At 51.6% G+C, this 57,121-nt stretch carries 58 protein-coding genes (2 of these 58 cut by a window edge); 33 read left to right on the forward strand and 25 right to left on the reverse strand.

The features are described 5' to 3' along the window. Positions 1–410, forward strand: the end of a protein-coding gene (gene spt, locus D6C13_RS08420; protein ID WP_120132333.1) for a serine palmitoyltransferase. Its footprint begins 790 nt before the window's first position; 410 of the gene's 1,200 nt are visible here — the last part of the coding sequence; its start codon lies off the left edge, out of view; its stop codon occupies positions 408–410. A gap of 138 nt (positions 411–548) precedes the next feature. On the opposite strand, the gene D6C13_RS08425 is transcribed toward spt, so the two are convergent. The 4 genes from D6C13_RS08425 to D6C13_RS08440 form a co-directional block, all read right to left on the reverse strand. Continuing rightward, the gene (locus D6C13_RS08425) at positions 549–1,115 is read right to left on the reverse strand and encodes a YtfJ family protein (RefSeq protein ID WP_120132428.1); all 567 of its coding nucleotides are present in this window, start codon (positions 1,113–1,115) and stop codon (positions 549–551) included. 56 nt (positions 1,116–1,171) lie between these two features. Then, a complete protein-coding gene (locus D6C13_RS08430) occupies positions 1,172–1,999 on the reverse strand; it encodes a hypothetical protein (RefSeq protein ID WP_208642870.1) in 828 nt (275 codons plus the stop codon). A 1-nt stretch (position 2,000) separates the two neighbouring features. After that, positions 2,001–3,344, reverse strand: coding sequence for a lipopolysaccharide biosynthesis protein (locus tag D6C13_RS08435; RefSeq protein WP_120132335.1), 1,344 nt, complete (start codon positions 3,342–3,344; stop codon positions 2,001–2,003). Between the two features lie 281 nt (positions 3,345–3,625). Continuing rightward, positions 3,626–4,387 (reverse strand): FadR/GntR family transcriptional regulator, encoded by a 762-nt coding sequence (locus D6C13_RS08440; protein ID WP_120132336.1) that lies wholly within the window; start codon positions 4,385–4,387, stop codon positions 3,626–3,628. A 223-nt stretch (positions 4,388–4,610) separates the two neighbouring features. Between D6C13_RS08440 and D6C13_RS08445 the strand changes: the two genes are divergently transcribed. The 7 genes from D6C13_RS08445 (at position 4,611) to fucP (ending at position 10,938) form a co-directional block, all read left to right on the forward strand. Further along, on the forward strand, positions 4,611–5,351 hold the full coding sequence (locus tag D6C13_RS08445) for an SDR family oxidoreductase (RefSeq protein WP_120132337.1): 741 nt from the start codon (positions 4,611–4,613) through the stop codon (positions 5,349–5,351). Between the two features lie 77 nt (positions 5,352–5,428). Continuing rightward, positions 5,429–6,271, forward strand: a complete 843-nt coding sequence (locus tag D6C13_RS08450) for a fumarylacetoacetate hydrolase family protein (protein WP_120132338.1) — start codon at positions 5,429–5,431, stop codon at positions 6,269–6,271. Between the two features lie 27 nt (positions 6,272–6,298). Further along, positions 6,299–7,576: an L-fuconate dehydratase gene (locus tag D6C13_RS08455; RefSeq protein ID WP_120132339.1), complete on the forward strand. Its 1,278-nt coding sequence runs from the start codon at positions 6,299–6,301 to the stop codon at positions 7,574–7,576. A gap of 35 nt (positions 7,577–7,611) precedes the next feature. Then, positions 7,612–8,469: an amidohydrolase family protein gene (locus D6C13_RS08460; RefSeq protein ID WP_120132340.1), complete on the forward strand. Its 858-nt coding sequence runs from the start codon at positions 7,612–7,614 to the stop codon at positions 8,467–8,469. Beyond that, on the forward strand, positions 8,466–9,242 hold the full coding sequence (locus D6C13_RS08465; RefSeq protein WP_120132341.1) for an L-fucose dehydrogenase: 777 nt from the start codon (positions 8,466–8,468) through the stop codon (positions 9,240–9,242). The genes D6C13_RS08460 and D6C13_RS08465 overlap by 4 nt, the downstream gene beginning before the upstream one ends. Continuing rightward, the gene (locus D6C13_RS08470; RefSeq protein ID WP_120132342.1) at positions 9,239–9,583 is read left to right on the forward strand and encodes an L-rhamnose mutarotase; all 345 of its coding nucleotides are present in this window, start codon (positions 9,239–9,241) and stop codon (positions 9,581–9,583) included. The genes D6C13_RS08465 and D6C13_RS08470 overlap by 4 nt, the downstream gene beginning before the upstream one ends. A gap of 116 nt (positions 9,584–9,699) precedes the next feature. Further along, positions 9,700–10,938, forward strand: a complete 1,239-nt coding sequence (gene fucP / locus D6C13_RS08475) for an L-fucose:H+ symporter permease (RefSeq protein ID WP_120132343.1) — start codon at positions 9,700–9,702, stop codon at positions 10,936–10,938. A 60-nt stretch (positions 10,939–10,998) separates the two neighbouring features. Here the strand turns inward: fucP and D6C13_RS08480 are convergent, their stop codons facing one another. From D6C13_RS08480 to D6C13_RS08495, 4 genes are all read right to left on the reverse strand, one after another. Beyond that, positions 10,999–11,709: an ArsR/SmtB family transcription factor gene (locus tag D6C13_RS08480; protein WP_120132429.1), complete on the reverse strand. Its 711-nt coding sequence runs from the start codon at positions 11,707–11,709 to the stop codon at positions 10,999–11,001. Beyond that, entirely contained in the window at positions 11,706–12,098 is a 393-nt protein-coding gene (locus D6C13_RS08485; protein WP_120132344.1) for an amino acid-binding protein, read from the reverse strand. Before D6C13_RS08485 ends, D6C13_RS08480 begins: the two co-directional genes overlap by 4 nt. After that, complete coding sequence (locus D6C13_RS08490) at positions 12,091–12,438, reverse strand: antibiotic biosynthesis monooxygenase family protein (protein WP_120132345.1); 348 nt, start codon at positions 12,436–12,438, stop codon at positions 12,091–12,093. Before D6C13_RS08490 ends, D6C13_RS08485 begins: the two co-directional genes overlap by 8 nt. Before the next feature lie 180 nt (positions 12,439–12,618). Continuing rightward, the gene (locus tag D6C13_RS08495; RefSeq protein ID WP_120132346.1) at positions 12,619–13,605 is read right to left on the reverse strand and encodes an aldo/keto reductase; all 987 of its coding nucleotides are present in this window, start codon (positions 13,603–13,605) and stop codon (positions 12,619–12,621) included. Between the two features lie 149 nt (positions 13,606–13,754). Between D6C13_RS08495 and D6C13_RS08500 the strand changes: the two genes are divergently transcribed. The 3 genes from D6C13_RS08500 (at position 13,755) to D6C13_RS08510 (ending at position 16,907) form a co-directional block, all read left to right on the forward strand. Then, complete coding sequence (locus D6C13_RS08500) at positions 13,755–14,672, forward strand: LysR family transcriptional regulator (RefSeq protein WP_208642869.1); 918 nt, start codon at positions 13,755–13,757, stop codon at positions 14,670–14,672. A 189-nt stretch (positions 14,673–14,861) separates the two neighbouring features. Next, entirely contained in the window at positions 14,862–15,845 is a 984-nt protein-coding gene (locus D6C13_RS08505) for a DUF1852 domain-containing protein (RefSeq protein ID WP_120132348.1), read from the forward strand. A gap of 30 nt (positions 15,846–15,875) precedes the next feature. Continuing rightward, on the forward strand, positions 15,876–16,907 hold the full coding sequence (locus D6C13_RS08510) for a methionine synthase (RefSeq protein ID WP_120132349.1): 1,032 nt from the start codon (positions 15,876–15,878) through the stop codon (positions 16,905–16,907). 110 nt (positions 16,908–17,017) lie between these two features. On the opposite strand, the gene D6C13_RS08515 is transcribed toward D6C13_RS08510, so the two are convergent. Then, positions 17,018–17,950 carry a sugar-binding transcriptional regulator gene (locus D6C13_RS08515; protein ID WP_120132350.1) on the reverse strand — a complete coding sequence of 311 codons (933 nt, stop codon included), beginning with the start codon at positions 17,948–17,950 and terminating at the stop codon, positions 17,018–17,020. Between the two features lie 233 nt (positions 17,951–18,183). On the opposite strand from D6C13_RS08515, the gene D6C13_RS08520 reads away from it, so the two are divergent. The 6 genes from D6C13_RS08520 (at position 18,184) to D6C13_RS08545 (ending at position 22,373) form a co-directional block, all read left to right on the forward strand. Continuing rightward, positions 18,184–19,119, forward strand: coding sequence for a tagatose-bisphosphate aldolase (locus tag D6C13_RS08520; RefSeq protein WP_120132351.1), 936 nt, complete (start codon positions 18,184–18,186; stop codon positions 19,117–19,119). Next, entirely contained in the window at positions 19,112–19,708 is a 597-nt protein-coding gene (locus D6C13_RS08525; RefSeq protein WP_120132352.1) for a P-loop nucleotide/nucleoside kinase family protein, read from the forward strand. Before D6C13_RS08520 ends, D6C13_RS08525 begins: the two co-directional genes overlap by 8 nt. Before the next feature lie 205 nt (positions 19,709–19,913). After that, positions 19,914–20,357: a PTS sugar transporter subunit IIA gene (locus D6C13_RS08530; RefSeq protein ID WP_120132353.1), complete on the forward strand. Its 444-nt coding sequence runs from the start codon at positions 19,914–19,916 to the stop codon at positions 20,355–20,357. A gap of 64 nt (positions 20,358–20,421) precedes the next feature. Continuing rightward, positions 20,422–20,724 (forward strand): PTS sugar transporter subunit IIB, encoded by a 303-nt coding sequence (locus tag D6C13_RS08535; protein ID WP_120132354.1) that lies wholly within the window; start codon positions 20,422–20,424, stop codon positions 20,722–20,724. A 57-nt stretch (positions 20,725–20,781) separates the two neighbouring features. After that, positions 20,782–22,047, forward strand: a complete 1,266-nt coding sequence (locus D6C13_RS08540) for a PTS sugar transporter subunit IIC (RefSeq protein WP_120132355.1) — start codon at positions 20,782–20,784, stop codon at positions 22,045–22,047. 20 nt (positions 22,048–22,067) lie between these two features. Then, positions 22,068–22,373 (forward strand): hypothetical protein, encoded by a 306-nt coding sequence (locus D6C13_RS08545; RefSeq protein ID WP_120132356.1) that lies wholly within the window; start codon positions 22,068–22,070, stop codon positions 22,371–22,373. An 80-nt stretch (positions 22,374–22,453) separates the two neighbouring features. Here D6C13_RS08545 and msrA read toward each other — a convergent pair whose 3' ends face one another. The 5 genes from msrA to D6C13_RS08570 all read right to left on the reverse strand — a co-directional run bounded on the left by msrA (position 22,454) and on the right by D6C13_RS08570 (position 29,120). Then, a complete protein-coding gene (gene msrA / locus D6C13_RS08550; protein WP_120132357.1) occupies positions 22,454–23,191 on the reverse strand; it encodes a peptide-methionine (S)-S-oxide reductase MsrA in 738 nt (245 codons plus the stop codon). A 31-nt stretch (positions 23,192–23,222) separates the two neighbouring features. Next, entirely contained in the window at positions 23,223–23,729 is a 507-nt protein-coding gene (gene msrB / locus D6C13_RS08555) for a peptide-methionine (R)-S-oxide reductase MsrB (RefSeq protein WP_120132358.1), read from the reverse strand. Between the two features lie 179 nt (positions 23,730–23,908). Next, on the reverse strand, positions 23,909–25,948 hold the full coding sequence (locus D6C13_RS08560) for a glycoside hydrolase family 31 protein (protein WP_120132359.1): 2,040 nt from the start codon (positions 25,946–25,948) through the stop codon (positions 23,909–23,911). Further along, entirely contained in the window at positions 25,945–27,324 is a 1,380-nt protein-coding gene (locus tag D6C13_RS08565; protein ID WP_120132360.1) for a glycoside-pentoside-hexuronide (GPH):cation symporter, read from the reverse strand. Before D6C13_RS08565 ends, D6C13_RS08560 begins: the two co-directional genes overlap by 4 nt. A 242-nt stretch (positions 27,325–27,566) precedes the next feature. Beyond that, positions 27,567–29,120, reverse strand: coding sequence for a peptide MFS transporter (locus tag D6C13_RS08570; RefSeq protein ID WP_120132361.1), 1,554 nt, complete (start codon positions 29,118–29,120; stop codon positions 27,567–27,569). Positions 29,121–29,524: 404 nt separating this feature from the next. Here D6C13_RS08570 and D6C13_RS25620 point away from each other — a divergent pair, with 404 nt between their 5' ends. Further along, a complete protein-coding gene (locus D6C13_RS25620) occupies positions 29,525–29,689 on the forward strand; it encodes a hypothetical protein (protein ID WP_167458003.1) in 165 nt (54 codons plus the stop codon). An 11-nt stretch (positions 29,690–29,700) separates the two neighbouring features. Continuing rightward, positions 29,701–30,234, forward strand: coding sequence for an isopentenyl-diphosphate Delta-isomerase (idi, locus tag D6C13_RS08575; RefSeq protein WP_120132362.1), 534 nt, complete (start codon positions 29,701–29,703; stop codon positions 30,232–30,234). On the opposite strand, the gene D6C13_RS08580 is transcribed toward idi, so the two are convergent. Further along, a complete protein-coding gene (locus tag D6C13_RS08580) occupies positions 30,187–30,723 on the reverse strand; it encodes a P-loop NTPase family protein (protein WP_120132363.1) in 537 nt (178 codons plus the stop codon). The genes idi and D6C13_RS08580 overlap by 48 nt on opposite strands. Positions 30,724–31,254: 531 nt before the next feature. Here D6C13_RS08580 and D6C13_RS08585 point away from each other — a divergent pair. Next, positions 31,255–31,512, forward strand: coding sequence for a biofilm/acid-resistance regulator YmgB/AriR (locus D6C13_RS08585; RefSeq protein WP_120132364.1), 258 nt, complete (start codon positions 31,255–31,257; stop codon positions 31,510–31,512). Positions 31,513–31,581: 69 nt separating this feature from the next. Here the strand turns inward: D6C13_RS08585 and D6C13_RS08590 are convergent, their stop codons facing one another. Further along, positions 31,582–32,439 (reverse strand): SDR family oxidoreductase, encoded by an 858-nt coding sequence (locus D6C13_RS08590; RefSeq protein WP_120132365.1) that lies wholly within the window; start codon positions 32,437–32,439, stop codon positions 31,582–31,584. Positions 32,440–32,555: 116 nt separating this feature from the next. Here D6C13_RS08590 and D6C13_RS08595 point away from each other — a divergent pair, with 116 nt between their 5' ends. The 7 genes from D6C13_RS08595 (at position 32,556) to D6C13_RS08625 (ending at position 41,973) form a co-directional block, all read left to right on the forward strand. Then, positions 32,556–32,972 (forward strand): winged helix-turn-helix transcriptional regulator, encoded by a 417-nt coding sequence (locus D6C13_RS08595; RefSeq protein ID WP_120132366.1) that lies wholly within the window; start codon positions 32,556–32,558, stop codon positions 32,970–32,972. Positions 32,973–33,090: 118 nt separating this feature from the next. Then, positions 33,091–33,651, forward strand: coding sequence for an antibiotic biosynthesis monooxygenase (locus D6C13_RS08600; protein ID WP_120132367.1), 561 nt, complete (start codon positions 33,091–33,093; stop codon positions 33,649–33,651). A gap of 14 nt (positions 33,652–33,665) precedes the next feature. After that, the gene (locus tag D6C13_RS08605; protein WP_120132368.1) at positions 33,666–35,537 is read left to right on the forward strand and encodes an amidohydrolase; all 1,872 of its coding nucleotides are present in this window, start codon (positions 33,666–33,668) and stop codon (positions 35,535–35,537) included. Between the two features lie 263 nt (positions 35,538–35,800). Beyond that, positions 35,801–37,501, forward strand: a complete 1,701-nt coding sequence (gene aspT, locus D6C13_RS08610; RefSeq protein WP_120132369.1) for an aspartate-alanine antiporter — start codon at positions 35,801–35,803, stop codon at positions 37,499–37,501. Between the two features lie 37 nt (positions 37,502–37,538). Further along, a complete protein-coding gene (gene aspT, locus D6C13_RS08615) occupies positions 37,539–39,224 on the forward strand; it encodes an aspartate-alanine antiporter (RefSeq protein WP_120132370.1) in 1,686 nt (561 codons plus the stop codon). A gap of 84 nt (positions 39,225–39,308) precedes the next feature. Beyond that, positions 39,309–40,973 (forward strand): bifunctional aspartate transaminase/aspartate 4-decarboxylase, encoded by a 1,665-nt coding sequence (locus D6C13_RS08620; RefSeq protein WP_120132371.1) that lies wholly within the window; start codon positions 39,309–39,311, stop codon positions 40,971–40,973. A 94-nt stretch (positions 40,974–41,067) separates the two neighbouring features. Then, positions 41,068–41,973, forward strand: a complete 906-nt coding sequence (locus tag D6C13_RS08625) for a spermidine synthase (RefSeq protein WP_244212655.1) — start codon at positions 41,068–41,070, stop codon at positions 41,971–41,973. 53 nt (positions 41,974–42,026) lie between these two features. Here D6C13_RS08625 and chbG read toward each other — a convergent pair whose 3' ends face one another. The 6 genes from chbG to D6C13_RS08655 form a co-directional block, all read right to left on the reverse strand. Beyond that, positions 42,027–42,785 (reverse strand): chitin disaccharide deacetylase, encoded by a 759-nt coding sequence (gene chbG, locus D6C13_RS08630; RefSeq protein WP_120132372.1) that lies wholly within the window; start codon positions 42,783–42,785, stop codon positions 42,027–42,029. Between the two features lie 44 nt (positions 42,786–42,829). Continuing rightward, positions 42,830–44,173 carry a 6-phospho-beta-glucosidase gene (locus D6C13_RS08635; RefSeq protein ID WP_120132373.1) on the reverse strand — a complete coding sequence of 448 codons (1,344 nt, stop codon included), beginning with the start codon at positions 44,171–44,173 and terminating at the stop codon, positions 42,830–42,832. Positions 44,174–44,238: 65 nt separating this feature from the next. Continuing rightward, positions 44,239–45,078, reverse strand: coding sequence for a transcriptional regulator ChbR (gene chbR, locus D6C13_RS08640; RefSeq protein WP_120132374.1), 840 nt, complete (start codon positions 45,076–45,078; stop codon positions 44,239–44,241). An 11-nt stretch (positions 45,079–45,089) separates the two neighbouring features. Next, on the reverse strand, positions 45,090–45,437 hold the full coding sequence (gene chbA, locus D6C13_RS08645) for a PTS N,N'-diacetylchitobiose transporter subunit IIA (protein ID WP_120132375.1): 348 nt from the start codon (positions 45,435–45,437) through the stop codon (positions 45,090–45,092). A 64-nt stretch (positions 45,438–45,501) separates the two neighbouring features. Next, on the reverse strand, positions 45,502–46,860 hold the full coding sequence (chbC, locus tag D6C13_RS08650) for a PTS N,N'-diacetylchitobiose transporter subunit IIC (RefSeq protein ID WP_112289611.1): 1,359 nt from the start codon (positions 46,858–46,860) through the stop codon (positions 45,502–45,504). Between the two features lie 125 nt (positions 46,861–46,985). After that, positions 46,986–47,306 (reverse strand): PTS sugar transporter subunit IIB, encoded by a 321-nt coding sequence (locus tag D6C13_RS08655; protein WP_120132376.1) that lies wholly within the window; start codon positions 47,304–47,306, stop codon positions 46,986–46,988. Between the two features lie 348 nt (positions 47,307–47,654). On the opposite strand from D6C13_RS08655, the gene D6C13_RS08660 reads away from it, so the two are divergent. The 4 genes from D6C13_RS08660 to D6C13_RS08675 all read left to right on the forward strand — a co-directional run bounded on the left by D6C13_RS08660 (position 47,655) and on the right by D6C13_RS08675 (position 53,043). Beyond that, positions 47,655–48,689, forward strand: coding sequence for a LacI family DNA-binding transcriptional regulator (locus D6C13_RS08660; protein WP_120132377.1), 1,035 nt, complete (start codon positions 47,655–47,657; stop codon positions 48,687–48,689). Between the two features lie 527 nt (positions 48,690–49,216). After that, positions 49,217–49,942 (forward strand): gluconate 2-dehydrogenase subunit 3 family protein, encoded by a 726-nt coding sequence (locus tag D6C13_RS08665; protein WP_120132378.1) that lies wholly within the window; start codon positions 49,217–49,219, stop codon positions 49,940–49,942. 44 nt (positions 49,943–49,986) lie between these two features. Then, entirely contained in the window at positions 49,987–51,756 is a 1,770-nt protein-coding gene (locus tag D6C13_RS08670) for a GMC family oxidoreductase (protein ID WP_120132379.1), read from the forward strand. A gap of 15 nt (positions 51,757–51,771) precedes the next feature. Then, the gene (locus D6C13_RS08675) at positions 51,772–53,043 is read left to right on the forward strand and encodes a c-type cytochrome (protein WP_425272704.1); all 1,272 of its coding nucleotides are present in this window, start codon (positions 51,772–51,774) and stop codon (positions 53,041–53,043) included. 60 nt (positions 53,044–53,103) lie between these two features. Here D6C13_RS08675 and D6C13_RS08680 read toward each other — a convergent pair whose 3' ends face one another. Continuing rightward, entirely contained in the window at positions 53,104–54,480 is a 1,377-nt protein-coding gene (locus D6C13_RS08680) for a sensor domain-containing diguanylate cyclase (RefSeq protein ID WP_167458004.1), read from the reverse strand. A 372-nt stretch (positions 54,481–54,852) separates the two neighbouring features. On the opposite strand from D6C13_RS08680, the gene D6C13_RS08685 reads away from it, so the two are divergent. Then, positions 54,853–55,380 (forward strand): GNAT family N-acetyltransferase, encoded by a 528-nt coding sequence (locus D6C13_RS08685; RefSeq protein WP_120132382.1) that lies wholly within the window; start codon positions 54,853–54,855, stop codon positions 55,378–55,380. Positions 55,381–55,389: 9 nt separating this feature from the next. Here the strand turns inward: D6C13_RS08685 and D6C13_RS08690 are convergent, their stop codons facing one another. Then, positions 55,390–56,019, reverse strand: a complete 630-nt coding sequence (locus D6C13_RS08690; protein ID WP_120132383.1) for a Vat family streptogramin A O-acetyltransferase — start codon at positions 56,017–56,019, stop codon at positions 55,390–55,392. 123 nt (positions 56,020–56,142) lie between these two features. Between D6C13_RS08690 and tehB the strand changes: the two genes are divergently transcribed. Beyond that, a complete protein-coding gene (gene tehB, locus D6C13_RS08695) occupies positions 56,143–56,742 on the forward strand; it encodes a tellurite resistance methyltransferase TehB (protein WP_120132384.1) in 600 nt (199 codons plus the stop codon). Between the two features lie 56 nt (positions 56,743–56,798). Here tehB and D6C13_RS08700 read toward each other — a convergent pair whose 3' ends face one another. Then, on the reverse strand, positions 56,799–57,121 hold the final stretch of the coding sequence (locus D6C13_RS08700; protein ID WP_120132385.1) for a gamma-aminobutyraldehyde dehydrogenase. It continues 1,096 nt past the right edge of the window; 323 of the gene's 1,419 nt are visible here — the last part of the coding sequence; its start codon lies beyond the right edge, outside the window; it ends in the stop codon at positions 56,799–56,801.

Consider the following 57,121-nt stretch of genomic DNA (forward strand, 5'->3'; position numbering starts at 1 on the left):
ACAGCAGTCGCCCATACATATTTACCGCCTCTCCGTCACCTTCAAGTATCGCCTCGGTCCGCACTTCTCTGAAAATCATTGCACAACAACCCGAATTGCGTGAAAAGCTCTGGGATAATGCGAACCGGCTTTATCAGGGTCTGGCGAAACTTGGCTATGAACAGGGGCCACGCATCAGTCCGGTTGTCCCGGTAATGATTGGCTCGAAAGAAGACGGATTACGTTTCTGGCGCGATCTGATTACAAAGGGAGTTTACGTCAATTTGGTGTTACCACCGGCTGCTCCCGCAGGCATTACATTATTGCGCTGTAGCGTTAATGCGGCGCACAGCGATCAGCAAATCGATACCATCATTCAGGCCTTTGCAGAGCTTAAATCGCAAAACGGGGTCGTGTTTAATCAGGCGTGATGGTGAAAAAGATTGAATTCTTTCCGTAAACAGCATCATCGCCGAAAGAATTTCCTCTGATGACATAGCCTGCGATCCGCGGTTATGTCATCGGGAAAGCCTGTTTTTTTGGTGAGGTGCGAGGAGGAGAAACAGTTTTCAGGATGTAGGGATATTGATCAACTGGCGTAAAAGATTGATCACCAGATTTACCTCCTCTGGGGTGAGCGCGCCATCTTTCGCCCACTGAACCCGTCCTTCTTTATCGAGGACGATAATGGTCGAACTGCCTTCATTCAGTTGCCAGGTTTTACGCCCCACCCCGTTACTGTCGATGATAAATTGTGCCCAGGGATAATTTCTTTGGTTCTTTTCGATTTTACCCAGAACGAAAAAGCCGGTTCCGGGAAATTCATCGTCAGTATTGACGATCGTGGGGGGTTGAAAATTGTCCTGCGGCAAATCGGCCGCTTTCACGGCTTTTATCAGCCCCGAGTTTTTCTTCTTCGCTGATTTGCGACCGGCAATATACTGGATCACTCGTACTTTGCCTTCCAGTTCTGAACTGTTCCACATCTTATAGCCTATTTCATCACGGCTTAGCTGCATCTCGCCTTTATCAGAAACCGAAACAGGCGTCATCCGCTGGCCCATAACAAATTTATGAGCCGATGCCATGACAGGGAAAAAGATAAACAGTGATAGTAATGTTCTGCGTATTATCATCATTTACCCTTCCCTGTGATAAAAAATAAACAATATTTTTAAAACCACTGCGAAAGTCACAGGGGATAACGGGCGAGGAATAATTCTAAAGGCTGGCGAATGTTATCATCAAGTATTGACGGTTCGTCATAGGGTTTTCGTCCGGCCAGTTTATCCGCGACCATATCATCATGCTTATCGCCCATTAATCCGTTGATATTCGCCAGAAACTGAGAAACCTGATGGGCATTAATATCAGCAGGGTCAATAGATCTCGCCGTATCAAAGTATGAAACATGCTGGCTGATAATTTTACGCACGTCATGGAAGGCCTTACCGGTCAGTTCAGTTGTCGATAATAAACACTGAAGTTTACGTATCTGATCCTGACGATAAGATAAAAAACCCTTCTCATTATCCAGCTCAGTATGACGTAATGCATAACGAACTATTGTCCAGGCCGGTGCACTCAGGAAAAGTCGTAATATATTTCCATAATACCTGATGTTACTTTTCTTTCCGTTGCGGAAAGCATCTTGAAAGTGGCCCAAGTACACCGTCGTCTGACGGAACAATAAATGAGATTCGTGTTTCTTACTGTACAGTCTTTGGGCGAAACGAAGATGCTTATAACGCGCGCGGATGTATTTATATTGCATCCTTTCGGATTCAGTTAATTCTCCACCTTTAAGCACTTTGTTAATCAACCTGAGCAACCCTTCACGGGTGAACCCTTCTTCCCAAAACTGAAGACACAATGAATAACAACTCCAGATAGCATCCTGAGAGCATTGCAGATTAATAACCTCATCCTGCAAACTCACCTCTGGATTAATCGTATCGTCTTCCTCCACCGCTGTGAATATTGATTGCACAGTTTCAGACGGGAATCTTCTCCATTTTATCTTACTGCTCATTGACTAATCCTTTCGGGCTATGATGACTTAATAAATTGCGGTGCCGGTAAGCCCATAATGTAGGTATCAGCGAAAGTAACACGTCAAGGCTTTGCCCGCCAAAGTAGGCATATGCCGCACCCTCCACGCCCAAAATATGCGACAGCGTGACCAGCAACAGAATGTAAGACCCCGATGCCAACGCCTGCATGACCAGATAGATACGCTGTTTTCCTGCCATTAATAACAGCGATTCTTGCGGAAATCCCATCATAGATACCACAATCGCGCCCAACATAATCTTAATCAAATCATAAGACTCAAGGTATTTATAACCAAAGACCAGCGAAATTAATGGCTTGCCGACAATCACGACCAACAGCGCAACCAGGATACCGATGCCTCCGGCTAACACTGCGGATCGCAGACCAAGCAGCCATGGCCGTCTGCTGCTCGGATCTAAACGCATAATCTCCGGATAAAAACTCTTTTCCAGTAATTTGGCGGGGGTGCCTGTCGCATCAAAAAACGTCATCGCTATTTTAAATAAACCGGCGGAGGCTGGCCCTAAAATAATACCGACTAACACCGTACTGCATGAGTTACGTGCCGCCCAGATAGAATGCGAAAGATTGGTTGTCCATACAAAGTTCCAGGCACCCTCAATCCTTCTGGCAGAAGAAAATAAACTGGGCCGTAAAGCCCCTTGAAAATCTTTGCGACGTAATTCGCGTACGGAAAACCACCAAAATAAAACTCCACCAAATAGATTTGAGATAAACCAGGTGACAATAAACCCTGTAAAACCTAAATGAAGAAAATAAGCAACCACACTACCCATGGCAATTAACAATGGCTTTACAGATTGCTGAATAGCGATTAAATCAAAACGATCAAGCGTGCGTAAAATTCCGGTGGGTGTTGAAGATGTCATTGAAGGAATTAATGTACAGTACAAGAGTGCCAGCTTAAAACTGTCGGCATCAAGTCCTAATGCCTTTGAAAGTAAGGGAAGCAGTAACATTCCCCCAAGCATGGCAATTGCACCACTGGCAATATCCAGACCAAAGGAAAAAGAAATAACATCACGAAACCGTTGAAAATTTTTACTGACTAATGCCGGGGTACCAAACTGGACTACAAATTGCCATGTTTGAAACTTAATAAAATCACTTACTGCTTTGGTATAGGATTGAATGACAACCAGCACCCCGAACATTTCTGATGACATGCCTTTACCTGCACAAGAAAGTGCAAGTAAGCCGAGTAATGCACTTACTACGTTTCCTGAACCCAGATAAGCGCTGTTACGTATAATAGTGCGGAAAGCACCATCGGAAAACCAATGTTTCATGGTAAAAACCAGCCTATATCAGCATTTCCTGCCAGATTAGCCATCAATAACTCGGCGGATAAATATCCGCTCTGCAAATATATTAAAGTGACAAACTCGTGGATTGAGTTAAGCCACACCCCTATTATTGGAATTCAAAAAAAAGTCCATATTTATTTGTACATATGAGATAAATTAATTAGCGGCCTACCCAAGACAAACGTAGAATAAACCAGAATTAAATCGATCTAAAGGCTTTTGATCCCAAACAGCATCAGAGGACAAAAGCCGTTGCAGAACTCTTAGCCCTGACCAAAAATCTTTATCACGGCATCCAGATGATCTTTCATTGCCTTCTTCGCCGCGCGACTGTCGCGCGCCTCCAGCGCAGTCAGAATTTCCAGATGCTCAATCTCGGAACGGTGCGGCATGTCCTGTGGGGTGTAATGGAGTTGCAGGCTGCGAAACATGGTGCCGTAACGGTGGCCGAGCAGATGCGCGATGATAAACGCATAAGCCGGATTCCCGCTGGCCTGAGCGATACGGATATGAAACAAACGGTCGCCGGGATGTGTCGCGGAGCCATTGCGGTTATCGCGGCAGTTCTGCTCATAGGCTGCTCTTATCGCGGCAAGTTCTTCGTCGGTCGCGTTTCTTGCCGCCAGTGCGGCGGTCTCAGGTTCTATCAGAAGTCGGGTTTGCAGCAGAGAAAATGGCGGCAATTCTGCGGTGAAATCCAGCTCGATATTCAGCTCATCATCCACGTCTGCCCACTGATTTCGCCCTGCCTGCGACATCACCGGTTCCTGCGAAGGCGTGGCAGGCTTCGCCGGTTGTTGGCGCACAATCACGCCGTTACCGACACGCACATCCACTAACCCGATGACTTCCAGCGCAATCAGCGCCTCACGTACTGACGCCCGGCTGACCTGAAGCTGACTGGCCAGTTCACGCTCGGCAGGAAGACGACTGCCGGGCGGAAATTCTTTGTTATCAATTAACGTTTTTAGCTGGTCAGCTATCTGCCTGTAAATTCTGGGATTTTCTAATTTTTTTATCGGCATCGGACACCTGAGGTCAATTCTTATTAAGTGATTCAGCTAGCATTTTCCGGACAAAAATCTTGCTGAATTGTTTTATGCATGTAAAAAATTGGTTAATAGAAATGGCGTTTTAAGTAGAAGTTTGCCGAATATCTTAGCAAAAAGCACTGCTTATCACGCGTTTTTTTCACCCTCAATGGCCTGACCATTAGGCCTTTAAAATAATTTTTTATGGGGAGTTGTTATGAACCTGGCAGGGAAAAAAGTTCTGATCACCGCCGCCGGACAAGGCATCGGTTTTAACACCGCGACATTGTTTGCCCGTGAAGGCGCAGAGGTGATTGCCACCGATATCAACATCGACGCACTGCACAATATTCCGGGGATCACCCCGCGCCTTCTCGACGTCACCGACCCGCAGGCGATTGCCGCGCTGGCGGAAGAAACCGGCGCGGTCGATGTGCTGTTCAACTGCGCGGGCGTGGTTCACAGCGGTGATATTTTGTCCTGCACCGAACGCGAATGGCAGTTTGCGCTGGACCTTAACGTGACCGCGATGTTTCGCATGATCCGCGCCTTTTTACCCGCCATGCTCGATAACAACCACGGCTCGATTCTCAATATGTCGTCGGTCGCCTCCAGCATCAAAGGCGTGCCGAACCGCTTTGCCTACAGTGCTTCGAAAGCGGCTGTCATTGGCCTGACCCGTTCGGTCGCGGCGGACTATGTGACCCGCGGCATTCGCTGCAACGCGATTTGTCCGGGCACGGTGGAATCACCTTCCCTGCGCCAGCGCATTGCCGCCCAGGCCGAGACTGAAGGGCGCAGCGAAGAAGAAGTGCATGCGGCATTTGTTTCCCGCCAGCCGATCGGGCGCATTGGTAAAACCGAAGAAATCGCCCAGCTGGCGCTGTATCTGGCCTCCGATGCCAGTTCGTACACCACCGGCACGGTACAAATTATTGACGGCGGCTGGAGCAACTGACATGCCAGCGGCCTTAAACGTCTGACTTTCAAATTCCTGATTTTCAAAGACCTGACTTTCACAGAAGGACACTAATCATGAAATTACTCCGTTACGGCAATGCAGGTTCTGAGCGCCCCGGCCTGCTGGATAACAACGGCAAACTGCGTGACCTCAGCGCGCATGTTGCCGACATCAGTGGCGATTTTTTGCAGCCGGAAACGCTGGATAAACTGCGCAAGCTCGATCCGCAAAGCCTGCCGCTGGTCAGCGGTGATCCGCGCCTCGGCGCGTGTGTCGGCAACGTGGGGAAATTTATCTGTATCGGCCTCAATTACGCCGATCACGCTGCCGAAACCGGTGCGGAGATCCCAAAGGAACCGGTGATTTTCAGCAAATGGACCAGCGCGATTGTCGGGCCGAATGACGATGTGGAAATCCCGCGTGATTCAGTCAAAACCGACTGGGAAGTGGAGCTCGGTGTGGTGATCGGCACCGGCGGGCGCTACATCAGCGAAGCCAATGCCCTGTCTCACGTCGCCGGTTACTGCGTGATCAACGATGTGTCCGAGCGCGAATTTCAGATTGAACGCGGCGGCACATGGGACAAAGGCAAAGGCTGTGACACCTTTGGCCCGACCGGTCCGTGGCTGGTGACGGCGGATGAAATTCCCGATCCGCACCAGCTGAATCTATGGCTGGAAGTCGACGGTAAGCGCTGGCAGAACGGCAATACGCGCACCATGATTTTCCAGATCCCCGAAATTATCAGCTATCTCAGCCGTTTCATGAGCCTGCAACCGGGCGATATTATTTCCACCGGCACCCCGCCGGGCGTCGGACTGGGACAGAAACCACCGGTATATCTGAAGGCCGGACAGGTGATGCGTCTCGGAATTGAAGGTTTGGGTGAGCAACGTCAGAAGACGGTGCAGGCATAACCCCCTTACAGCTAAAGGATTTTTGCGATGACAACAATTACCGCTCTACGTGTTGAAGATGTGCGCTTCCCGACGTCGCTGGCGCTGGATGGCTCAGATGCGATGAACCCGGATCCGGATTATTCCGCCGCGTATGTGATTCTGGAAACTGACAATCCGTCGCTCAAAGGCCACGGCCTGACGTTCACTATCGGACGCGGCAACGAAATCTGCTGTGCGGCTATTAAGGCGCTGGAACATCTGATTGTCGGCCGTGAACTGGCCGGTATCACCGCCGATATGGGGCAGTTTTGGCGCGATTTTACCAGTGACAGCCAGCTGCGCTGGATTGGCCCCGACAAAGGCGCTATCCATCTGGCGACCGGCGCGGTGGTGAATGCGGTATGGGATTTATGGAGCAAAGCCGCCGGTAAACCGCTGTGGAAGCTGGTCGCCGATATGTCGCCGGAAGAACTGGTGCGTTGCATCGATTTTCGCTACATCACCGACTGCATCACGCCGCAGGAAGCGCTGACATTATTGCAGCGCCGCGCCGACAACAAAGCGCAGCGCACGGAGAAACTGCTGGCGGAAGGTTATCCGTGCTACACGACTTCTGCGGGCTGGCTGGGTTATCCCGACGATAAACTGCGCCGTTTGTGTCAGGAGGCCGTCGATGCCGGTTTCGATTATCTGAAACTGAAGGTCGGACGTGATCTGGAAGATGACATCCGTCGTGTGCGCATTGCGCGTGAAGTTATCGGCCCCGACCGCAAGCTGATGATCGACGCCAATCAGGTATGGGAAACCAACGACGCGATCCCGTGGGTGAACGCCCTCGCCTTCGCCAAACCGTGGTTTATCGAAGAACCGACCAGCCCGGACGATATTGAAGGCCACCGCAAAATTCGTCAGGCGGTTGCGCCGGTTAAAGTTGCCACCGGTGAAATGTGTCAGAACCGCATCATGTTCAAACAGTTCATCATGCGCGAGGCCATTGACGTGGTGCAGATTGATGCCTGCCGCATGGGTGGTGTGAATGAAGTGCTGGCTGTGATGCTGATGGCCGCTAAATACAATCTGCCGGTGTGCCCGCACGCAGGCGGGGTTGGGTTATGCGAGTACGTTCAGCATCTTTCGATGATCGATTATCTGTGCATCGCAGGAACGCACGATGGCCGCGTGATCGAATATGTTGACCATCTTCACGAGCATTTTGTGCATCCGTGTGACATCCGTGGCGCGGCGTATATGCCACCGCAGGCTCCGGGATTCTCCATCGAAATGCATCAGGCCTCGATCGAAAAATACCGCTTTCAGGCCTGAAACGAATGTCCGGGAAAGCATGAAGGAGAACGCCGATGATGCGAATCGACAGCCACCAGCATTTCTGGCGCTACACGCCGCAGGATTACCGTTGGATAAGTGATGACATGGCGGTGCTGAAGCAGGATTTATTGCCGGAAACGTTGCGGTTAACGTTACAACGTCACGATATTCAGGGCACGATCCTGGTTCAGGCATGTTCCTCAGCCGGTGAGACCCGCTGGCTGCTGGAACTCGCGGAACAAACCGACGTTGTGCGCGCGGTAACCGGCTGGGTGGATCTGTCATCGCCCGGATTGCAACAGGAACTGGAGGCGATTTCGCATCCGCTGCTGCGCGGTTTTCGTCATCAGATTCAGGACGAAACCTCACCTGCACAGTGGCTGGCGGATCCGGCGATCAATGCCGGTGTCCGGCAGCTTCAGAGGCAGGAATATGTCTATGAAATTCTGGTGACGCATCGCCATCTGACCGAAGCCGTACAGTTTGCCGAACGCCATGACCAATATTCCCTGGTGCTTGATCACTTCGGCAAGCCGGATCTGAGTCTGGGTGCGGCGCACTGGAAACAGCAGGTTGCTCCGCTGGCAGCGTTAAAACACGTCAGTTGCAAACTCTCCGGGCTGCTGACTGAACCGCGTCCGGCGGGTATGTCAGCCCGTGATCTGCTGCCGTATTTCGAGGCCGCTCTGGAGATTTTCGGCACTGAACGGCTGATGTTCGGCTCCGACTGGCCGGTGTGTCTGCTGGCTGATGCGGATGAAAATCCGTGGGATTTATGCGAGCAGGCCACGGCGACATTGAGTATTGACGAGCAGGCAGCCATTTATGGCGGCAACGCCTGCACGGTTTATCGATTACAGCCTTTAGCGATTACAGGAAACGACTCATGAATCTGCATCTGCAAAATAAAGTGGTGATTGTCACCGGCGGCGGTTCCGGCATCGGTGCGGCGATTTCGCTGACGCTGGCGGAAGAAGGCGCTGTTCCGGTGATCATCAGCAATACAGAACCCGCCAATGAACTGATGCATAAACTGCAACAGCTTTCGCCACAGGCCAGTTTTGTGCTGGCTGAATTGCGCGACGAAGCCAGCTGCAAGGCCGCCGTGAACGAGATCCTCACCCGTTATGGCAGCATCGACGGGCTGGTGAATAACGCCGGTGCCAACGACAGCGTCGGGCTGGAAGCCGGTCGCGACGCCTTTGTTAAGTCGCTCGAACAAAACCTGGTTCACTATTACCTGATGGCCCATCTGAGCCTTGATGCCCTGCGCGCCAGCCGCGGTTCCATCGTGAATATCAGCTCAAAAACCGCATTAACCGGACAGGGTAACACCAGTGGTTATGCCTCGGCGAAAGGCGGCATTCTGGCGCTGACCCGCGAGTGGGCGGCGGCGTTGCTCGGCGACGGCATCCGCGTAAACGCGGTGATCCCGGCAGAAGTGATGACGCCACTGTATGAGCGCTGGATAAAAAGCTTCGACCATCCCGAAGAAAAGCTGCAACAAATCACCTCACACATTCCGCTGGGTCAGCGCATGACCACGCCGCAGGAAATTGCCAATACCGTGGTGTTCCTGCTCTCTTCCCGCGCGTCGCACACCACCGGGCAGTGGCTGACCGTGGACGGCGGGTATATGCATCTCGACCGGGCGCTGACATGAGGCGCCGCTATTGTCAGGCGCTGGATCTGGCGGACGAACCGGCGCTTATCGAAGAATATCAGCGTTATCACCGCGAAATATGGCCGGAAATTACCGCACATCTGCGCCGTTATGGCATCGCAGACATGGAAATTTACCGGCTGGGCAACCGGCTGATGATGGTGATGGAAACCACGGAAGATTTTGACAGCGGGCTTTTCGAACGCCGCAGTCTGGAGGATCCAAAAGTCTGCGAGTGGGAAGCCCTGATGTGGAAATATCAGCGCCCAACGCCGTGGACACCCGCCGGTGAAAAGTGGGTGGAAATGGAGAAGATTTTTTCGCTGGCTGAACAGAAATAGCAAAAAAACCTCCCTGCTATGAGGGAGTTAATCACGTTTTTCACGATATCTGACATAAAAAATCAGCCACCTGAGCTGAACCCCTACATGCTTCACCAGATACTGAGGAATACACTATGCTCGCCGATAAAACTGCCGCGCCTGCTTATGCGCAGCGCAAAACGACGTCCGGTTTCCGACTGGCGTTCATCCTGGTCACCACGCTGTTTTTCCTGTGGGGTTTATCCTACGGGCTGCTGGATGTCCTGAATAAGCATTTCCAGGAAGTGTTACATGTCAATAAAGCCCAGTCAGGCCTGTTACAGGCTGCGTATTTCGGGGCGTATTTCATTATCGCCCTGCCCGCCGGTTTCTTCATGGACAGATTCGGCTACAAAGCTGGGATCTTGGTCGGGCTGTGCCTTTACGCGCTGGGCGCGCTGTTATTCGTCCCCGCTGCTTCCGCAGGCAGTTTCGGCATGTTCCTGTTTGCGCTGTTCGTGATTGCCCTCGGTCTGGGCTGCCTCGAAACCGCCGCTAACCCGTTCGCCACGGTACTCGGTGACCCTGCCGGTGCAGAACGTCGCCTGAACCTTTCCCAGTCATTCAACGGATTAGGTCAGTTTATCGGGCCGATCATCGGTGGTTCGCTGTTCTTCTCCGCTACGCAAGGCACCACGGCGGATGGCCTGTCATCGGTCAAAACTACTTACGTCGCCATCGCCGTGTTAGTGCTGCTGATCGCCTTCCTGTTCGGGCGCACAAAACTGCCGGATATCCGCGAGCAAAGCACGTCTGAAGACCACGGCATCGCTAAAGGATTGTGGCAGCACGGGCATTTCACCGGCGGCGTGATCGCACAATTTTTCTATGTGGCGGCACAAGTTGGTGTCGGTGCGTTCTTCATCAACTACACCACCGAGCACTGGCACACGCTGTCGAATCAGAATGCATCTTACCTGCTGTCAGTTGGCATGATCAGCTTTATGATCGGGCGTTTCTTCAGCACCTGGCTGATGGGGTTTGTCCGCCCTGCCACGCTGCTGGTGGTTTACGCCATCATCAACATCGTGCTGTGCGGTGTGGTCGTTGCGGGGATTGATAACGTCTCGGTGATTGCACTGGTGGCGATTTTCTTCTTTATGTCGATCATGTTCCCGACCATTTTCGCGATGGGCGTCAAAAACATGGGCAAACAAACCAAACGCGCCAGCTCAGTGATGATCATGGCCATTGTCGGCGGCGCGGTGATGCCGTATCTGATGGGCGCGATTGCCGATCATTACAACACCGCGGTTTCCTACGCGCTGCCAATGGTGTGCTTCGCCGTGGTACTGATTTATGCCGTGAAACAGCGGGCGAAAGCGGTAATTTAAGAACGTTTCGCAGGTCACAACACGCCATCCTTAACATCCACATGGGTGTTAAGGATGAAATCAGCTCAGATTCAAACTGAACAGGCGACTCAGGGCAATTCTGCCACTGTCTGTTACGCTCACTTCGCGATAACCCGGCGTGCGGGTGATCCACTCTTTTTGCAGCAGCAGCGCCATCAATGCCTGTCCTGCATCCCCGCCAAGATGAAAACGTCTTTCACTCCAGTCCAGACACGCACAGCAAGGTTTGCGGCGCGGACGTGGATCAAGCACAGCCCCAATATGTTGAAAATGGGCCTTTCCGGCGGATGTCAGCGCATTGCCGTCAGACTCAATCCATTGTTCAGTCAGCATAAAATCATAGATTTTTACCGCCAGTTCTCCGGCCAGATGGTCGTAACAGGTTCGTGCATAGCGCAGAACGACCGGCGTACCGGGCGTAAAAGCACGGTGACTGCGCATGGAAACGCCCATCAGGTTTTCCAGCAGTCCGGCGATATGATGACCCGCCAGACTGTAGTACCGGTGGCGGCCCTGCGTCAGGCAAATGACCAGCCCGTTGCTGAGCAGCCGCGTGAGATGACCGCTGGTTGTCGAAGCAGCAATGCCCGCCACCGCGCTGAGTTCCGTAGCCGTCCACGCGCGCCCGTCCATCAGCGCGCACAGAATACTGACCCTGGAAGGGTCAGATATCGCAGAAGCCACCAGTGACATGGATTTCTCAAGAGACTCATCCGGCTCGCTGTCGTATTCGGTATGAAGAAAATTCATGCAGAGTTTATTGCCCATTTTTGGGTGACTTCTGCCGCCCGGATATCATCATCGGTGAGCAGGATAAGCCGGTTATCGTGGTCACTGTACTGTGCCAGAATGTTAATGCCATTGAGGGCCAGTGTCTGGGCGATTTCGCCCAGTTCACCCGGTTGTTTCTGAGGTAATTTTCGTATCACAGGGCGCGAAAGTTTTCTGACATCAAATCCGGCATCCGTCAGAACCTGACGGGCTTTCTCGCCGTCTTCAACCAGGAAATGCGCGTGTCCGGCTTCCGGTGTGGTAAATACACCTCCGCCTTCCAGACCCACGCCATTAAGACCGAGAACCCTCCCGAATGAGGCCAGTGAACCTGAAGTATTATCGAGGATCACGTGAATGTCATACATGCTGATGCGCTCCATTAGCGGAAGACTTTTCGTAGGACTGGTCGGAAGAATAGTCACGAAATACACGGGCAACGCGAATTCTGTAGTAGGAAAAAATCGACTGTTTACCCTCTTTCTGAGCTGCCAGATGCATCACATTTTGTTTCCATCCGGCTACCGATTCCTCATCTTCCCACCATGACAAAGAGAGGATTTTTCCGGGAGTGGCCAGGCTCTGGAAGCTCTCAATGGAAATGAATCCCGGCGTATCCGACAAAAAAGGTTTCAGTTCAGCCGCCAGCTCAAGATAACGCTCGCGGGCTTCGGGTACTGCGTCCGCCTCAAAAAGTACTGCAATCATGATTCTGCCCCCTTGTGAATTTCACCCAGTTTATTACCGGTAAAAAGAGGACACTTCGGTCAGCGCCGAAGTATGCGTGTTGAGGGGCAAACAGAGGGAATGCGGTATTTGGGAGGTTGGCGGAGGAGGAGTTAGTGGAAGTCATCAAAAAAGCCTTCCCGTCAGGAAGGCCTGATTTTCTTACCAGCGCTGATGTACCCACGGGGCGATTTTGCTCTGATAAATATTTTTCAACGCTGACATCGTTTCATCGGAAAGCGCGGTGATATCGCTGGCCTGCGCATTGGTTTCTGACTGAGCTTTATTTTTAGAACCTGGGATGATGACGGAAACATTTTCATTCATCAGGATCCAGCGCAGGGCAAATTTTGCCATCGTCATATCACCCGGCAGCAGACGACGGATATCTTCCACTGCATCAAGCGCAACATCGAAAGGTACGCCCGCAAACGTCTCCCCTTTATCGAACTGTTCTCCATTACGGTTAAACGCGCGATGGTCATCGGCTGAGAATGTCGTATCCGCTGTCATTTTGCCTGTCAGCAGGCCCGATGCCAGCGGCACGCGGGCAATGATGCCGACATCCCGACGCTTAGCCTCACGCAACAGAAGTTCAGCAGGCCGCTGTCTGAAAATGTTGTAAATCAGCTGAATGGAAGATACATTCGGAAATTCGAGCGCTTTCAGCCCCTCTTCCACTTTCTCAACAGAAACCCCGTAGCTGCGAATTTTACCGTTTTTGATCATGTCATCCATCACGGCGAAAACTTCTGGCGTGTAATAGATTTCGGTTGGCGGGCAGTGCAGCTGCACCAAATCCAGCGTATCCATTTGCAAATTATCGCGGGAGCGATCGACATATTCATTGAGGTTTTTTTCGGTGTAGCCTGCCGCCACGTGCGGGGAAAGGCGACGACCCAGTTTAGTCGCAACGAATGGTTGCTCGCCTCCACGTTCTTGTAACACATCAGCAGTGATCTTTTCTGAACGTCCGTCGCCATAAACATCAGCGGTGTCGATAAACGTCATTCCTGCGTCCAGTGCCGCATTCAACGCACCTTTCGCATCTTCCATGCTGACTTCACCCCAGGTACCGCCGATAGCCCAGGCACCAAACCCAATTTCAGAAACGCTCTGGCCCGTTTTGCCAAGAATTCTGTTCTTCATGAAATATTCCTTGTGACGTTGAATCAAAAGTTACGCTGCTATCTGCCGGCAACATATTAAACAATGCGAGAGAGGTTAACGTTTACCAGAAATAAGATCCCATGATAAAAGATGCATATGATTCACTGAACCCATGAATAGCATTCATCATGAAAATTGAACGTATTGATTTTGCGGACTTACAGGCATTCCTGACCGTCCTGCGGTGCCGGAGTTTTAAACTGGCGGCTATCGAACTTGGGCTGACTTCTTCCGCAGTGAGCCATGCCATTCGCCGGGTGGAAACCCGGATGGGAGCAAGACTTCTCAACCGGACCAGCCGGTCGGTATCGTCCACGGCGCTTGGACAGGAGGTCGCGGAAAAACTGTCTGACGGCTTCGATGCGATCTCTTCTGCTCTGGATACGGTCAGCGCGCCGGGTCGCGGGCGTTTTGGGGTGCTTCGCCTCAATGTTTTTGCCGATGCCGCGGCGCAACTTATCTCGCCAGCCCTGAAGGAATTTACGACAAAATGGCCGGAAGTCAGTTTAACCATCGTGGTGGAAGACAGGCCTGTCGATATTACCGCCGAAGGTTTTGATGCCGGTATGCGCTACGGGCATCTCGTACCCGAAGACATGGTTGCCGTCGCCCTGACAGGCACTCAGCGGTGGATTGTCGCGGGCTCGCCGGAGTATATAAAACGTTACGGTACGCCAAAAACCCCGTCTGAATTATCAGAACATAACTGTCTGCAACTGCTCCTCGGAAATAACGCCAGTTTCCGGTGGGAGTTTGACGGGCCTGAAGGCGTTTACAGTGTGAACGTGCCAGGTCCGATTACCCTGAAAGATACGGCAACCACGATTACAGCAGCGCTGGAGGGGATTGGTCTCGCCTATGTGCTGGAATCACGCATTCATGCCGAGCTCGCCAGAGGAACATTGGTCAACGTCATGCCTGTGCATTATTCAAAAGGTGAGCCATTTCATATGTATTACAGCAGCCGGCGATATGCGCACCCTGCCTTGCGTGAACTGATCAATATCATTCGCAAAAATAACTGGTTGTTAGCGTTGCCTGACTGAGTCACCACATCAGGAGGGTGAAAATTGAATCCCCCTCTCCCCCATCATGAACTTTGTTCATGTTCAGTGAATTTAAATCACTTTTTTTCACTCATTGACTCAGGCATAAAAGAGTCATCGCGATCCATTTAAAATATAAAGACTACTGAAATAACTCAAATTTTTCAGCAGCCGGGACACCTGATTAAAATGAAAAAAGAAATTACCTTCACTCTTAAGAGCATTCGTTTCGACGAAGATTATAACCCCTCGGAAAATACGCGTATTACGACCAACTTTGCCAATCTGGCGAGGGGTGAGAAACGCCAGGAAAACCTGCGCAACACCCTGGTGATGATTAATAATCGCTTCAATTCTCTGGCACACTGGGACAACCCAACGGGCGACCGCTTCGCCGTTGAACTCGACATTATTACCGCTCAGTTAAATATCCAGGGTGAAGGAAAATCCGACGCCTTCCCGGTGATCGAAATATTAAAAACCAATATCGTTGATAAAAAAACCAACGAACGTTTTGAAGGCATTCTGGGAAATAATTTTTCCTCTTATGTTCGCGATTATGATTTCAGCGTTGTACTGCCTGAGCATAATAAAGACAAATCAGGATTCAGCCTGCCGGAAAATTTTGGCGTATTACACGGTGATATTTTCAAACGCTTCATTAATTCAGATACTTACAAAGCATGTTTTAATAAAACACCAGTTATCTGCCTGAGCGTATCAAGTAAAAACACCTATTACCGTACCGGCAATCAGCATCCTGTATTAGGCATCGAATATCAGCAGGACGAACCGTCGCTGACTGATGAGTATTTCGCCAAAATGGGATTGCGCGCCCGCTACTTCATGCCTGAAAACAGCGTTGCGCCTTTGGCGTTTTATTTCAGCGGCGATTTACTCGGTGATTACACCAATCTTGAGCTGATCAGCACCATCAGCACGATGGAGACTTTCCAGAAGATTTATCGCCCTGAAATTTATAACGCGAATTCTCCGGCGGGAAAACAGTATCAGCCAAGTTTGAATTTCCAGGATTATTCATTAACCCGGATTGTTTATGACCGGGAAGAACGTAGCCAGCTGGCTGTTGAGCAGGGAAAGTTTACTGAAGAGCAATTTATTAAACCTTACCAGGCTGTTCTTAAACAATGGTCCGCTGAACCCGTTCTTTGATTTACCCATAAAAATATAAGGTCACCTGTGATGAAAAAATTATTACCGACATCGACTGCGGGCAGTTTACCCAAGCCCTCCTGGATTGCGCAGCCAGAGACTCTCTGGTCGCCGTGGAAACTGGAAGGTCAGGAATTAGCTGACGGCAAACTCGATGCGTTGCGTTTATGTCTGGAAGATCAGCAACAGGCCGGTATTGATATCGTCAGCGATGGCGAACAAACGCGTCAGCATTTTGTCACGACATTTATCGAGCATCTCGAGGGCGTTGATTTCGAGAAGCGTGAAATCGTTAAAATCCGCGACCGCTATGAAGCAAGCGTGCCAACCGTCGTGGGGCCGGTGAGCCGCAAGAAGTCCGTTTTCGTAGAAGATGCGAAGTTTTTACGCCAGCAAACCACGCAGCCGATCAAATGGGCCCTTCCGGGACCGATGACCATGATCGACACACTGTATGACAATCACTATAAAAGTCGCGAAAAACTCGCCTGGGAATTCGCTAAAATTCTCAACGAAGAAGCCAAAGAGTTAGAGGCGGCGGGCGTCGATATTATCCAGTTTGATGAACCGGCCTTTAACGTATTCTTCGATGAAGTGAACGACTGGGGAATCGCCACGTTAGAACGAGCCATCGAAGGGCTGAAATGTGAGACGGCTGTCCACATCTGCTACGGCTACGGCATTAAAGCCAATACCGACTGGAAAAAAACGCTGGGCACGGAGTGGAGACAGTACGAAGAGATCTTCCCGAAACTGCAAAAATCTAACATCGATATTATTTCACTCGAATGCCATCACTCACATGTGCCGATGGAACTGATGGAGCTGATCCGCGGTAAAAAAGTGATGGTCGGTGCCATTGACGTGGCGACCAATGCCATTGAAACACCAGAAGAAGTTGCCGCGACGCTGCGTAAAGCCCTGCAATACGTTGATGCCGACAAACTTTATCCTTGCACCAACTGCGGGATGATCCCGTTACCGCGCGGCGTCGCACGCGGAAAATTAGATGCACTAAGTGCCGGTGCAGAAATCGTGCGCAAAGAACTTCTGGCAAAATAATATCGACAGATAGCTTAAAGCTGAAGAGACCATTGTCTGAGTTGAGCGATCAAAACGGTCGCCAACTCACAACCCCTCTGTCACTCCTCGCCGTTTAATTTTATGTTAATTCAGGCCAACGGCAATTTGTCCAGAATCGCCTGCGCGGTATTCACATCTGTCACCAGCGAATTGATCATTCCTGAGCGCACCGCACCAATAATCCCCGCGGCTTTTTCCGGCGTGGCGGCCACGCCAATGGTTAGCGGCGTCTTGCGCAGCTGTTCTACCGAGGCGGCAATCATTCTCTCTTCCCCTTCCCAATGCAGTAACTCGCCGGATTCGGTGAAATAATGACGCAGCACATCGCCCGCTGCATCACTCAGGGCCTGCTCACCTGGTGTTGCTGTGGTGGATTCACTCGGTTTCGGGGTATGGGTCAGGCCGATGCCCACAATTGCCGCATCCAGTTTGTCCCACAGAGAAATAATTTCCTGCACGCTGCGGTCGGCAAGAAATGCATCACGCAATTCTGCCGAGGAAAGATAAGGCGCATGCAGAAAATAGGGCGTGCCTTCCATCTGTTCCGCTGCGCGGCGCACGAACTCGGTGATCTGAAAATGCGGAGCAGACTGCTGCATGCCGCCGTTGAGCGCCACAGTCATGATGCCGGGCAGACGCGGCATACCGGCCAGCGTCACTTCGCGTACCGCCCTTCCCCAGCCAATACCCAGCACAGACCCGGCACCTAATCCGGCTTCCTGTAACAAAGCGGACAGCGGGGTCGACAGCGCGCCAAGCACATTACCCGGCGGCGCATCCGCCACGTAGGCATGCTTTAGTCCCAGACGTTTTATCAGGTCTGACGTCATGTCTTCCGGTGAAGATAATCCCACCACTTCAATGCGCACAATGCCCGCTGCACGGGCTTTATTCAGCAGACGGGAGATGGTCGCCGTGGAAACATCCAGCTTGCGTGCAATCTCCACCTGAGACATATCAGATTCGTAATGCAACTTCGCGACCAGATGCATCATGGCACGCGTTGCTGCAATATCTTGCAAAATTGGCTCTTTCAGCTTGAAATTCCTTTCAGTAATGAATTACACTCAAATCGTCGACTGAGGGATTATTGCGCAACAACAGTAAAAATGCAATGTGCCGGATGGGCTTCAACCCTTGTAAAACGGCGTGTTACGCGATATTTCACCCACTTTCAGCTCAGTGGAATCGACAGAACATCCAGTGTAATCGAGATTTTTTCATCTGTAATAAATTTCACGCAAAGGAGAGTTCCATGTCAAAAATGTCTACTTCAGAATTACGCAGCTATCAGCAGATTTGTGACAAAAATGGCGCGATGCTGGTGATTGCCTGTGATCAGCGCGGTGCCATGCGCAGCCTGCTGGCCAGCGATCCGCAACAACAATCCGCCATTTCTGAACACGAACTCGGGCTTATCAAAGCCGACATCACGCAATATCTGGCCAGTAAAGCTTCCTGTGTATTGGTCGATCCGGTCTGCGCCGTACCGCAACTGGTGGATAACGGAATTATTGCCCGCGACACCGCACTGCTTATCGGCCTCGACGCTTCAGGCTGGGATAACTCGCCGGAAGGTTATCGCCTGTCACGCCTGGTGGCTAACGTAGATGCGCGACGTGTACGCGAACTGGGAGCGACCGGCGGTAAAATCATGGTCTATCTGCGTTCCGATCAGGAAGCCGCTAACCGCCATAACATTGATATTCTGCGTCAATGCATTGAGGACTTCGCCCGCGAAGACCTGCTGCTGGTGGTTGAGTTCCTGACCTATAAACTCGACAACGAAACCGAGGAAGAATATAAAGAAAAAGTTCCTTCCCTGATTTACGGCGGCACGAAGATTTGTCTGGAGTGCGGCGCAAAAGTGCTGAAACTGCCTTATCCGGGATCGAAACAAGCCTGCGCCGACATCACCAAACTTGCAGGAGACGTGCCCTGGGCGGTGCTTTCAGCAGGAGTGGATCATGCCACCTTCCTCAAACAAGTGGCGGATGCCATGAGCGAAGGCGCATCGGGTGTGATCGCCGGACGCTCATTGTGGAAAGACTGTATCTCGCTGGACCGCAGTGCGACAAAGTCCCGCCTGGAATCACTGGCCGTTCCGCGTCTGAACGAGCTGCAGGCCGTTATTCAGCAATATTTTCATGCTCCGGCACACAACCAAACTGAACAGGTGGAACATGTCTGAAAACAGAAGCGCCTCACGAAATGGCTTTACCGGCAAACGCGTTATCCTGGTTAACGGGATCCCGGCGTCAGGTAAAAGCCGGCTCGCCGTTGAGCTTTCTGCATACAGCGGCTGGCTGCAACTGTCGCTTGATGGCATTAAAAATCCGTTTCTTCAGCGTCTGGAGAATGTCGATCGTCCTTTTAACCGCATGCTCGGTCAGGCCAGCTATCAGGTTATCTGGGATATCATTGCCGGCGCGCCGGATGGCAGCACCTTTATTGTCGATGCCTGGTTTGGGTTTCAGCCCAGGGAAGTCTTGCAGGATTACCTGCAGAGGGCAGGCGTAACGCAGGTGTTGGAAGTCTGGTGTCAGATCCATGCCGACCTTGCCGCGCAAAGATTTTCATCACGACTTGGCGAACGGTTACCGGGACATGTTGGCGCAGAATATATTCCCGAATTAAAAATTTTGGCGGGAAATGCCCGACCGATGTCAATCGGGCCAGTTTATTCTGTTGACCAGAATGTTACTGCACAAAATAAGCCTGTAAATATTGTTGATATTCATGAGTGGATAATGAATTCATTTGACACTCAAATTCAATAAATACTGACCAGAGGAAATATTTTTTACAGAAAAAGTCAGTTAATTCTGATATCAGGACTTTGTTAATACTCTGCTATCATTAATTCTTTCAGGTCGCTTGAAATTATTATCTTTCACTGATGACTAATAGGATTGGATAGATCACAGTTTTTATTTAAATAAAATAACATACTGAGAAAAGACCCTATTCATATGAAGAGGTATTATGTTAAGCGACTGGATTAATGAAAACAACACCCAAATAATTACCAGAACAAATGACTGGAAAAGTGCTGTGGCATTAGCGGTGCAGCCGTTAATTGATTCTGGCGCAGCTGAAAGTCGCTATCTTCAGGCTATATATGATATGCACCAGGAAATTGGTCCTTATTATGTTTTGGGCGAAGGTATTGCCATGCCACACGCCCGGCCAGAAGAGGGTGCGATAAGAACGGCGTTGTCACTGGTGATTGTTTCAGAAGGTGTCGAATTCGGCAGCGAGGATAATGATCCGGTTTATGTTATTTTCGCGCTTTCGGCGACCGACAGCCATTCGCACATTGAAATGATCGCCAGCCTTTCCCATCTCTTCTGCGATGATAAAGCAGCTGAGAAATTAAAAACCAGTAAAAACAAGCAGCAAGCACTAGATATCATCCGACAGTTTTAAACGTGAAGCGAATGAGATAAGCATCACCCTTTATCAACACATACAAAGAACGTAAGGAAAAATGATGAAAAAGCTATCAATCCTGGCGGTATGCGGTGCGGGTCTGGGCAGCAGTTTTGCCTGTGAAATGAGTATCGAAGCAGCACTGAAAGACTTGGGTGTGGAGGCAGATTTATCGCATTGTGATATCTCCAGCGCCACCTCTTCACGGGCAGACATCATTATGACCGGTGAAAACTTTCGATCCCAGTTTCAGCATTACACCATTAACGCCAATATTATTTACCTGAAAAGACTGGTGGATAAAAACGAAATAAAAACCAAGCTGACACCCATCCTGCAGGAAATGGGTCATCTGGCAGTCTGATAATAAGAACGTTTATATCCAATAGAACAATTACCGTGAACTCTACAGGGGACGCTTATGTCTTTCCTTCACTTTATTGTCAACGATGTATTAGGCCAGGCATCAATATTAATATCACTGATCGCCATGATTGGTCTGATCGCATTAAAGAAAAGCACCGGGCAGATTATTACCGGCACATTAAAAACGCTTCTGGGATTTTTAGTTCTGCTTTCCGGCGCCAGCATTATTGTTAATGCACTCACTTTTCTGGGAGAGATATTCCAGAAAGGGTTCCATATGCGTGGAATTGTCACTGACGTCGGTTCCATTGCCGGTATTGCACAACAAACCCTCGGGCGTGAAACCGCATTAATTATGGTGCTGGCATTTATCGTCAATATCCTGATTGCCCGTCTGACCCGATTCAAATATATCTTCCTGACCGGCCAGGCTTCCCTGTGGATGGCCACGGTGTGTTCGGTTATCGGCTATATGGGTGGCCTGCGAGGTACAGAGCTTATTCTCACCGGCGGGATTATCGCCGGGGTGATGGCGGTAGGTATGCCGGTTCTGGCGCAGCCGATTGTACGTAAAATTACCGGTTCTGATGACATTGCCCTCGGGCATTTCTGCACCATTGGCTACCTGGTGCAGGCGGGCGTGGCGAAAGTCACCGGGGATGTGAGTAAAAGCACCGAAGACTTCGAACTGCCTCAGTCTTTCTCTTTCCTGCAGGACACCTACCTGTCGATGATGGTGGTCATGATCCCGATTTACCTGATCCCCGCCATTGCCGCAGGCCCTGAGGTTGTCGCGCCATACGCTAACAGCGTCAACTATCTGGTCTATTCCTTCCTGCAGTCGATTCAGTTTGTCGTCGGGGTTTACGTACTGCTGTCCGGCGTACGCCTGCTGCTGGCGGAAATCGTTCCGGCATTTCGCGGCATCGCCCTGCGCATTGTCCCGAATGCCATCCCGGCGCTCGATTGCCCGGTGCTTTTCCCCTATGCACCGAATGCCGTCATCATCGGTTTTATCTCCACGACCATTGGTTCGGTGATTGGCATGTTTCTGTTCCCGAGCTTCGGGCTGGCGATGATTTTACCGGGCATGCTGACCAACTTCTTCGCCGGCGGCACGGCGGGCATCTTCGGTAATGCCGTCGGCGGACGTCGTGGCGCGATTATCGGCGGGATCTTCCACGGTCTGTTTATCACCCTGCTTCCGGCGCTGCTGCTGCCGCTGCTGGGCAAGTTCGGCTTCTCAAACGTGACGTTCAGTGACTCGGACGTCATCAGCGTCGGGCTGGTATTTGGCCATATTCTCAACTTCTTCCACTAAGCGATCTGGAGATAATCTTTATGGATACACGTATTGAGCACATTTTGGCGCAACATCTGCCGCCGCACGAGTCGGCGAAAGCGCTGAATGAGCTGGGAAAACAGTATCAGGAGCAACAGGATCTGGATGCCGCTATCACCTGCTGGGAGCAGAGTATGGCGTGTTATGGCAAGCCGGGTTTTGCCCAGGCGCAGCTGATGAAAGCCTATAACGCGCGGCGGCGTCAGTGCTCAGAGGCGGGTGACGGCAAAGGGCTGGAAGCCTATTCGGAAAAAATTGATGCGCTGATGCAGCAAAGCAAAGATGCCATCCGCTACGGATTTTAAGCCACCATAAATCCGGGGTATCTGTTCAGTTAACTCCTTAAGAAGCCGCTGCGGATAACGCTGCGGCTTCTTTATTTTCTCTATGGGTTAACGCCCTTCACCAGCACCGGCTGCTCGCGGTAATCCGCCGGGAAATGCTGTTTCAAATCTTTAATTTTCGGCAGGTCATTCACCACGATGTACGGATAATCCGGGTTTTCGTTTAAGAAGTTCTGGTGATAGGCCTCAGCCGGATAAAAGTGCGCATTGCTTTCCACTTTCGTCACCATCGGGTCGCCGTAACTGTGGCTGGCATCGAGCTGGGCAATGTACGCTTTCGCCACGTCTGCCTGAGCCTGATTAAGCGGGAAAACCGCCGAACGATACTGACTGCCGGTATCCGGCCCCTGACGGTTCAGCTCTGTCGGGTTATGTCCCACAGAGAAGAAAATGTGCAGCAGTTCGCCGTAACTCACCTGCGTCGGGTCAAACGTCACTTTCACTGATTCTGCATGGCCGGTATCGCCGTTGCTCACCTGCTCATAGCTGGCCGTTTGCGCCTCGCCGCCCGCATAACCGGATACCGCGCTGGTCACGCCTTTCACGTGCTGGAACACACCCTGAATTCCCCAGAAACAGCCACCGGCAAACAAAGCCGTTTCGCTGTGCGACGTGCCCGCAGGCTCATCTTTTACCGGTGCGGGGATCACCACCGCCGGTTCAGCGCCACCGCCCCACGACCAGGCGTTATTTTGAAAGGCGAAAGCCGAAGCCAGCACCAGTCCGGCGATCAGGCTGTAATTACGCAAGCTGCGCACTTTGTTGGATGCATTTTTCATTGTAAATATCCTGAATGAATGTGCTGACTGATTAAGCTTTAGGGGTGAACGTCATCGCCAGCCCGTTCATGCAATAACGCAGGCCGGTCGGCTGCGGGCCGTCATCAAATACATGTCCCAGATGCCCGCCGCAGCGGCGGCAATGTACTTCATCACGCACCATGCCAAACGACGTATCCCGGCTGGTCAGCGCGGCATTGGGTAACGGCTTCCAGAAACTCGGCCAGCCGGTATGGCTGTCGAATTTGGTCGTCGAAGAGAAAAGAGGAAGATTGCAGCCCGCACAGGCAAATTCGCCCACACGATGTTCGTCATTTAACGGACTGGAATAAGGCCGTTCGGTGCCGGCCTCGCGCGAAATGCGGTACTGATCATCGTTGAGTTTCTGATGCCATTGATCATCAGTCAGGGTGAATTCAAACTTCTCGGATTTGGCCTGAGCATCTGCTTTGCGCGGGAAAAACGTCGGGAGCAGCCCCATCACAGCGACCGCTGAAACCGCACTGCTGCCCAGCAGGAAATTGCGTCTGTTAATCATTATTGCCACCGTTCAGGTTGCTGTCGATGGCATCAGACTACAAGGGGAGGGATTACGGAATCCTCGCGGAGAGTTAACAGTTTTGTGATAAATGGGGGGATTGTTTTAACTCCCTCTCCCTGCGACTGTCTCTTGATCAGACCTCCTGATCAAGAGACAGTCGCAGGGAGAGGAGCCGGTCAAATACCAAGTTCTGCTTTCACCTTCGCACCCTCGCGCACAAACACCGGGATCTCATCCAGTGGCGCGCAAGCCACAATCGTTTCGCCCCCCTGATACCGTTCCCCATTCAACGCCACCCAGTTTTCCCCCGCCGGTAGCCAAACCTTGCGTTCACGCTGACCAGCGTACAACACCGGTGCGACCAGAATGTCGGCGCCAAACATGTACTGATCTTCCACCTGCCAGCTTTCGGCCTGTTCCGGATACTGATAGAACATCGTGCGCATCGCCGGATCGCCGTGTTCGTGGGCTTGCTGCATGACACGGCTGATGTAAGGACGCAGTTTTTCGCGCAGGAACAGGCCGCTTTTCATCAATTGGTAATTCTCTTCGCCATAGCTCCAGACCTCATTCGGCGCGCCGCTGTTGCACTGCGCAATACCGTCACGCCACGGTTCTGACGGCTGAATTTGCGGCTCGCGGTAGCCGTGCAGACGCATCACCGGACAGAATACGCCCCACTGGAACCAGCGGATCAGCAACTCCTGAAACGCAGGATCGTTAACGTTGCCGCCCTGGAAACCGCCGATATCCGTCGTCCACCACGGAATGCCCGCCAGCCCCATATTCAGTCCGGCGGCAATCTGGTTGCGCAGAGCGTGGAAGGAGGAATGGATATCGCCAGACCATGCCAGCACGCCGTAACGCTGGCTGCCCGCCCAGGCACAGCGCACCAGATTGACGATTTCGTTTTCGCCTTCCTGTTGCAGGCCTTCGTAAAAACCTTGCGCAAATTTTTGCGGATAGATGTTGCCGACTTCCAGCACCGGCCCGAGGTGATAGCGATAGTTATCAAAATCATAGGCACGGTATTCCGGCTCGGCTTCGTCCAGCCAGAAGGTGCGGATCCCCAGATCGTAATAATTTTGCTTCACCTTCTCCCAGACATACTGACGTGCGCCGGGATGCGTGGCATCAAAGAACGTGCAGTTGCCGAGGAAATCCAGATTCACCGACACTCCGCGATCGGTATTCACCAGATAACCTTTAGATTTCATCTCTTTGTAGTTGTCCGTGCGGCTGTCCACCGTCGGCCAGACCGACACCATCGTTTCGATGCCCAGCGATTTCAGTTCCGCGACCATCGCCTTTGGATCCGGCCAGTCCGCAGGGTCAAAACACCAGGTGCCCTGATTCGGCCAGTGGAAGAAGTCGATCACAATCACCGAAATCGGCAGGTGGCGGCGTTTGTATTCGCGCGCCACGTCCAGCACCTCCTGCTGTGTGCGGTAGCGAAGTTTGCACTGCCAGAAACCGGTCGCGTACTCCGGCATCAGCGGCGCGGTACCGGTCGCACGGCCATACTGATGCATGATCTCAGCCGGGGTATCGCCTGCCGTTATCCAGTAATCCATCTGTTCGGTGACCTGTGCTTCCCAGCGGGTGATGTTCTTGCCGAATGTCGCCTCGCCAATTGCCGGATTGTTCCACAGCATGCCGTAGCCAAGGCTTGAAAGCATAAACGGCACGCTGGCCTGTGAGTTTCGCTGTGCCAGTTCCAGCGTGCAGCCTTTCAGATCCAGACAGCTTTGCTGATATTGCCCCATGCCGTAGATTTTCTCATCGGGCCGCGACTCAAAACGCACGGTCAGCTGATGTTTGCCACCGGGAATAGCCTTAAATTCGCGGGCATCCATCTTCAGCGCGCTGATGTATTTATCCTGACTTTTCTCCGTCGCGCCGATACCCACAGTTGAGCGCTGACGCCAGAACTCCTCAAGGATCAGCTCCCCGCGCTGGTTATAAAACGCCAACTGACCTTTGATATTCACCGTCGCCGTGATGTTGCCGTTGCAAAGGCTCAGCGTTTCGGTGCCACGGCTGATGTCAGCTTGCGGTTGTTCGGTTTGCGGCAGCAGCGCCCACAGATGATCATTGAGCTGCGGGCGGCAGGTGGCGCGCACGCGCAGGCTGTTTTCGCCCCAGGGTTCAATCACCAGTGTTTGCTGATCGAAATGCCAGAGGATACGGTTTTTTTCGGCGATTAATTCGCTCATGCGGACTCCTGTGTATGCAAGATGGCCTGCGGGACAGGCTCATGTTCCCGTGAATTTTTAGACTGATTGATTTGCTGCATGGTCGCGTCGTTAAGTTTGTACCAGCGCATCGACAGCGCGCTGAACATCGAGAGCACGCCCGGCACCAGCGAGAACAGTGCGATAATTGACAGCATTGCCGCGGTATTTTGCTGGGCGGCGTGTGGCACGTAACCGCTCATGCCGAGCGTCCAGCCGACAATAGCGCCGCTGACCGCCATCCCCATTTTGAGGATCGCCAGCAGGGTCGAGAACACCGTGCCGTCCATGCGTTTGCCCTGTTTGAATTCGCCGTAATCCACCACGTCGGACATCATCACCCACATCAGCGTCGTGGTGACCTGATAGAACGTAGAGACCAGTAACGTCATACCGACCAGCAGGGAAATCCACGCCGGAACGAAGAAGATAGCCGCACTCAGCACCCCGGTCAGAATGGCGCACAGCGTGAACGCCGCCAGTTTGCTGCGGTGGCGGGTGAGCGGTTTGACCAGCAAACTGCCGAGGCTTTTGCCGATGATGTGCGCTGCCAGCAGCCACATAAAGTAGCTGGCGTTGCCGAGATAATAGGTGACGTAGTACATCATCGCGCCGAGACGCACGACGCCGAAGGAGATGTTGAAGAAAATCAGCGCCGCGACCACGCGCCATTGATCGTTACGCACTAAATCGCGCAGATCGGAGAGGAAATTCCCGTGTGTTGGCGGTGCGCTGATGCGTTCTTTGGTGTTGAGAAAACACAACAGGAACATCACCACGGCAATCGACGCCATAATAGCCATCGCCCCGAAATAGCCGTCAAGCTTATTACCGCCGCCCATCATTTCTGCCAGCGGCATCATCAGGAAAGTGGACATTGCGCCGCCGAGCGTGGCGAGGAAAAACCGGTAAGATTGCAGCGAGATACGCTGGGTGTTATCCGGCGTAATGATCGCCCCCATCGAGCAGTAAGGAATATTGATCGCGGTATACATCAGCATCATCACGCAATAGGTGACGCTGGCGTAAACCATTTTGCCGCCCAGTGTGAGGGATTCAGGCACGGCGTAAACCAGTAAACAACTGGCACCAAACGGCAGCGCGAGCCACAGAATATAGGGGCGAAACTTGCCAAAGCGGGTCTGCGTGCGGTCGGCAATCAGCCCCATGGCGGGGTCAACAATCGCATCCGCCACGCGGGCGACCAGAAACATTGTCCCGACGAACACCGCCGGTAATCCCACAACATCGGTGTAATAAAACGTCAAAAATATAATGACATTATCCAGGCCAATATGGCTCGCCATATCCCCCAGACCGTAGCTGATTTTTTCTTTTACGGATAACTTCGCAGTCATTTTTCGTCCTGCCTTTTGTAGGGTTAAACACAAAAAAGTCAGTCCGTCCGTGGCCCGAGGACTTGTTATAGAATGGTTAAAAGTCGGTCACAATTGCGAGATGTTATAAATTTCTTATGTTTTTTGATTAATGTGATACCGGTAACATGGATGTGATCAAAAAAAATGAGGCGGTCCGGAGACCCCCTCATTTCTGTTTATCGTACCTTGCGGCTATTCGTTGAGAATAGCGCTACTGCCTGTCAGGCATCGGTCACTGGCTTGTGCTCAGTTTTGGTCTGCGCGTTTTCCAGCATTCTGCGCACCGGAATGATCAGCACGAACAGCACTGCGGCGCAGATAAGCAACGCAATGGAACAACGCGCAAACAGATCAGGCAGCATGTCCAACTGATCCGCTTTCACGTGACCGCCGATAAGACCCGCCGCCAGGTTTCCCAGCGCACTGGCGCAGAACCACAGCCCCATCATCTGACCGCGCATTCTTTCCGGCGCCAGCAGCGTCATGGTCGCAAGCCCTATCGGGCTCAGACACAGTTCACCGAGCGTCAGCATCAGAATACTGCCCACCAGCCAGAATGGCGAAACGCCAGCCCCGCCGCTGCTCAGCACATTCTGTGCCGCCAGCATCATCAGGCCAAAGCCTGCTGCGGCGCACAAAATACCGATGATGAACTTAGTGATGCTGCTCGGACGAATGTTTTTGCGCGCCATCATCGGCCACGCCCAGCTGAATACCGGGGCCAGCAGAATGATAAACAACGCATTAATGGACTGGAACCAGACCGCCGGAATTTCGAAATCACCGATCATACGGTTGGTGTAGTCGTTGGCAAACAGGTTGAACGAGGTCGGTTTCTGTTCAAACGCAGACCAGAAGAACGCAGCGGAAACCAGCAGGATAAAACACACCAGCAGTCTGGCGCGCTCTTTGCGGTTAAGTCCGGCGAACAGGAACAGGTAGATAAAGTACAGTGCGACAGAAGCCGCAATCACGTAGACCAGCACGCTGGCGACAGCGACCGGGTTAATGACGATCACGCCCTGCGCAATCAGTGTCACGACGACCGCCACACCCACTGCCAGCGCCAGCAACCAGGCACCGACGCCGTTTTTCTTCGCGACAGGATTATTCCAGGTGGAGTCCAAACCTACCTCGCTGTCATAGCGTTTCATGGCCGGTACGGCGTACACGCGGAAGATAATCAGCGCCACCAGCATCCCGATACCCCCGATGCCGAAGCCCCAGTGCCAGCCGTGAGTTTTTATCAGCCAGCCGGAAATCAGCGGCGCGATAAAGGAACCCATGTTGATGCCCATATAAAACAGCGAGAAACCACCGTCACGGCGCGCGTCGCCTTTCTTATACAACGTGCCCACCATGACCGAAATACAGGTCTTGAACAGGCCGGAGCCCAGCACGATAAACATCAGGCCGATGAAGAACAGGTTGTCGCCCATAAAAGCAGACAAGGCAATCGACAGGTGACCCAGCGCAATCAGGATTGAGCCGTACCAGACCGCTCTTTGCTGTCCCAGCCAGTTATCTGCCAGCCATCCGCCCGGGAGCGCCGCCAGATACATACAACCCGCAAAGATACCGACGATGGCTGATGCGTTTTCACGCGCCAGTCCCATGCCACCGTCATAAACCGTCGCTGCCATAAACAGGATCAGTAAAGGACGGATACCGTAAAACGAGAACCGCTCCCACATTTCTGTAAAGAACAGAGAACCCAGCGGATAAGGATGACCTAAGAACGTCCGGCTCTCGTTTTTGTGATCAGAGGAATGCATAAATTCTCCAAAAGGTGTGTCGTAGTGTTTGTAAAAAATCAATGCCTGGCGGTTATGATTTCGCCGCTCTTTAACATTCAGAAATTATTACTTGCCATTAGAAACTAGTTTTGTCTGGCGAGAACTGCAGAACTTTTAGAGGAAAATTCGACAACTGTCTACCTTTACAGAGTTTATGATGGCAAAAATGAGGGGGTGTTCGGGGTGAAAAAGACAGGGTTTTTCAACAAAATGGAATTTTAACTGTTTGATTTCAGGAATTATCTTAGAGCTTACTGAAACCATTTTTAAGCGGGAAATTTATGTTCTGATGAATTTTGGTAAAAACGACTTCTGAAGCTCCTCACTCCTCCTTACCGGAGATTGCTAAAATAGCGCAAGACCAATAAGAACAGCAGAAACTGATGACGGGCACACAATTAAGACAGGAAGCCCTTCACTTATTGCGTAAGGTATTCCAGCAGCATACCGCGCGATGCCAGCACGTGGATACCGAGTTTTTAGCAAGATTATCTCCTGACGATCAGCAGCATCTGGTCAGGCTTTTGAAGCTGATGGCCGGGGAGTAACGGGAGTCTTTATGATTGAAGAAGTCGTTTTGCTGGATGTACAAAATCAGCCAGCGGGAACTATGGATAAAGCGCTGGTGCACACCGAGCATACTCCGCTGCATCTGGCCTTTTCCTGTTACATCCGCAACGAGCGTGGCGACATTCTGCTGACGCGCCGCGCGTTGAGCAAGGTCGCGTGGCCGGGAGTCTGGACAAATTCGGTGTGCGGGCATCCGTTGCCAGGTGAATCCTTGCAGGCGGCTGTTTCGCGCCGTAGCCAGTACGAACTCGGTTTACCCGTGGAAAATATCACCTCGCTGATTGGTGAATTTCAGTATTACGCCACCGATGCTTCCGGCATTGTCGAAAACGAATTCTGCCCGATTTTTGCCGCTTTCACGCGCCAGCCACCGGCTCCGCGGGGATCCGAAGTGATGGATTTTCAGTGGGTGAAACCCGAAGATTTGCTGAGTAGCGTGCGTACTACTCCGTGGGCCTTCAGCCCGTGGATGGTGTTACAGCTCGGTCAGATTACGCAGAAAAACCTGAGTCTGCTGGGGTGAGCGTAGTCGCACAAAACGGACATGCTGCCAGCTGGGGTCAAGGAGTAGCGCCTCATACTGGCGGCGGTTTTTCCTGTAAGTTTTCAGTGTCCACAGGATGATCGACTCCCGACTGAAAAAGCTTTTGCGAAACGTCTCGCAATTCCCGGTTCCCGCCCAGATTTCCTGCCGGCCCCACGCCCGCGTTGCCGCCCGTTTCACCGCCTGAAATAGCGTCCGCCCGAACGAATAATCCACCCAGACGATCAGATCGATATTGCGCCATTTAACGGGCTGCGAGCGTTTGTAATTGCCGTCGATCACCCAGCTGTCGCTGACCGCCATTTTTTCTTCAATCCGCGCAAAAAATACTTCGTCCGTCGTACCCTGCCAGTCAGCCCGCCAGAACAGCGCATCCAGCTCAATGTAGGGAATATTCAGTTTCTCAGATATGCCGCGCGCCAGCGTCGATTTGCCGCTGCCGCTGGTGCCAATGACGTTAATTTTCACCGCAAGACTCCTGATCTGCTGTTGCAGAATTCGCCAGATAGCACAAAAAAAGGGCGCTTATTCTGCCGCACAGGCGTGCTGTTGTATAGAGACAGGTACAGAGAAAGAGACTCAGCCATATAAATCACCTTCTTAACCATAACTGACGGAACTAACTCATTCTGTGAATGTATTAGCAGCATAAACAAATGAGCATTTAGTGCTTTTCATGCTATTGCTAGCAACATAATTTAGGATTTTTCGCTTTTACACCTGTACATATTTGCAATCATTGTATAACTTTCTTTCACCCCTGCTTCATCATTAGTCCGTCTTTTACGGGCAGTTTCAGCCTGGCCTTTGGAAGAAAAAATTGGATTTCCCTTCTTCCAAAGGTTTTTTTATGGCTGAATTTTATTTTTGTGCAAAATAATCATGAGATGAAACGGGGACAGTGATTGTGAAGAAAGGCTTCACAATATTCTCTTTTCTGACTGGCTACAGACACTTTTCCGGCAATACTTATTCGCGGAAAAGTTTAAGGAGGTTTACATGCAAATTGAAGCAAAACAAACTGTTACAGAAATCAGTGATTATTTCAAAGCCCGTGAAACTCCAACATTAAGCGAAGTCGAGATCCTCGGCACCATCGTTTCAGGACTCTTAAACAACCGTTATCCGGTGAGCAATAAAGCAATTATTGAAGGGCTGCTGCGACAGCTTGAGCAGGAATCCAACGTCAGCAACCAGCAGGGATGCCGTAATTTACTGGAGCTGGTGCTGCTCTCCACGCAGGATGATGTGATTTAAGAAAATAGCCGGCCTGTTAAGCAATATGTTAACAGGCCGGAGAACATCGCTTGATAAAAGTATTAAGAACTAGAGCGATTTTAGCGTCGCGGCAATCACGTCTTTTACCGGCGTTGTCGGGCGACCAATCAGTTTGCTCAATGTATGAGAATCATCAAACAAACCGCCTTTCTCTGCGCCCGCATCAGAATCTGCCAGCATATTCGCCAGACCTTCAGGTAAACCAGCGCCCAGTAAAGCTTTGGCAAACTCCGCTTCCGGCAGGTTAACATAATCCACCTTTTTGCCGGACTGACGTGCAATTTCCGCCGAGAATTCAGCCAGCGTATAAGCGTCGTCGCCTGCCAGTTCGTAGATTTTCCCACCCTGATTATCGAGCACCAGAACAGCCGCAGCCGCTTCGGCGTAATCCTGACGCGCAGCAGAAGAAATCCGCCCTTCGCCGACCGAGCCAATAAAAGCGTTATGAGCCAGTGCCGGTGCAATGCTCGCGGCATAGTTTTCGGTATACCAGCCGTTACGCAGCAATACGAAAGGAACACCAGATTCGCTTAACGCTTTTTCGGTCGCACGGTGCTCTGTGCCCAGACCCAGCGGAGATTTATCCGCGTGCAGCAGGCTGGTGTACGCCAGCAGTTTCACGCCTGCACGTTTCGCCGCCGCAATCACCGCTTTGTGCTGCGCTTCGCGCTGGCCGACTTCGCTTGAGGAAATCAGCAGCAGTTTCTCTGCGTCTTTAAACGCTGAATCGAGCGTCTCAGGCTGGCTGTAATCCGCCTGACGCACCTGAACGCCTAAATCCGCCAGATCTTTGGCTTTTTCAGGGCTGCGCACTGCGGCAATAATCTGATTAGCGGGCACTTTTTTCAGAAGTGCGGCAATAACAAGGCGGCCTAACTGGCCGGTAGCACCGGTAACTGCGATCATGTTGATTCTCCTGAAGGGTTTAGATAAAAATTATTCCGAAGGACGCGAAATGTGTCGCCGTGAAGACATCCTATGCGATACACTTACTTTTCGTAAGTACGCACCAAAAGGTAAGTATGAAAATAATTCCGTCAGACTCCTTCGAGTCACCCCTGCCGCTGTCCGAACAAATCCGTCAGGGGAAAGTGCTCAATCCGAATTGTCCTTCCCGCGAGATCCTGCGCCACGTCACCAGCCGCTGGGGGTTACTGATCCTGATCGCCCTGTGCGACGAAACGCTGCGCTTTAGCGAACTGCGCCGCAAAGTCGGCGGCATCAGCGAAAAAATGCTGGCGCAGACGCTGCAGGCCTTAGAAGAAGATGGCTTTGTTGACCGGCATTCATTTCCGGTGGTTCCGCCGCACGTTGAGTATAGTCTCTCACCTCTGGGGCTTGAGATTAAAGACCAGGTTGCCGGGCTGGCCGACTGGCTGGAGTTTAATTTGCACCGCATTCTCAGGCAGCGCGAACTGCGTGTTGTCGGCGAAGCATAACCCTCAAAAAAACTTAACAAGAACGCAAAAATTCTCACCTATCATTGATTCAACCCGCCGACTAACATCATTTCATTGATTCGATAAATGCTTTTATTTTAATCAGCTGAGGTGATGTATGTCCCAGTCCCACAATCAACACGTTACGCTCGTCATTACGCACAAAATTGCCCCGGCCGGTGAGGCGCAGTACGAAGCCTGGCTTAACAAAATTATGCCGCAGGCGGGCACATTTGCGGGACATCTGGGCGTCAATGTCATCCGTCCAAGCCGCAGCGGCGATCCGTACACCATTCTGGTGCGCTTCGACACGCTGGAAAATCTCAACGCCTGGCACAACTCCGAATTACGTAAACAGCTGGTGGCAGAAGTCAGCCCGCTGCTGTTACAGGATGACAGCACTGAAGTGCGCCCCGGCGCTGAGTTCTGGTTTACTCCGCCGAGCGCAACCGTCCGTCCCCCTGCCCGCTGGAAGCAATATCTGCTGACCTTGCTGGTGATTTACCCATCGACTCACATTGTGCCCTGGTTCTGGGGACAGTTTTTGCCGCAGCTCAAAGGCACAGAAGGCGGCCATTTGCTCAATGATGCCTCTGTCGTTGCGCTGGTGGTTTTCCTCTGGATGCCAATCATTACCCGAGTTTTCCATTCATGGCTGACGCGCACTTACGCGCACTGACAGGAGCTTTTCCAATGACAAGTTTTGCATCCCTGATCCTGATTAATGGCAAATTTCACACCGTTGACCGCGAGAAACCACTGGCTACTTCGGTGGCGATTAAAGACGGTAAGTTTCTTACCGTTGGCACTGAAAACGAAGTCATGCAGTTCGCGGATGCGTCCACTCAGGTGGTAGATCTGCACGGGCACACGGCGGTTCCCGGTCTGAATGATTCGCACCTGCACCTGATCCGCGGCGGACTGAACTACAACCTGGAACTGCGCTGGGAAGGCGTGCCTTCTCTGGCCGACGCTTTGCGGATGTTGAAAGAACAGGCACTGCGCACGCCAAGCCCGCAATGGGTGCGCGTGGTCGGCGGCTGGACGGAATTCCAGTTCGCCGAACGCCGGATGCCGACGCTGGAAGAAATCAATCAGGCCGCACCGGACACACCGGTATTTATCCTGCATCTTTATGACCGGGCCCTGCTTAACCGCGCCGCGCTGAAGGTGGTCGGTTACACCAAAGACACGCCGAATCCGCCGGGCGGGGAAATCCAGCGCGACAGCAACGGCAATCCGACCGGCATGCTGATCGCCAAACCGAACGCGATGATCCTGTATTCGACGCTGGCAAAAGGTCCGAAACTGCCGCTGGAACAGCAGGTGAATTCCACCCGCCAGTTTATGCGCGAGCTGAACCGCCTCGGGCTGACCAGCGCGATTGATGCGGGCGGCGGCTTCCAGAATTATCCTGAGGATTATCAGATTATTGATGAGCTTCATCAGAAAAATCAGCTGACCGTGCGCATCGCCTACAACCTGTTTACCCAGCGGCCACAGCATGAGCTGGAAGATTTCGAACTGTGGACCGATATGCTGAAACCGGGGCAAGGCACCGATTTCTACCGCCACAATGGCGCAGGGGAAATGCTGGTGTTTTCTGCCGCTGACTTCGAAGACTTCCTGCAACCGCGCCCGGATTTACCGCCGGGCACCGAAGTCGAACTGGAACGCGTGGTGCGTCATCTGGTGGAGCACCGCTGGCCTTTCCGCCTGCACGCCACCTACGACGAGTCGATCAGCCGGATGCTCGATGTCTTCGAAAAAGTGAACAGCGATATTCCTTTCAACGGGCTGCACTGGTTCTTCGACCATGCGGAAACCATCACTGAGCGCAATATCGAACGTATGAAAGCATTGGGCGGTGGCATTGCGGTTCAGCATCGCATGGCGTTCCAGGGGGAATACTTCGCGGATCGTTACGGCATCGAAGCGACCAAACACACGCCGCCGGTGGCGAAAATGCTTTCCGCCGGTTTACCGGTCGGGCTGGGCACCGACGCCACACGCGTGGCCAGCTATAACCCGTGGACGGCACTATACTGGCTGGTGTCCGGTCGCACCGTCGGCGGCATGGCGATGTACGATGACGATGCGCGAATCGACCGCGAAACCGCACTGATGCTGTGGACGCAGGGCAGCTCCTGGTTCTCCAGTGAACAGGGTAAAAAAGGTCAGATTAAAGCCGGACAACTGGCGGATCTGGCAGTGCTTTCAGAAGATTTCTTCAGCGTGCAGGAGGAGCGGATTAAAGGTATCGAATCCGTAATGACCGTGGTGGATGGCAAAGTGGTTTATGCGGCAGGCAGTTTCTCCCCGCTCGCCCCGCCAGCGATCCCGGTCTTGCCAGACTGGTCGCCGGTCACAAAAGTGCCGGGCCATTACCGATCCGCTCCCCCAGAAGGTACGGCGCGCGTCGGGCTGGTTCGTCAGGCACATCAGTGCGCCGGTCCTTGTGGCGTGCATAAACACAGCCATGACATTGCCCGTGGATCCGACGTTCCGGTTTCCAACGACAACGCCTTCTGGGGCGCACTGGGATGTTCGTGTTTCTCGTTCTGATCATCACTGACTGGCTGGCTTAAAAAAGCGCCCGATATCACGTCGGGCGCTTCAAAAATCACTGCAAACTCCTTCAACGTTCCCCCTCATTAATTAAGCCTATTTCATTCTTTTGATTTGATTTAGCGAATTTCTTTCTATTACCCAGACCTCTGCTATATTTCGTTAAGACACCATAAGAAAACATTTTATTAACAACTTCATGACCTGAAGATTCCGTCGCCTTCTTCAGTCTGGATCAACTCCTCACCCAGGGATTTTCCATGTCTGGCACTCTGATCAGCTTCATAACACAGACGTTACAAACAGTGCCCGGTCTTGCCATTTTTCTGGCATTAACATTGGGCTATGCCATCGGGCAAATTCGTCTCGGGCCGATCCAGCTCGGCGGCGTGTGCGGAACGTTGATCGCCGCATTATTAATTGGTCAGTTGAATATTCCCGTCGATGCCGACATCAAAAACATCTTCTTCATGCTGTTCATCTTTGCACTGGGTTACAGCGGCGGTCCGCAATTCTTCGCCAATCTGAACGCCAAAAATATCCAGTTAGGCCTGTTTTGTCTGATTGAGGTCGTGGTGGTGCTCGGTCTGGTTCTCACCGCCACCGTCGTCATGCATCTGGATCCGGGTACGGCTGCGGGTATGATGGCCGGAGCGGCGACGGAATCTGCGGTGGTCGGTACCGCAACCGATGCAATTTCCCGCCTTGATCTCCCTGCCAGCGAAATCATTCGCCTGCAAGGCAACGTGGTTACCGCCTATTCCATTACCTACATCTGCGGTCTTATCACCATCGTGATCGTCACCAGTCAGATTTTCCCCCTGCTTTTACGCACTAATCTGCGCGTGGACGCCGAAAAACTTTGGGTGGAAATGGGTGGGCAGATCGATACAGAGGGTATCTCCGCATTGCCTACCGTGGTAGGCCGCGTTTACCGGCTTGAAGCGGGAGCCGGTAAAACGGTCGCCGACCTCCAGCAGAGGCTGGAACAGGGAAGCAGTATCGTGCGCGTACAGCGTCATGGCCGCACGCTGGCACTTTCCCCTTCCCTCAGACTTCGCAGGAATGATCAGGTCCTGCTGGTGGGATATCGCGGAACGGTCATTGAAATGGCCAGAATTCTGGGCAGCGAAGTGGCCGATACCAACTCGCTGACCGCTGCGCTCGACACTTACCATGTGATCCTGCTCGAACCCACAATGGCCAACCGTGAACTGCGTGACCTGGAGTTGCCGACCGGTGTGCATGTGGCTGCGGTTCTGCGGGGTGACGCGATGTTGCCCGCGCTTCCCGCTACCCGTCTGCAAGTTCACGACGTGCTGCAAATTTATGATACCAATCCGGGTCGTGCCCCAATGGCTGCGCCGGTACTCAGCAAAATCGGCAAAATGATGCCCGATAAGCTGGCCAGCAATCTGGCGATTGTCGGACTGGTGATTGCGCTGGGGACGTGGCTCGGCAGCTTCAAACTGAACATTGGCGGCATTGATTTCTCGGCAGGCACCGGCGGTGGCGTGCTGATCGTCGGATTAGTGATGGGCTGGTATCACGCCCGCCGCGCCGATCTGCATTCGGTCAATGCCGATGCCCTGACGCTGCTTAAAGATCTTGGCCTCGCCGGATTCATTGCCGGTGTCGGCTTGTCCTCCGGCCCTCAGGCGCTCTCCCTCATTATGCAATATGGCATCACGCTGCCGTTGCTTGGCGTGGCTATCGCGATTATCCCGGCGTCCGTCTCACTGGTCGTCGGCCATTTTTGGCTTAAGCTCCGCGCGCCTGTATTGCTGGGTGCGATTGCCGGACAACAGTGCAGCACGCCTGCCCTGAGCGCCATACAGAATGCGTGTGGAAATTCCACTCCGCTGCTGGGTTACACCATTACTTACGCGATTTCCAACGTTGTGCTGCCTCTGATGGGGCCGTTGATTGTAGGGCTGGCCAGTTCGCTTCAGCCTCTTTAGTCGTTCATTTTTTTATCCCTGTAACTGAGGTACACACATGAACTGGTTACACGAATTGTTCCAGAAATCCCCCGAGATCGCGTTGTTTTTCTCCATCGCGGCGGGTTATTACATTGGCAAAATCAAGTTTGGTAAGTTCCAACTGGGTGGCGTCGCGGGCTCGCTGCTGGTGGCCGTCTTAGTCAGTCAGGTCGGCGTCGAAATAGATAACGGGGTGAAATCCGTCATGTTCGCCCTGTTTATCTACGCCGTGGGTTATGAGAGCGGACCGGATTTCTTCCGTTCTTTGGGCAAACAATCTATCAAAGAGATCATTCTGGCGGCAGTGCTGGCTATCACCGGTTTGCTCACCGTGGTGGTGCTCGCGAAATGGTTTGATCTGGACAAGGGTCTGGCCGCAGGCGTTGCCGCCGGTGCGCTGACGCAATCTGCAATCATCGGTACTGCGGGTGATGCGATTGCCAAACTCGGGCTGGCCCCCGCTGAGGTTACGCGACTGCAAGGCAATGTGGCGATTGGTTACGCTGTCACGTATGTCTTCGGGTCATTCGGCGCGATCCTGGTGTGTGTGAACCTTCTGCCGAAATTCATGGGCCGCACCATCAAAGAAGATGCGCTTAAGGCTGAAAACGCCCTGCAGACCGGTGTTCGCGTTTACGGGCCGGGTCAGGAAGCGGCTGCCCCGGATCTCGTTGGCCGTATTTTCAAACTGCCTGCCAATACAACGGATACCGTGCAGGTTCTTGAACATGCCACCGAAATCCCGCTGACCATTGAACGCGTGAAACGCGGCAAACAAATCATGGAACCGACCCCGGACATGCCCTTGCAGGCAGACGATATCGTACTGGTCGTGGGACGTCGTTCCGCAATCGTGGCGGTTGCCGGACGTCTTGGCAAAGAGCTTCAGGAAGAAGATGGCATGGAACTGACCATGCAGAAACGGGATGTGGTCATCACCAATAAGACGCTCGACAAACGCACCTTTGGCGATATCCGCGAGGCTGTGGCGAAAGATGTCCGTCACGGCGTTTACGTGTCACAGATTTCCCGTCAGGGCAAAGCGCTGCCACTGGAACCTGAAACCCTGCTGATGCTCGGTGACGTGGTGACGGTATTCGGTGCTGAAAATGATGTGAAACGCATCGTGGAGCAAGCCGGTCATGCCATTGTCCCGAGTGCCAAAACAGACTTCGTTTATATGGGTGCGGGTCTGGTTGTCGGCCTGCTGGTCGGCATGCTGACCGCAAAAATTGGCTCTATTCCGCTGACTCTGGGCAGCGGCGGTGGTGCGTTGTTATCCGGCCTGCTGTTTGGCTGGTTCCGTTCCCGTCGTCAGTCCTTTGGCTACATGCCCTCAGGCGCCGTTCAGATCCTCAAAGACCTGGGTCTGGCCGCATTCGTGGTGGTGGTCGGTATTTCATCCGGCCTGCAGGCGGTGCAAACCGTCGAAAGTCAGGGGCTTAAAATCCTCATCATCGGTGTTGTCGTCACCATCCTGCCGTTGATTCTGACCATGCTGTTTGGTCGCTATGTGCTGCGCTACAACAACACCGCGATTTTTGCCGGTGCGCTCAGCGGCACACGCAGCGCCAACCCGGCATTTGGTGAGGTGCTGGATAAAGCAGAGAACACCGTTCCCACCGTTCCGTTTGCCATCACCTATGCACTGGCCAACGTGTTTTTAACTCTGCTGGGGCCGCTGGTCGTGGCGTTTGTATAACGAAGTACTGTTCTGTGAAACGTCGGTCCCGGGCAAACCGGGCTGGCAAATTGCGTTCTTAATGATACAGCAAGGAGTAGTGAGATGAATTTTGACGACCCCGAAAAGCTGGCGCTCTTAAGCCCGTTTGAACTGAAAGATGCCCTGATGCACCAGGCAGCCCAAAGCAATCAGTTAATGTTGAATGCAGGCCGTGGGAACCCCAACTTCCTCGCAACTACCCCACGCCATGGTTTTTTCCAGTTTGGCTTATTTGCGATGACCGAAGCCGAACGCTCTTACATGTATATGGATCATGTCGGCGGATTCCCGAAACGTGAAGGCATTGAGGCGCGATTCGAACTCTTCGCTAAGCAGCACGAGAGCGCACCCGGTGTGCGCTTTATCGAAGCTGCCGTCTCATACGTACGTGATCAGATGGGGCTGAATGCCGGTGATTTCATCTATGAGATGTGTGAAGCGATCCTGGGCTGTAACTATCCGGTGCCAGACCGCATGCTGAAAATGACCGAAGTCATTGTCGGTAAGTACATCCACAATGAGATGGTCGGTAATTATCCGTTCGTCGGCAAGTTCGATATGTATGCGCTGGAAGGCGGTACGGCGGCGATGACCTACCTGTTTGCCAGCCTGAAAGCTAACCACGTGATCAACGAGGGCGACACTATTGCCCTTGGGATGCCCATCTTTACGCCGTATATCGAGATCCCTGAACTCAGCGATTACAACCTGAAGACGATTCATATCGATGCCCCGCAATCCAATAAGTGGCAATACACTACCGCTGAGCTGGACAAATTGCTGGATCCGAAAGTCAAAGCATTCTTCCTGGTGAACCCGAGCAACCCGCCAGCGGTGAGAATCGATGATGCGACTCTGCGTTACATTGCAGAAATCGTGAAGAAACGTCCGGACCTGATCATCCTCACCGATGACGTTTACGCGACGTTTGCTGATAACTTTGTGTCGTTGTTTGCTATCTGTCCATACAACACCATTCTGGTCTACTCGTTCTCCAAATACTTTGGCGCCACGGGCTGGCGTATGGGGGTCGTCGCCACCCATGAAGACAATATTATCGATAATATTATTGCCAAGTTGCCAGCGGCCAAGAAGAAACAACTGGATCATCGCTACTCATCAATCACCACAGAACCGCGCGAACTCAAGTTCATTGACAGACTGGTCGCCGACAGCCGTACCGTTGCGCTGAACCATACCGCCGGTCTTTCTACCCCGGTGCAGGCGCAGATGACGTTATTCTCGCTCTTCTGTCTGATGGATGAGCCGGGCGCCTACAAAGCTGAAATGAAGCGTATTGTGTTGCGCCGCCAGGAGGCGCTGTATCGCGAGTTGGGGCTGCCAATGCCTCAGGACGAAAACTCGGTACGCTACTATCACCTGCTGGACATGGAAGAGCTGGCGACCCAGATGTACGGTGCCGACTTTGTGAAGTGGATGATGGCAAGACTCAAACCCAACCAGGCACTGTTCCGTCTGGCCGAGGAAACTGGCGTTATCCTGCTGCCGGGCAAAGGGTTTGGTACGCCGCATCCGTCATGGCGCGTGTCCCTGGCAAACCTCAATGAATATGACTATGCCAATATCGGTAAAGCGATACGCAGGTTATCTCGTGAGTATTACGAGAAATTCATAGACGCGACCAATGCCAAAGAACCGGCACCTGCGGCTAAAGCCGTGAAGGTTGTGGCCGCTGCAAAACCTAAAGCGAAGAAAAAGCCTTCGTAAACTCTATTTGTAAACGATAAGACTGTCATCACTGGCAGCGGTTCGGTTGACCTGCTGCCAGTTCTCACCGCAAAACTTTCCGCAAGTCTCTTTCATGGCGAAATTCTTTTCCCGTAAAGAGCAGATTTCTGGACGAAATATTTTCCTCCTCTTTACTATTGCCCGTAAAATCCCCTTCCTCTTATCTTTTCAAGAAATGAGTCTGCATATGACAAATAAGGATGTTTTTTCAAACAAATTCTATATTCCGCCACAGGGCGACATCGTCTGCCAAGTGACTGATGAGTACGGGGACATTGTTGTCGCGGACACAGAAGATTACCGGATACTCCGTTTTGAAGGCATTAATGAGCAGAGTAAAATGCTCAAAAAAGACGTTAACTTACCTGTTCATCAGTATTCCAAAGCCATGCTGATGGCGACCACTTTCACTTCCGGGCGCCCGGCACTTCTGCTCGGGCTGGGCGGCGGTGCATTACTGCGCGCGCTTCATTCCCTTAACGATCAACGGGTCGTGGATGTGGTTGAGCTGAGATCGGGTGTTTTATCCGTAGCACGTGAATGGTTTACGTTACCCGAATCGGACAAAATCTCTTATTACATTGAAGACGCAGAACATTATTTACGCAGAGAATCTATACCTCAGTATGACCTCATTTTCTCAGACCTGTATTCGGCCTTTTCAATGGAACCCCGTCAGGGAACAGAAGTTTTTCTGAGATTGTGTCTGAGTACATTAAGCGATGAGGGCTGGCTGGTACTGAATTATTACGAAGTGCCCAGAACCGGAAGTGCGTTTCATAGCGCATTGCAGGCGGTATTTGGTGAGGTACTTTATTGCCGCGTGCCGAGCGGAAATGTCGTCATATATGCCGCCAGGAAACCGCATCAGCACACGATAAACGAAAGAAGAGAGCAGGCGAAATTGTTGCTGTCCCGTCTCGGGATTGGCGGTGAAACGGGCGACCTGTCAAAAAACATTACCCCGCTCTTTCCTTAGCCGTCGCGAAGAGCAACCCTTTCTCTGACAATGCGTCAGGAAAGGGGCATAACTTATAAATCTCTAAACGATCCCAGCCGGAATCCGCGTTCTTTAATAGCGGATTGCAGGGTTTCGGACGTCAACACATCCAGTTCCGCCAGACGCGGATAGCAATATTTGCTCGCCAGAAGGGTGTTATCGATAAACGAAGGATGCGTCATTATTTCCACAGAGCGGTCACCGCGCTGCGTTGCATTGTCCAGCGTTTGCAGAAACAGCGCTTCTGAAATCGCATCGCCATAGAACGTGCTGTCAAATCCATCAGTACTCTTCGCGCCGCACAGTGCAATTTCACCCGTGCGGACTTCGTCGCGGTCAATACGCACCGGGACGCCCTTTTCTTTCGCAAACGCTTCCACTATCGGGAAAATTTCCGCGAACATATGCACGTGATGGTGACTGTCGATATGAGTCGGCGCTTTCCCAAACAGCTCGATAAAACGATCGAACTGGCATTCCAGTTCGTGAGAGATTTCATCCAGCGGCAGGGTTCCGGCCTCGGCCTTTTCCCAGATCCATTTGCCCAGCTCGCCTTCACGGGTCAGGTTTGGCATGGGGGAAAGCGGACGGCCTAACGTCAGAACAAAATGCATCCCGACGCCCAGTTGCACACTGGCTTTGCTGAGTGCGGCCGCATGTTCGATACTTTGCGCATTCATCATTGCGGTGGTGGATCTCACCACGCCGTGATTAAACGCCTCAATGATCCCGTAGTTTTGCGCTTTGCAAAGCCCGAAGTCGTCCGCATTCACAATCAGTAATTTATCCATAAACACCCCTGTTGGAGCGCCTTCCCTTACGGGAAGGCAGCGGGTTATTTCAGCGCGGCAATGGTTTTTTCAAAATTCGGCAGCAGTTTTTCATGTGCCAGCAACATTTCACGCGCCAGTATTTCGGCATCTTTATCGGAATGGATCAGCGGGCTGAGGTTCATCGCAAGCAGCACATCATTGAGCTCACCGCTCAGCGCCGCATTGCTCGCGGCAATCTCAAAACCTTTGATGGTATAGATAAGTCCCAGCACTTTTTCGTCAAAGTGCGTGATGCGCGGATGTGGTTTCGCGCCGTCACGCCCGATGGTGCAGGTCATTTCCACCGCCCAGTCAGCCGGAATATTATCAATATGTCCGTGGTGCGGGAAATTGACGTACTGCTCGGTTTGCTTATCGTTGTAAATCGCGCTGATCACTTCGCAGGCTGCATCGGAATAATACGCCCCGCCGCGCAGCTCCAGCTCTTTTGGCTTCACGTTCAGATCAGGATCTTTATACAAGTCGAACAGCTGTTTCTCGACTTTCTGCACCACCGTGGCACGCGCGCCGCCTTTGTAGAATTCACCCATCTCAATTGCCAGCATCTCTTTCTGCTTGAAGTAGTACAGCAGATAAGAACATGGCAGCAGATTCAGCGAGCGGATCAGCCCTTCGCTGAAAGGCAGGTCGAAGATATTTTTCACCGAACCGGCGGTGAGCGTACCCGAAGCCACGCCGTCGAGGAGTTCGGCAAAGCGCGAGTCGCCGTTCACGATGACATCTTTGATGAACACCATGTGATTCAGGCCAAAGAGATCGATGGACAAATCGTCCTGCGGGCCCAGTTTCAGCACATCCTGAATGAACATTTTCATGCCGACAGGAATATTGCAGACACCGATGAATTTTTTGAATTTAGTGTGACGGAATACCGCCTCAGTGACCATACCGGCCGGATTGGTAAAGTTGATCACCCAGGCATCCGGACAGATTTCTTCAACATCTTTAATAATGTCAAAAATGACCGGAATGGTGCGCAGCCCTTTAAACAAGCCACCCGCCCCGTTGGTTTCCTGCCCCAGATAACCGTGGCTCAGCGGAATACGTTCATCGAGTTCACGCGCTTTTAACTGACCAACGCGTAGCTGCGTGGTGACGAAATCGGCGTCCACCAGTGCCTCACGGCGGTTCAGCGTTTTATGCATCACAATCGGCACACCGGCGCGCTCTACCATACGCTGGCAGAGATTAAAGATAATATCCTGCTTCTCTTTTCCGCCTTCGACATCCACCAGCCATAATTCAGTAATTGGCAGCTCGTTATAGCGTTTAATAAAGCCTTCCAGTAATTCCGGGGTATAACTACTCCCGCCACCAATAGTGACGACTTTCAGTTTCTTACTCATAGGAACTCCCGTGCAATAATCATGCACTGCAAATTAAGACAGAAATATTTATGAATGATCCGGTATTAATTAATGCTGCATAACTTCTTACGGTAATGGTTTGGCGTAAATGAAGTCAGCTTTTTAAAGTTTTTAATAAACATACTCGGGCTGCTGTAACCAGATTCAAAAGCAATATCCGTGACCGAGTAGTTAGTGATCTCCAGCTGTTTTTTGGCAAAATCAATGCGAATTTCATTAATAATCTGCATCGGCGTTTTACCGTAATGTCGATGCGTCGCGCGGGTCAGGTATTCCTGCGATTTTCCGGAAAGCTCTACCATATTAGATAATGCTTTATCACCGAACCGCGCTTTATCATGCATTTTTTCAATTGCCGCTTTCAGCCAGCCGGGAATATCAGGGGTGACTTCTGATTCCCGGTGATGACGTAACCGGTTAACAATATAAAACGTCACCATTTCCAGAAACTCATTGAATTCACCGTTACGGAAATTCAGTGAAGCAATGACTGACTCAATATAAGCCAGGAACTCCGTCTTTATTTGATACACCTGCGAGGCGACAAACCGGGCGGGCAATAAAGATGAATAATGCTGTTCGAAAAACGCCTTACTGATCCCGACATTTAAAATCCGGGTAGCTCCAAATTCATAAAAACTTTGATGATTAGAACCTAACGGGATGAAAACGAAATCGCCACGTTCTAACAAAACCCGCTTACCGTTGACGTTTTGGAAATACCTGCCGGTCAGGACAATGGTGAACTCGTAGTAGTCGTGCTCATGCAGCCCGGAGATGCTTTCTACCTTGTTGTAGATAAACATGTGGAAATTCTGACCGTCGAAGAGTTGATTTTCGCGCGCTGTCTTAATTTCCATACTCAGTACCGATGGCTGCATCATGAATCCCTACGTTATTTTATTTTCTCATGAAGCTCAATGAGTTCTGCAATCAGTTCCCGTGCCAGCATGGAAGTCATCAGGTGATCCTGCGCGTGAACCAGCACCAGGCTGACTTTGGTTTTACCTTCGCCCTGATCTTCTTCAATCAGTTTGGTCTGTATCAGATGCGCTTCGTTCAGCGCCATCCTCGATTGCGCCATAACTGCACGCGCCTGATCAAAATCACCTTCTTTGGCTTTTTTCAGCGCTGAATACGCCAGGCTGCGGGCTTGTCCGGAGTTAATGATTAATCCCATCACCACTTCTTCAAGATCCTGCATTTCGCTTTCGGTATCAACAATGCTGTCTAAATCCATCATTTTTATCTCTCCGTGATTTGCCGGATAGTGGCGGGAAGATAGTGCTTCCCGCCTTCCGTACAGATTAAAATTTCAGTGCTGCGGCAATGTCTTCTTCGCTTTCTTCTTCCTCGATGATCGCCTGCGCTTTGTTCGACAAGATAACGAAAGGCATATAAACCAATGTGGCGATGCCGAGGTTGAACAGCGCGACTAACAAGGCGGCGATGCTGCCGTTACTGTTAAAGAATGCACCCAGACCGGTCGGCATAGTCCACGGCGCAAGGTTCGTCACCGGTGGAATAATCCCCATGCTGTAGGCCGCCAGCGTAATCGCGGCCAGTATCGGCTGAACCAGTACGAACGGAATAAACATCACCGGGTTCATGATAATCGGCAGACCGAACAGGATAGGCTCGTTAATCTGGAAGATGCCGGAAGGCAGTGCCAGCTTGGCCACCTGGCGGTGATCTGCACGGCGTGATGCGATAAAGATGGCAATAATCAGACCCAGCGTCGCCCCGGAACCGCCCAGCAGGATGTAGGAATCCAGCATCGGTTTGGCCCAGAAGTGGAAGGTTTTACCGGCGTCAATCGCCGCACTGACAGAGCCGTATTCGGTATACAACGCGATGTTTTCCAGTGCCCACGGCGTCATGATGCCATTGTCCAGCGCGGTCAGAGCCAGTGAACCATGCACACCGAAGAACCACAGCAGGGAGTTGAAAATCACATACGCCCAGCCCACTACGCTGCCCATTGCCGCCAGAGGTTTGGAAATAGAATCCATAATAATCTGGTGGAAGTTATGACCGTACAGTCCCAGCAACCAGGAAATTACCCCGAAGAAGAACAGAATAATAAAGCCCGGAATTAATGCGGAAAATGAACGGGAAACCGACGTCGGTACGCTGGCGGGTAACGTAATCACCCAGTTCCGGCGAATAACAAAGGTAAACATTTCGGCGACTACCAGACCAATAATCATGCCGGATATAATATTTGCGCCGCCTAACCAGTTAGCACCGACCGCATAGGCTTCACCCACGCTATAGGGAGTGACAGTCATAAATGCGGCGACGGCTAATAAGCCTGCGGAAAGAGAATCGACTTTGCGCTCTTCCGCTAATGCCATCCCGATAAAGAAGGGCGCCATCAGCGACATAATACCTAACGTACCATTGTAAACATTAATCCCGATTGTTTTTAAACCGGCCAGTGTTTCAATAGTTGAGGGATCTAAACGGACACCTAAAGAATAAAAGAAGGAACCGGCACCGAAGTTCAGAAATACGTTATTAATTAATACGAACATGGCGCCAGCCAGGGTCAGTGGCATCAGTTTAATAAAGCCATTTTTAATGGCATTAATATGCGGCTGCTTACCTATTTTGACGGCAAAAGGAAGAAGTATCTTTTCAAGTGAATCAATGGCTTTGCTCATTGGTATTTTCCTTTAATGCCGCCATCCGGCGGCCAGGGTATGAAATTCGCTCTTTGACTGGAGTTCTCTTTGACTTAAAAAATTCAATATAAAGACGTTCAATTTAAAAATAAGGAAAAATAAGATTACTGCGCTGCTGCTTTTTTGATCGCAGCAACTGCTGCTTTCAGTACACCCAATCCATCAATTTTGCCGTACAGAGCAGAATCGATCACTTCAACCGGCTTGCCCGGTAATACCTTTTTGATTTCGTCGAGCATGTAGGCAATTTGCGGCCCGAGTAAAACCACATCTGCGGCAGAGCCTTTTTCGGCAGCCAGTGTTTCAGGAAATGCTTCGATAATGACCGGTACTTCGTATTTCTCGGCCTGGATTTTCATTTTCGAAACCAGCAACGAGGTGGACATTCCGGCGGAGCAAAACAAATAAATGACTTTCTTTTCCATGATGAAACCCTCATATCCCGGATAAATTACCGCTCAGACAACGATTCCTGATAAACCAGCAGGAAAGCTTCCAAAGCCAATCAATGAAAGTGAGCCATTGTCTCTGCTTGAGTTGAGTATACGGCAACACTTTAACAGGGGATAATTCTTAACTAACCAAAATTGTCTCTCCTTGACCAAGACCTATGACTCCCTTCACGTTTTGGGTAAATAATTCGCGGGAATAAATAAGATTGCAGCAAACCTTAACGCAACAACAAATTAACCTTTAACCCTACCTAAGCCTGTTCTGTTATGAGAAACTGAGAATGTTTGCGCAAACATTCTCGTTATGACACCCGGATATTAGTGACCAACGTTTTGAATAATATTATAAAATCTCAAAAAGGCCGTTCCCGTACGGCTACGCTCGAAGATGTCGCTCAGGCCGCCGGACTTTCTCCGATGACGGTCAGCCGCGCCTTAAACAATCCCAAAGTTGTCCGCCCTGCGACCATTGCCCGCGTGATGGAAGCGGTCAACAGCACCGGATACATCCCCAATATGCTGGCCGGTGGACTGGCGACCAGCCGCACCAAACTCATTGCCGTCGTCGTGCCGCAAATAAACAACAATATGTTTGTCGATACGGTGCAGGCGATCAGCGATCAGCTGGCGGTACGCGGTTATCACATGCTGCTTTGCATAGTCGGCTACGAGCCGGAAGACGAAACCGACATTGTCTCCACGCTGCTTTCCCGCCGTCCGGATGGCATTGTGCTGACCGGCATTCATCACACGTCAGAACTGAAAAGAATCATCCTGAACGCCAATATCCCGGTGGTGGAGATTTGGGATCTGACGCCGACACCGATTGATATGCTGATTGGCTTCTCGCACGAAAAAGTCGGCAACGCTATCGGTGAATACTTCGCTACCAGGGGATTTACGAACTTTGGCTTTATCTGCGCCTCGGATCGCCGCGCGATGGTGCGTAAAAACGGCGCGATCAGCGTATTGCGGACCATTCCTGAGCACGATATTAAAGAAGTGATTGTCTCCCGTCCGGCAAATATGGAAGTCGGACGCCATGCACTGCGCCAGCTGCTCGACAGCGGTCACCACTTCGACGCCATCATTTGCAGCTCCGACACCCTGGCACAAGGCGCCATTATGGAAGCCGAGGCACAGGGTTTACGTGTCCCCGATGATTTCTCGGTAATCGGTTTCGCGGACCTGAATTTTGCCGCACACAACCGCCCCGCCATCACCACCGTCAGCGTCGATAAATGGGATTTAGGTATCCGCGCGGCAGATATGCTGGCCGATAAAATCGAAGGTATCGCGGTTGCAGAGCCGATTGTCGACATGGGGTACCGGCTGGTGATTCGGGAGTCGGCTTAGGGTTTTTTAGCTTCGTGTTTAGCAGACCACACCTATACCCAAGCCCTGCACACTTCAGCACTAACTTTTGACTTTAATACCCCACCCCAACCCTCTCCTTCGCAGGGGAGTGAGTTGTCCGCGTAATAAATTCAACTTTATATTTTTCCCCGCATAAATAAGCCGCAATTGAAATCAATTCTTATTTGTTAAAAATGTTAGCTAACATTCATAACAACAAATAACACAAACTTTCCGTACGCAATTATATTGATCTAAATTCAGCCAATGAAGTGATAAAGAATCCTTAGATAAATGATGCTATTCACCCTCTCGCCCATCAAAATACATCCACTTCATAACTCACTGTTATAGATGATCTTTAAATCAAATTCGAACTGTAAAACACATCGAAATATTGACCACCTCACAGTTGCCATGGAATTTATTCATTTATTTTGGATGTAGCGGTGATATTATAAATTTGTACCCAAAAATAATAATAATTAACCCAAACTTAACATCAGGCATGTGAGAGTCGTAATTGTATGCTCCTTCAAAAAAAAACTACCCGTCGCAAGTTTTTACTTGGGTCGCTGATGGCTTTGCCTGTCGGCACCATCATGATGAAAGGACTGTCAGCGGCACAAGCTGCGGAAATGGCGGCCCCGGATTTACTCGATTATAAACCGATCTTTTTCAGCGCCGATGAGTGGCAATTTATTATGGCCGCTGCTGACCGTCTGATCCCCGCTGGCGGCAAAGGCAAAGCGCCGGGCGCGCTGGAAACCAACGTGCCGATTTTTATCGATCAGCAGATGCATGGCGATTTTGGTGAAGAAATTTACATGCAGGGCCCGTTCAACGTACATGCTCCTGCCACGATGGGATATCAGATCCCGTTCCGTCCGCAGCAAATCTATAAAACCGGCATTCGCATCGCGAACAGCTGGTGTCAGCAAAATCATCAGAAAGCCTTTCATGAACTTAACGATCAGGACAAAGACAACGTGCTGACGCAGCTTCAGAAAAACGGCATCAGGTTTGCGGATGCAGGCGAGGAAAATCTTGTCGCTTCGCAATTCTTCAGCGAACTGCTTTCAGATACCAAACACGGTTATCTGGCGGATCCGATCTACGGCGGAAACAAAGGGATGAAGGCGTGGATCGCCATCGGATTCCCCGGCGCACGCGCCAGTTTTACCGAGTGGGTTAAGCAGCACAACGTCCCGTATCCGCTGGGGCCTGTGAGCCTGCAAGGCGCGCGCGCCTGAGTGCCCCGCTCTATCCCCTTTTCTGATGACTGACAGGATTTAAGATGGCAAAAGTAACGAAACCAGAAGTCGACGTCGTTGTCGTCGGCCTCGGCTGGGCTGGCTCGCTGATGAGTATCGAGCTGGCAATGGCAGGCCTGACCGTTCGGGCACTCGAACGCGGCGGCGATCGCGGATACGAAGAATTTGCATACCCGAAACCGGCGGACGAATACGCCTACGCGGTGCGCAACAAAGTCATGGCGACTCCGGCAGAAGCCGCTGTCACTGTGCGTTACAACATGAGTGAAACCGCCCTGCCGACCCGTAAATGGGGCGCATTTGCGCCGGGTACCGGTGTGGGCGGTTCCGGTCTGCACTGGACGGCTGTTCTGATCCGCCCGACGCCGACTGATTTAAAACTCAAAACTTACGCGGACGTAGCTTACAAACCGGGCATCTTGCAGGAAGACATGCGGATCATGGATTTCCCGTTCACCTGGGATGAAATCGAGCCGTATTACACCAAGTTTGAGCATATCTGTGGCCAGTCCGGCAAAACCGGTAACCTGCGCGGTCAGATTATGGAAGGCGGTGACCCGTTCGAAGGGCCGCGCTCCGAACCGTATCCGCTCCCAGCGCTGGAAGATACGCTCAACAGCAGCATGTTTGCTGAAGTCACCAAAAAAATGGGCTATCACCCGTTCCCGAACCCTTCCGCCTGCGTGTCCCGCGCGTGGACCAACCCGTACGGGAACCAGATCGCACCTTGTAACTACTGCGGTTATTGCAGTAAATACCCGTGCCTGAACTACTCGAAAGCCTCGCCGCAAACCGCCGTGATGGACGCACTGAAACGCATGGAAAACTTCTCTTATGAAGTGCATGCCAATGTGCTGAAAGTCGAGTTGCACGATGATAAGAAAACCGCCAAAGGCGTGATCTACATGGATGCAGACGGCAACGAATGCTTCCAGCCGGCGAAAATCGTGGTGCTGAGCAGCTTCCAGTTCTGCAACGTGCGCCTGATGCTGCTGTCCGGCATCGGCAAACCTTACAATCCAATCACCGAAGAAGGCGTGATTGGCCGTAACTATGCATTCCTGAGCAACGGCGGCTCAACGCTGTTCTTCAAAGACAAAAACTTCAACCCGTTCGCCACCGCGGGCGCCACCGGCCAGATGTTTAACGACATCTCTCCGGGCAACTTTGATGGCCCTTCTTTAGGGTTCATCGGCGGCGCGAAAATCCACAGTTCTCAGGCCACCGGCACGCCAATCAGCACCTCGCTGCCAAAAGGCACACCTGCGTGGGGCACCGGCTGGAAAGAAGGGATGGAAGAATGGTACGGCCATTCGATGAAAATCAGCATTACCACCACCTGCCAGTCGTATCGCGACATTTATCTGGATCTTGATCCGAACTACAAAGATGAATATGGCTATCCGCTGCTGCGCATGACTTTCGACTGGAAACAGAACGAACTCAAATTGCAGCAATACCTGAAGGGCATCGTCGGCAACATCACCAAAGAGCTGAACCCGGACAGCTACAGCGAAAGCTTCCTGCCGATGGACGCACACTTCGACCTGACCAAGTACGTTTCCACGCACAACGTGGGCGGCGCAGTGATGGGCGATAACCCGAAAACCTCGGCGCTGAACAAGTTCCTGCAAAGCTGGGATGTGCATAACGTCTTTGTGCCGGGTGGAAACGCCTTCCCGCAAAACTTCCAGGCCAACCCGACGGACACCATCGGCGCGATCACCCTGATGGCGGCGCAGGCGATTAAAGATCAGTACCTGAAAAACCCTGGTCCACTGGTTCAGGCATAAGCGGAGATGAACACGATGAAACTCAAAAGTTTATTTATCGCTAACGCCTTGCTGCTCGGTGCGGGTTTTATGGCGAATGCGCAGGCGGATTCCAGTGCACAGCCCGATAACGCGGCGCTGATTAAACAAGGCGAATATGTGGCGCGTCTCGGCGACTGCGGCGCGTGCCATACCGTCGCAGGCAAACCATCGTTCTCCGGCGGGCTGGCGATCAACTCCAATCTGGGCACCATTTATTCGACCAACATTACGCCGGATAAAGACCACGGCATTGGCGGTTATACCGAAGCGCAGTTCTCGGATGCAGTACGTAAAGGCGTTCTGCCGGACGGTACCCGTTTGTATCCGGCGATGCCTTATCCGGATTACGCCAAAATTAACGATGAAGATATGCACGCGCTCTACGTTTACTTTATGCAGGGCGTAAAACCGAGCGCGGAACAGCCACCGGAAACGGATCTGAGTTTCCCGTTCAGTCAGCGCTGGGGCATGCGTTTCTGGAACTGGGCGTTTGCGTCTGATAAGCCCTTCCGGCCAATCGGTGGTGCTTCTGAACAGGTAAACCGTGGCGCGTATCTGGTGGAAAGTCTCGGGCACTGCGGCAGTTGCCATACCCCGCGCGGCTTCGGCATGAACGAAAAGGCACTCGACAGCAGCGACTCTGATTTCCTGGCGGGCGGAAGCCTGAATAACTGGGATGTGCCTTCCCTGCGCGGTGTCGCGCACTGGAATGAGCAAGAAATCGTCGACTATCTGGGCAAAGGACGTAATGATAAAGCGGCGGTTGGCGGTGAAATGACGTCTGTGGTGGAAAACAGCACCGCTCACATGACCGATGATGACCTCAAAGCCATCGCGGCGTACATCAAATTCCTGGGTGGCAACCCGCCGGTTCCGGCAGAGGACACGCAAAAAGCCAGCGCGACCGAAGCCAAACTGACCGCGGCGAAAAACCTCAGCGAAGGCGAGCGTTTGTATCTGGATAACTGCGGAGCCTGCCACTTTGTGACCGGCAAAGGCGCACCGGGCGTGTTCCCGCAGCTGGATCAGGCAACGATTGTGAATGCGAAAGACCCGACCGGGTTGATCCACACTATCCTCGCGGGCGCACAGCAACCGTCCACCGCACGCGCACCGTCCACACTGGCGATGCCGGGCTTTGCAAACCGTCTGACTGACGAAGAAGCGGCGCAATTGTCGACCTTCATCCGTCAGGGCTGGGGCAACAACGCACCGGCGGTAACGGCCAAAGACGTCAGCGAAGTCAGAAAAACCCTGACGAAGTAATCAGTCTTGCAGGCTCAAACGGCTTTCCTCGCGGAAGGCCGTTTTTTTGCCTGATAAAATTTAGGCAGATGGCTCACGGTAAACTACCACGCAGTTACGTCCACTTTGCTTCGCCTGATACATCGCAGCATCCGCTTTCGCCACGCAACCTTCCGCCGTTTCATCTGCGTCCACCATAAAATAGACGCCCACGCTGATAGTCACCTGTTCGGGGATCGTTCCGCTAAAATCAGAGGTTTCGTGCTGAGACACGTTAATGCGAAAACGTTCTGCGATGGCACAGACTTCCTCTTGGGTGGCGCCGATCACGAATGCGGAAAATTCTTCGCCACCGATACGGGATGGAATATCTTCATCACGCAGAGAACGGGCTAACGTATACGCGACATATTTAATGACTTCGTCACCTTTGATATGTCCGTAGGTATCATTGAAATGTTTAAAATAATCAATATCGGCTACCAGCACGGCCAGATTAACGCCGCCCGTGTTTTTATTATCAAAATAACCCTTCATGGCATCATAATAATAGCGGCGGTTATACAAATTGGTCAGAGGATCCCGAATTGAAGACTCATAAGACACGCGGTATTTTTTCAACGTTTTCTTATAAACGACAAAAATGTCGTACAGTAAAACCGTCACAATAAAGAACGTGGATAACACTTCAAAAAATCGGGCGCTGCGCCAGGCAAAAGAATTGATATAGATGCTACTGTGCAATATCACCACATTGCCGAAATAGGAAATACAACTTAGCCCGATAGCCAACCAGAACGTATTTTTAAGCCGGGTCACATAAGCAATCAGCACCGTCGCCAGCGCCCAGGACAATGCAACGATGTAGCCAATTTTACCTGACCAGAGCTTGCTGTAATTGCGCTCATCGGCAGAAACAATATCCAGTCCGATCAGCGAATTTTCACTGGAGAGCATATAAGTCAGGACAAACAGCAGCAAACTTACCACCAGCATCATGCTCAGCACCAGCCGGTGGTTGAGCTGAATGCTGTCCCTGCGCCGGTAGAGATAAGCAGTCAGGACAAACACGGCGGCCATGGTGATACTACGGAAAATCCAGTAAATGGAGAGATCATTCAGGTTACCCTCAATGACTGAACCCGCCATAAAAACGCCCGGATAATAAAGCAGTTTGCAGACCAGATACAACGCTGAGAGGGAGTACGCAAAGGACAGCACAGCCATATACAGCTTTTTTCTGTTCGCCATGTATTGCATCAGCATAAAGAAGGCAATAAGCGCATGGAGCACAAATAAAATCGCCGTCGTGACCGGGTATAAAGATTCCGCAGACGGGATCTCACGCATATAATACCGGTGAGTTATCACCGAGAAAGGCACCAGCACCACGACAATATATAAGAAGAACACCATGAAATTCATCTTACGCTTATCTTCAACATCAAATAACTTCATATCAGACATCCCTCTCCGTTGGGAATAAATCCTTTTCGTCATGCGGAAGATATTATCACAAACTGAAAAATCATGAGCTTTGGCGAAAGTGTAATCCCTCTGATTAAACCGCAGTATTTTGACCGCCATCATTTTAGACAGAAAAAAACAATTGAAATCAGCCACAAAAAATATTGTTCAAAAATAAACTCACGCCTCTGACAAACAGCAGTGGGTTTATTTAAAAAAACACTACAGACCGATTGCTATTAGTTTTAAACATTTTTAATACCGCAAGAGGTGACGTACATTTTGATTATCTGCAAAATTATCTGGTACAGTTCCCTGCTCGGTCTAAGATTTACTTCAGCTAACAGAAGGAAAACGCTGACTATGATCCTTGAAACATCGCGGTTGCTGTTGCGACCTGTTGAGGCTGAAGATATCTTTTCTCTTTTTGCAATTTATGGCGATCCGCAAACGAACCTGTTTAATCCGCGCGGCCCGCTCAAAGACATGGCGGCGGCGCAGGAAAAACTGAACGGTTGGTTACAGGCATGGCCGGATCACGGCTTCGGCCATTGGGCGATAACACGGAGTCACAAGCCTGAGGAAATTATCGGTTTTGGTGGGTTGGGCGTTCGTGAAGGCTACGAAAATCACCGGGTGTTTCTTGGCTATCGCTTTGCAACCAGCGCGTGGGGAAAAGGGCTGGCAACGGAATTTGCCAGCGCGGCGCTCAATGCCGGTTTTGAGAAACTGGGTATTGCGAGGATCTCCGCGACCGTGCGGGAAAATCATCTGGCTTCTCAGCGCGTTCTGGAGAAAATCGGCATGCAAAAAGTCGGTTTTGAAGGTGATCCGGTACATGGTGTGGGCAGTTACCTTTACCGGCAAACGGACCACCGGACAACCCGCTGATCATTATGATCAGCAGGAGGCCAGCGCCTCTACGTCGCCCGCGGTGACCAACGCCAGATGGGCGGTAATCTTTTCGACCGGCCAGTTCCACCAGGCAACCTGTTCCAGGCGGGCGATGGTTTCACTGTCAAAGCGGTACCGGATGACTTTAGCTGGATTGCCTCCCACAATGGCATACGCTGGAACATCGCCGGTGACCACCGATTTCGATGAAATAATGGCACCGTTTCCGACCTGAACGCCCGGCATAAACAGGGCTTCATAACCAATCCAGACGTCATGCCCGATCATCGTGTCGCCTTTATAAGGTAAGTCTTCCGCGGCGGGCGTCACCTTTTCCCATCCGTTGCCAAAAATCTGAAACGGATACGTCGAAATGCCAGACAGCTTGTGATTGGCTCCGTTCATGATGAATTTGACCCCGCGAGCCAGCGCACAGAACTTCCCAATCACCAGCTTATCGCCAATAAACGGAAAGTGATAAAGCACATTGCGCTCGAAATCTTCTGAATCGACGGGATCGTCATAATAGGTGTAGTCGCCAATAATAATATTCGGATTGCTGACGGTGTTTTTGATGAAGCAGACTTGTGGAAATCCATCCATCGGATGCTTGTTATCAGGTGACGGACCAGACATGTAATCTCCTTATATAAATGATCTGAGGGTTCATGGATCTGACCCTATTAAGAGTCATGGTACATGAAGTCTATTTTAGAGGATAATCGCAGGCAATCGAATCAAACTACAAGGAACCGGCGAATGACACAGCCACTTGCGCCAGAAGATTATTACACCGAAAAATACGGCCTGACCCGTACCCATTCTGAAATTCTCAATGCGGTAAATTATGTTCAGCCGGGAAAAGCGCTGGATTTAGGTTGTGGCAGCGGGCGTAACTCGCTGTATCTCAACCTGAAAGGCTTTGATGTCACCGGCTGGGATAACAACGCGATGAGCGTCGCAAAAGTGAATGACATCATTGCGGCGGAATCCCTGCAAAACATCGATATCAGCGAACAGGATCTGAACACGCATCGTTTCTCCGGCGAATATGATTTTATCTTTTCAACGGTGGTGATGATGTTCCTGCAACGCGACAGCATCCCGCACATTATTCAAGACATGCACGCTGCGACGAAAACCGGCGGCTATAACCTGATTGTGGCCGCGATGGACAGCCCGGACTACCCGTGTCCGTTGCCCTTCCCGTTCACCTTCCAGCCGGAAGAATTGCGTGATTATTACCGTGGCTGGGAAATCGTGAAATACAACGAGGACGTCGGCGAATTGCATAAACGCGACGAAAACGGTAACCGTTACAAACTGCGGTTTGCGACGCTGCTGGCGAAGAAGATTTGATGTGAAATAAGCTGGCGGGAATGCCGCCAGCCCTGTAAAGCACCCAAAGCCGGATTCTAGTGTTTAATCATCACATGCCGGATAGCCGTGTAATCTTCCAGTCCGTACATCGACATGTCTTTGCCGTAGCCGGACTGTTTTTGTCCGCCGTGCGGCATTTCGCTGACCAGCATGAAGTGAGTATTCACCCAGGTGCAGCCGTATTGCAGGCGGGCAGTGAGGCGATGGGCGCGGCCGATATTTTGCGTCCAGACGGAAGATGCCAGCCCGTAGTTCGATTCGTTTACCCAGTCGAGAACCTGCTCTTCGGTGTCGAATTCGGTGATGCTGACCACCGGGCCGAACACTTCACGCTGCACGATTTCATCTTCCTGACGCG

It is taken from the genome of Rahnella woolbedingensis (assembly GCF_003602095.1).
Lineage (GTDB): Bacteria > Pseudomonadota > Gammaproteobacteria > Enterobacterales > Enterobacteriaceae > Rahnella > Rahnella woolbedingensis.

Excerpts from the sequence above, each read along its gene's own strand:
- D6C13_RS08425 (WP_120132428.1), bottom strand. The coding sequence starts at position 1,115 with ATGATAATACGCAGAACATTACTATCACTGTTTATCTTTTTCCCTGTC.
- D6C13_RS08435 (WP_120132335.1), bottom strand. The coding sequence starts at position 3,344 with ATGAAACATTGGTTTTCCGATGGTGCTTTCCGCACTATTATACGTAAC.
- D6C13_RS08440 (WP_120132336.1), bottom strand. The coding sequence starts at position 4,387 with ATGCCGATAAAAAAATTAGAAAATCCCAGAATTTACAGGCAGATAGCT.
- D6C13_RS08445 (WP_120132337.1), top strand. The coding sequence starts at position 4,611 with ATGAACCTGGCAGGGAAAAAAGTTCTGATCACCGCCGCCGGACAAGGC.
- D6C13_RS08450 (WP_120132338.1), top strand. The coding sequence starts at position 5,429 with ATGAAATTACTCCGTTACGGCAATGCAGGTTCTGAGCGCCCCGGCCTG.
- D6C13_RS08455 (WP_120132339.1), top strand. The coding sequence starts at position 6,299 with ATGACAACAATTACCGCTCTACGTGTTGAAGATGTGCGCTTCCCGACG.
- D6C13_RS08460 (WP_120132340.1), top strand. The coding sequence starts at position 7,612 with ATGATGCGAATCGACAGCCACCAGCATTTCTGGCGCTACACGCCGCAG.
- D6C13_RS08465 (WP_120132341.1), top strand. The coding sequence starts at position 8,466 with ATGAATCTGCATCTGCAAAATAAAGTGGTGATTGTCACCGGCGGCGGT.
- D6C13_RS08470 (WP_120132342.1), top strand. The coding sequence starts at position 9,239 with ATGAGGCGCCGCTATTGTCAGGCGCTGGATCTGGCGGACGAACCGGCG.
- fucP (WP_120132343.1), top strand. The coding sequence starts at position 9,700 with ATGCTCGCCGATAAAACTGCCGCGCCTGCTTATGCGCAGCGCAAAACG.
- D6C13_RS08480 (WP_120132429.1), bottom strand. The coding sequence starts at position 11,709 with ATGAATTTTCTTCATACCGAATACGACAGCGAGCCGGATGAGTCTCTT.
- D6C13_RS08485 (WP_120132344.1), bottom strand. The coding sequence starts at position 12,098 with ATGTATGACATTCACGTGATCCTCGATAATACTTCAGGTTCACTGGCC.
- D6C13_RS08490 (WP_120132345.1), bottom strand. The coding sequence starts at position 12,438 with ATGATTGCAGTACTTTTTGAGGCGGACGCAGTACCCGAAGCCCGCGAG.
- D6C13_RS08495 (WP_120132346.1), bottom strand. The coding sequence starts at position 13,605 with ATGAAGAACAGAATTCTTGGCAAAACGGGCCAGAGCGTTTCTGAAATT.
- D6C13_RS08500 (WP_208642869.1), top strand. The coding sequence starts at position 13,755 with ATGAAAATTGAACGTATTGATTTTGCGGACTTACAGGCATTCCTGACC.
- D6C13_RS08505 (WP_120132348.1), top strand. The coding sequence starts at position 14,862 with ATGAAAAAAGAAATTACCTTCACTCTTAAGAGCATTCGTTTCGACGAA.
- D6C13_RS08510 (WP_120132349.1), top strand. The coding sequence starts at position 15,876 with ATGAAAAAATTATTACCGACATCGACTGCGGGCAGTTTACCCAAGCCC.
- D6C13_RS08520 (WP_120132351.1), top strand. The coding sequence starts at position 18,184 with ATGTCAAAAATGTCTACTTCAGAATTACGCAGCTATCAGCAGATTTGT.
- D6C13_RS08525 (WP_120132352.1), top strand. The coding sequence starts at position 19,112 with ATGTCTGAAAACAGAAGCGCCTCACGAAATGGCTTTACCGGCAAACGC.
- D6C13_RS08530 (WP_120132353.1), top strand. The coding sequence starts at position 19,914 with ATGTTAAGCGACTGGATTAATGAAAACAACACCCAAATAATTACCAGA.
- D6C13_RS08535 (WP_120132354.1), top strand. The coding sequence starts at position 20,422 with ATGAAAAAGCTATCAATCCTGGCGGTATGCGGTGCGGGTCTGGGCAGC.
- D6C13_RS08540 (WP_120132355.1), top strand. The coding sequence starts at position 20,782 with ATGTCTTTCCTTCACTTTATTGTCAACGATGTATTAGGCCAGGCATCA.
- D6C13_RS08545 (WP_120132356.1), top strand. The coding sequence starts at position 22,068 with ATGGATACACGTATTGAGCACATTTTGGCGCAACATCTGCCGCCGCAC.
- msrA (WP_120132357.1), bottom strand. The coding sequence starts at position 23,191 with ATGAAAAATGCATCCAACAAAGTGCGCAGCTTGCGTAATTACAGCCTG.
- msrB (WP_120132358.1), bottom strand. The coding sequence starts at position 23,729 with ATGATTAACAGACGCAATTTCCTGCTGGGCAGCAGTGCGGTTTCAGCG.
- D6C13_RS08560 (WP_120132359.1), bottom strand. The coding sequence starts at position 25,948 with ATGAGCGAATTAATCGCCGAAAAAAACCGTATCCTCTGGCATTTCGAT.
- D6C13_RS08565 (WP_120132360.1), bottom strand. The coding sequence starts at position 27,324 with ATGACTGCGAAGTTATCCGTAAAAGAAAAAATCAGCTACGGTCTGGGG.
- D6C13_RS08570 (WP_120132361.1), bottom strand. The coding sequence starts at position 29,120 with ATGCATTCCTCTGATCACAAAAACGAGAGCCGGACGTTCTTAGGTCAT.
- D6C13_RS25620 (WP_167458003.1), top strand. The coding sequence starts at position 29,525 with ATGACGGGCACACAATTAAGACAGGAAGCCCTTCACTTATTGCGTAAG.
- idi (WP_120132362.1), top strand. The coding sequence starts at position 29,701 with ATGATTGAAGAAGTCGTTTTGCTGGATGTACAAAATCAGCCAGCGGGA.
- D6C13_RS08585 (WP_120132364.1), top strand. The coding sequence starts at position 31,255 with ATGCAAATTGAAGCAAAACAAACTGTTACAGAAATCAGTGATTATTTC.
- D6C13_RS08590 (WP_120132365.1), bottom strand. The coding sequence starts at position 32,439 with ATGATCGCAGTTACCGGTGCTACCGGCCAGTTAGGCCGCCTTGTTATT.
- D6C13_RS08595 (WP_120132366.1), top strand. The coding sequence starts at position 32,556 with ATGAAAATAATTCCGTCAGACTCCTTCGAGTCACCCCTGCCGCTGTCC.
- D6C13_RS08600 (WP_120132367.1), top strand. The coding sequence starts at position 33,091 with ATGTCCCAGTCCCACAATCAACACGTTACGCTCGTCATTACGCACAAA.
- D6C13_RS08605 (WP_120132368.1), top strand. The coding sequence starts at position 33,666 with ATGACAAGTTTTGCATCCCTGATCCTGATTAATGGCAAATTTCACACC.
- aspT (WP_120132369.1), top strand. The coding sequence starts at position 35,801 with ATGTCTGGCACTCTGATCAGCTTCATAACACAGACGTTACAAACAGTG.
- aspT (WP_120132370.1), top strand. The coding sequence starts at position 37,539 with ATGAACTGGTTACACGAATTGTTCCAGAAATCCCCCGAGATCGCGTTG.
- D6C13_RS08620 (WP_120132371.1), top strand. The coding sequence starts at position 39,309 with ATGAATTTTGACGACCCCGAAAAGCTGGCGCTCTTAAGCCCGTTTGAA.
- D6C13_RS08625 (WP_244212655.1), top strand. The coding sequence starts at position 41,068 with ATGGCGAAATTCTTTTCCCGTAAAGAGCAGATTTCTGGACGAAATATT.
- chbG (WP_120132372.1), bottom strand. The coding sequence starts at position 42,785 with ATGGATAAATTACTGATTGTGAATGCGGACGACTTCGGGCTTTGCAAA.
- D6C13_RS08635 (WP_120132373.1), bottom strand. The coding sequence starts at position 44,173 with ATGAGTAAGAAACTGAAAGTCGTCACTATTGGTGGCGGGAGTAGTTAT.
- chbR (WP_120132374.1), bottom strand. The coding sequence starts at position 45,078 with ATGATGCAGCCATCGGTACTGAGTATGGAAATTAAGACAGCGCGCGAA.
- chbA (WP_120132375.1), bottom strand. The coding sequence starts at position 45,437 with ATGATGGATTTAGACAGCATTGTTGATACCGAAAGCGAAATGCAGGAT.
- chbC (WP_112289611.1), bottom strand. The coding sequence starts at position 46,860 with ATGAGCAAAGCCATTGATTCACTTGAAAAGATACTTCTTCCTTTTGCC.
- D6C13_RS08655 (WP_120132376.1), bottom strand. The coding sequence starts at position 47,306 with ATGGAAAAGAAAGTCATTTATTTGTTTTGCTCCGCCGGAATGTCCACC.
- D6C13_RS08665 (WP_120132378.1), top strand. The coding sequence starts at position 49,217 with ATGCTCCTTCAAAAAAAAACTACCCGTCGCAAGTTTTTACTTGGGTCG.
- D6C13_RS08670 (WP_120132379.1), top strand. The coding sequence starts at position 49,987 with ATGGCAAAAGTAACGAAACCAGAAGTCGACGTCGTTGTCGTCGGCCTC.
- D6C13_RS08675 (WP_425272704.1), top strand. The coding sequence starts at position 51,772 with ATGAAACTCAAAAGTTTATTTATCGCTAACGCCTTGCTGCTCGGTGCG.
- D6C13_RS08680 (WP_167458004.1), bottom strand. The coding sequence starts at position 54,480 with ATGAAGTTATTTGATGTTGAAGATAAGCGTAAGATGAATTTCATGGTG.
- D6C13_RS08685 (WP_120132382.1), top strand. The coding sequence starts at position 54,853 with ATGATCCTTGAAACATCGCGGTTGCTGTTGCGACCTGTTGAGGCTGAA.
- D6C13_RS08690 (WP_120132383.1), bottom strand. The coding sequence starts at position 56,019 with ATGTCTGGTCCGTCACCTGATAACAAGCATCCGATGGATGGATTTCCA.
- tehB (WP_120132384.1), top strand. The coding sequence starts at position 56,143 with ATGACACAGCCACTTGCGCCAGAAGATTATTACACCGAAAAATACGGC.